Below are 44,010 nucleotides of genomic sequence, written 5' to 3'. Positions count from 1 at the left end.
AACGTGTCGGGGGGTCGGAGCGTCTGGGCACCTTGCGTTCGACGCCCTGCGGGGATCACCCCGACACACACCCGACCCCGCCCCAACCGGCCCGGGCCGTCCCGATGCCACGGCCCTGCCCTGGCATCCAACCCCGCCGGAGCTGCCAGCCCCTGCCGCACAGTCCGGCCTCGCCGCACAAATTCAGCCCCTCCGGCGTTTGAGGAGCGGGTCCGGGCGGAGCCCGGCGGGGTGCGGGGCGGAGCTCCGGCGGCGGCGGCGCCAAGAGACGGGCTAGCCGGTCGGCTGGTGTGCGGGCCGGGACTCGTAACGGTAGGGGTCGCTGCGCAGGCCCCGGGCCGTGACCGTCACCGCGAACGGGGCGGTCGTGCCCTGCGGGAGCGGGGCGCTCAGGGTGCCCGTCGCGGGATCGAGGAAGGCCGGGGCGGCGGCGCCGTCCACGCTCACCTGCGCCGGGGTGCCGGCGGGGCCGGGGCCGAAGCCGCCGCCCTCGACGGTGAGCAGGCCGTCGGCCACGGAGACGTCGGTGATCACCGGGTTGGCGCGGACGGCCATCTTGTTCACCAGGTAGGCCCCCGCCGGGGCGCCCGTCAGGGCCCACATCTCGTCGGGCAGCCGGGGGAGCCCGGCGCCCACGTCCGCGAGGAAGAACAGCACCACGTACAGCATCGTGACCGCGCTGAGCGCGACGTACTGGAGGTCGACGAGGTCCGTGCGCCCGCTGTCGTTGGCGATCAGCTCCCGCAGCGGCCGTCGCCCCGACTCCGTCGGCTTCGCGGCCGGCTTGGCCAGCGTGCCGTTCTCCACGCGCAGGCCGACGACCGTCTTCGCCGCGATCAGTGCCACGTACGGGCCGCCGAGCAGTGGCAGGTACACCGTGGTCAGCTGGGACAAGGGGCCGTCGGCGTCCCGGAAGTACGCGACGCCGCCGCCCGCGGTGAGCCCGTACGCGAGGATCGCGAGCAGCAGCCAGACGAGGATCACCGTCCAGGCCAGGGCGAGCGCCGTGGACGTGGAGAGCCGGCCGTCGCGGCCGGTGACGAACGCCGGGCTGCTGCGCAGCCGCAGGCCGATCGGGCCGGCCAGCGCGGCCAGTAACAGCAGTGCGCACAGTGCGGATGCCATGTCGTTCCCCCCGGATGACGGTGCTGCGTACGAGGGTCCACCACTGGCCCGACCATGACAAGTCTGGTCGGCCGCCCGTCAGTTGGCCCCGCTACTCCTCGCGCAGCTCCGGCAGGACCGGGAACCTGCGCGGTGCCACGAGCAGCAGGACCAGCAGCGCGGCCACGGCGGCCGCGCTCGCACCGAGGAAGATGTGCTCCACGGCGGCGGCGACGGCCTCGCGCAGGTAGTCGGCGGCGGCGCCCGGGAGCAGTCCCGGCCGCTCCAGCGCCTTCGCCACGTCGTCGAGGTGGTCCGGGAGCCCCGGTACGGGCGCGTCGGCCAGGCGGGCGGCGATGGTGGCGTTGGCCACGGCCGCGAGCAGGGCGGCGCCCACGCTCTGGCCGACCTGGCGGCAGAAGAGGACCGAGGCCGTGGTGGTCCCGCGCTCGGCCCAGCCCACCGTGGACTGGACCCCGACGATCAGCGGGAGCTGGAAGAGGCCGAGGGCGCCGCCCAGCAGCAGCATGATCAGCGCGGGCTGCCAGGGCCGGGCGGGGTGCGGCAGCAGGGTGAAGGAGTACAGGATCACCGCGGCGAGGCCGATCCCGACGGCCGCGGTGTTCCGGAAGCCGATGCGCCGGTAGACGTGCTGGCTGAGGGCGGCGCTGATGGGCCAGCTCAGGGTCATCACGGACATCACCAGCCCGGCGCTGACGGGCCCGAGGCCGAGCACGGACTGGGCGTACGTCGGCATGAACACCATCGGGGCGACCATCAGCAGCCCGAGCGCGGCCAGGGCCAGGTTGACCGCGGCGATGGTGCGCCGTCGCCAGACCCAGCCCGGCAGTATCGGTTCCTCGGCCCGCCGTTCCACCACGACCACCACCGCGGCCAGCACCGCGCTCGCGCCGAGCAGCCCCAGCGAGGGCGCGGACAGCCACGGCCAGGCGACCCCGCCCTGGACGAGCGCGAAGAGCAGCAGCCCGCCGCAGGCGAAGACGGCCAGGGCGCCCGCCCAGTCGACGGGACCCCGGCGCCCGGGGGACCGTACGGGCTCCACGAGGTGACGGGCGACCATCCACAGGGCGAGGGCGGCCAGCGGCAGGCTGAGCAGGAAGATCCAGCGCCAGTGCGCGTACGAGGCGAGGAGTCCGCCGAGCGCCGGCCCGGCCACGGCCGAGGTGGCCCAGACGCTGGACATCCGGGCCTGGATCCTCGGGCGGTCCTTCAGCGGGTACAGGTCGGCGGCCAGGGTCTGGACCGTGCCCTGGAGGGCGCCGCCGCCCAGGCCCTGGACGATGCGGAAGGCGATGAGGGCGGCCATGTTCCAGGCGAGGGCGCACAGCAGCGAGCCGACGAGGAACAGGCCGATGCCGAAGAGGAGGACGGGCTTGCGGCCGAAGGTGTCGGACAGCTTCCCGTAGACGGGGAGGGTGACGGTGACGGCCAGCAGATAGCCGGAGAAGAGCCAGGAGAAGACGGAGAAGCCGCCGAGGTCGCCCACGATCTGCGGGACGGCGGTGGCGACGATGGTGCTGTCGAGGGCGACGAGGGCCATGCCGAGCATCAGCGAGGCGACCACGGGGGTCGGCGGCCCGCCGCCGGCCTTCCGCGCGCCTGCGCCGCCGGCCGCGTCCCCGCCGCCGGCCGCGCCGTCGGGGGCCTGGGAGTCATTGGCCGAAACGGCCGCTCCCGCCGTGCCCGGCGCGTGGTCCGCACGCCCCTCGGGTATGCCGTCCTGGCCTGCGCCCGTGCTCTTCGCTGCGGCCACCGAGATTCCTTCCCCCTGCACGTAACTGCGGGGAACACCTTCTCACCGCCCCCGCGTCCCGCGGTATCCCCCAGGCCTCCTCCCTCGAAGGGCGGACATCCCCTAGGGGTCCCTCCGCACAACGGGCCAGGGACGGTTCCTCCCGGCGGAGGAGGTGAGGGCCCCCGGCGTCTCCTTAACTGGAACATACGGACCGGGAGGTGGGGGGTGGGGATAACCCCCGGGTGGATACGGCGATGGGCACCAGCGTGCCGAGGCCCCCACCCGCCGCAGACTTCATGACGACGACGCACGCGGACGCGCAGCACGCAGACGGACGCGGACGCACGCAGACGCACACAGGCGAAAAGGGAGAAAGACCGTGACAACGGCTATGACCGAAACCAGGCACGGGGGTACTGGAGGGCATGAAGCCGTCGCGGCCCGCGCGCGGAAGCTCGTCAAGGCGTACGGCTCGGGGGAGACGCGCGTCGTCGCCCTCGACGACGTGGACGTGGACATCATGCGCGGCCAGTTCACCGCGATCATGGGCCCCTCCGGCTCCGGCAAGTCCACGCTGATGCACTGCCTCGCCGGTCTCGACACGGTGACCAGCGGGCAGATCCACCTGGACGACACCGAGATCACCGGGCTGAAGGACAAGAAGCTCACGCAGCTGCGCCGCGACCGGATCGGTTTCATCTTCCAGGCCTTCAACCTGCTGCCCACGCTCAACGCCCTGGAGAACATCACGCTCCCCATGGACATCGCGGGCCGCAAGCCCGACGCGGAGTGGCTGAACCGGGTCGTGGAGACCGTGGGCCTCGCCGGCCGGCTCAAGCACCGTCCGACCGAGCTGTCCGGCGGCCAGCAGCAGCGCGTGGCGGTCGCCCGCGCCCTGGCCGCCCGCCCGCAGATCATCTTCGGTGACGAGCCGACCGGAAACCTGGACTCCCGCGCCGGCGCGGAGGTACTCGGCTTCCTGCGCCGTTCGGTGGACGAGCTGGGTCAGACCATCGTCATGGTCACCCACGACCCGGTCGCCGCCTCCTACGCGGACCGCGTCATCTTCCTGGCCGACGGCCGGATCGTCGACGAGATGTACGGACCCACCGCGGACCAGGTCCTGGACCGCATGAAGGACTTCGACGCGCGCGGGCGGACGTCATGAGCAACACCGTCCTGAAGACCTCGCGGCGCAACTTCGTCGCGCACAAGGGGCGGATGGCGCTCTCCGCCGTCGCGGTCCTGCTCTCCGTCGCCTTCGTCTGCGGCACCCTGGTGTTCACCGACACCATGAACACCACCTTCGACAAGCTGTTCGCCGTCACCAACTCCGACGTGACCGTCAGCCCGAAGGAGGCCAAGGGCGGGGAGGAGACCCCCGACCGCGGCAAGCCCGAGATGCTCGCGGGCTCGGCCGTCGAGCAGATCAAGAAGGCCGAGGGCGTCAAGAGCGCCGAGGGCGGCGTCGTCTCGATGTCCGTCACCGTGGTCAACTCCAAGAACGAGAACATGGGCTCGACCACCGGCGCCCCGACCATCGCGGGCAACTGGAGCGACAACGAGCTCAAGTCGATGAAGATCACCTCGGGTCAGGCGCCGCGCGGCCCCACCGAGGTGATGGTCGACGCCGACACCGCGAAGAAGCACGGCCTGGCGCTCGGTGACGAGCTGCGCACCATCGCCATCACCGGCGACATCCGCGCCAAGATCAGCGGTATCGCCACCTTCACCGTGACCAACCCGGGTGCGGCCGTCGTCTACTTCGACACGGCCACCTCGCAGCAGGCCCTGCTCGGCTCCGCCGGCTCCTTCACGCACGTCAACGTCACCGCCAAGGACGGGGTGAGCGACGAGCAGCTCAAGCAGAACATCGCGACCGCCGTCGGCGCGGACACGTACAAGCTGCAGACCGCCAAGGAAGCCGCGGACGCCAACCGCAAGGACGTCGGCTCCTTCCTGAACGTCATGAAGTACGTGATGCTCGGCTTCGCCGGCATCGCCTTCCTCGTCGGCATCTTCCTGATCTTCAACACCTTCTCCATGCTGGTCGCCCAGCGCACCCGCGAGATCGGCCTGATGCGCGCCATCGGCGCCGACAGCGGACAGGTCCTCAAGTCCGTGGTCGTCGAGGCCTTCCTGCTCGGCGTCGTCGGCTCGGTCCTCGGCGTCGGCGCGGGCGTGGGCCTGGCCGTCGGCCTGATGAAGCTCATGGGCCAGATGGGCATGCACCTGTCCACCGACGACCTGACGGTCGCCTGGACCACCCCGGTCGTCGGCATCGTCCTCGGTGTCCTCGTCACCGTCGTCTCCGCCTTCGTCCCGGCCCGCCGCGCCGGCAAGGTCTCCCCGATGGCCGCGCTGCGCGAGTCCGGCACCCCGGGCGACAAGAAGGCCGGCCGCATCCGCGCCGCCCTCGGCCTGGTCCTCACCGGCATCGGCGCCGCGGGGCTCTTCCTCGCCGCGGCCGCCGAGAAGGCCGGCCCCGGATCGCTGTGGCTGGCCCTGGGCGTCCTCTTCAGCCTCATCGGCTTCATCGTGATCGGCCCGCTGCTCGCCGCCGGCGTGGTGCGGGTGCTCTCCGGCGTCGTGCTGCGGCCCTTCGGGTCCGTGGGCCGGCTCGCCGAGCGCAACGCCCTGCGCAACCCGCGCCGCACCGGCGCCACCGCCGCCGCGCTGATGATCGGCCTCGCGCTGGTCGCCTGCCTGTCGGTGGTCGGCTCCTCGATGGTGGCCTCCGCCACCGACGAGCTCGACAAGTCCGTCGGCGCGGACTACATCATCAACTCCGAGACGGGGCAGCCCATGCTGCCGCAGGCCGAGCAGGCGCTGCGCGCCACCGCGGGCCTGGACCACGTCACCGCCTACCGCGAGCTGCCGGCCAAGATCACCGCACCCGACGGGACCACCGAGGAGGACGGCCTCGGCGCGACCGACCCGACGTACGCCCAGGACATCCGGCGCAAGATGGTCGCCGGCGAGCACGCGGCGGCGTACGGCAAGAACTCCATGTCGGTGGGCTCGGAGTACGCGACCAAGCACGGCATCAAGCTCGGTGACGAGCTGACGGTCGCCTTCACCGGCGGCAACACGGTCAAGCTGAAGGTCGCGGCGATCACCAGCGACGGCGGCAACATCGACAAGACCATGAAGTACGTCAGCACCGAGATCGCCCGGGCGAACGTCCCGGCCGACCGGCTGCCGCTGCCCTTCATGCTGCTGGCCAGCGCGAAGGACGGGCAGTCCGACGCCGCCGCGTACAAGGCGGTCAAGGCGGCGATGGCGGAGTACCCGCAGTACATGGTGCGCAACCAGGCCGACTACAAGCAGTCCCTCAAGGACCAGGTCGGCCAGCTGCTGAACATGGTCTACGGGCTCCTCGGCCTCGCGATCATCGTCGCGGTCCTGGGCGTCGTGAACACCCTGGCCCTGTCGGTGGTCGAGCGGACCCGCGAGATCGGCCTGATGCGCGCCATCGGCCTCTCCCGCCGCCAGCTGCGCCGCATGATCCGCCTGGAGTCGGTGGTCATCGCCCTCTTCGGCGCCCTGCTCGGCCTCGGGCTGGGCATGGGCTGGGGGGCCAGCGCCCAGCAGCTGCTGGCGCTCCAGGGCCTGAAGGTCCTGGAGATCCCGTGGCCGACGATCATCGGGGTGTTCGCCGCCTCGGCCTTCGTGGGCCTGTTCGCCGCACTGGTCCCGGCCTTCCGGGCAGGGCGGATGAACGTCCTGAACGCGATCGCGAGCGAGTAACCGCTGCGCGTTCGTACGGGGGAGGGCGCCGGCCCGGGACCTTCGGTTCCGGGCCGGCGCCTTGTGGTCAGCAGGGCCGCCGGTTCGCCGGTCCGTCGCTCGCCGGCCGCCCGTCAGCCGCGCTGCATCAGGACGATCCCGGCGGCCTCGCCCACCAGGGTGTACCGCTCACCGGGGTGCAGCTGGCCGGCGTAGCCGACGGGGTCCTCGCCGGCCCACTTGGAGGAGTTGTCGATGGTGATCCAGTCGGGGACCACGCCCTTGCTGCCGCCGATCCACAGGACGCGGCAGCGGGAGGTCAGCCGGGTCAGCGGGGTGGTGTCGGCCTCCACGGTGGCCCCGTCGGGGATCCGGTCGAGGAGCCGCTCGATGGCCGTGACGCGGTCGGGCTTCTCGTACGTACGCGCTTCCGTGAGCTTGGCGGTCGGCATGGCCGTCGCCGCCAGGGCCAGGCCGGCGGCGAGGACGGCGGTGGGCAGCTGGAGGGAGTAGGCGCGCAGCCGGGGCCGCTCGCTGCGCCGGAACGTGTCGATCGCGTCGACGAGGGCGAGGGAGACGACGGGCATGAGCACGGCGCTGTAGTGCCAGTCGGTGGACCAGTAGTGGTCGTCCCCGGACAGGAACCGCCAGCCGAGGGTGGGCGCGGCGACCAGCAGCAGCGGTGAGCGCAGGGCGAGCAGCCCCGTGGTGGGGATCAGCACCCATCCCAGGGTGGCGAGCTTGGTGCCGGCGCCGGCGAACGGGCCGCCGCCGTCGATCTTGTGCCAGTAGCCGTAGCCCTCGGTGGCGAAGGCCGGTATGAAGACGGTGAACACCAGGACGGCGAAGACGGCGCCGAAGGCGGCGACGCCCAGCGCGGTCCACGCGGTCCGGCGGTCGGTGATCCAGGCCCGCCAGGCCACGACCACGGCCAGGGCGGCGAGCGTGAAGCCGAGGTCCTCCTTGACGAGGACCAGCGGCAGCGCCCACAGCAGCGCGGCCCGCCACCGCCGGGCGAGCACCGCCTCCAGCGAGAAGGCCAGCAGCGGCATGGCGAAGGCGATCTCGTGGAAGTCGAACTCCACGGCCCGCTGGACGCCCCACGACAGCCCGTACGCGATGCCGATCGCGACGCCGCGGGCCCGGCCCAGCAGCCGTCCGGCCGCCCTGGTGACGGGGACGGCGGAGAGCGCGAACAGCGCGGCCTGCACCACGAGCAGGGTGAGCGGGCCGGGAAAGAGCCGGTAGACGGGGGCGGCGAGCGCGATGATCGGGCTGAAGTGGTCGCCGAGGATGTTGGCGCCCGGCCCCTTCAGGTCCGCGACGGGCTCCTGCAGGTGCGCGTACGCGCGGATCGCCTGCTCGAAGATGCCCAGGTCCCAGGAGGCCCAGTCCATCCGCCGGAACCGCCCCACGGAGAGGACGAGGTAGACGAGGAACAGGCCGCCGGCGACCGCGTACGGTCCGGCCCACCGGTTCACGACGGGCTTCGACGGCGCCGGTTTCACCCGCGGCCGGTCCGGCCCCGCCGGATCCGCCGCGGCTTCCGGCCGGACTATGGCATCGCTCGTCACGGCCTTCGTGCCCCCTCGGCGAGCTCTGACGTCAGTACCTCGACATCGTAGAGGGGCTCGAACGCACCCCCGGTTGCGTCCCCGAGCCCTTCGGTCCGGGCCCGTGCGGGCGCCCGAGCCGTCACCCGCACGGGCGACCTGAATCCCGCGCGCGTGGCGGCGGGGCGCGTCGTAGGGTGGGAACCCCCGGCCCGTGCGACGTGTCGGGTCCTTCGCGTTGCCCCTTCACCGGACGGAAAGCCTCCTTCATGAGCCTGCACGGACTGCTCGACGCCGTCACCCGGGACCCCGCCCTCGCCGAGGCGGTCACCGCGGCCGGGGACGGCAACCGCATGCACGTGGACCTGGTCGGCCCCGCCGCCGCGCGGCCCTTCGCGATCGCCGCGCTGGCCCGGCGGACCGAGCGGACGGTGCTCGCGGTCACCGCCACCGGACGGGAGGCCGAGGACCTGGCCGCCGCCCTGCGTTCCCTGCTGCCGCCCGACGAGGTGGTGGACTACCCGTCCTGGGAGACGCTCCCGCACGAGCGGCTCAGCCCGCGCAGCGACACCATGGGCCGCCGGCTCGCCGTCCTGCGCCGGCTCGTGCACCCCAGCAAGGACGATCCGGCGGCCGGGCCGGTGAGCGTGATCGTCGCCCCGATCCGGTCCGTGCTCCAGCCGCAGGTCAAGGGGCTCGGGGAGCTGGTCCCGGTCAGCCTGCGCCAGGGCGGGAGCGCCGACCTCGGGGAGATCACGGCGGCGCTGGCCGCGGCCGCGTACGCACGCGTCGAGCTCGTCGAGAAGCGCGGGGAGTTCGCCGTGCGCGGCGGCATCCTCGACGTGTTCCCGCCCACCGAGGAGCACCCGCTGCGCGTCGAGTTCTGGGGCGACGAGGTCGAGGAGATCCGCTACTTCAAGGTCGCCGACCAGCGCTCCCTGGAGATCGCCGAGCACGGGCTGTGGGCCCCGCCCTGCCGCGAGCTGCTGCTGACCGACGACGTACGGGAGCGGGCCGCGGCCCTCGCCGAGGCCCATCCCGAGCTCGGCGAACTGCTGAACAAGATCGCCGAGGGGATCGCCGTCGAGGGAATGGAGTCCCTGGCCCCGGTCCTCGTCGACGACATGGAGCTGCTGATCGACGTCCTGCCGGCCGGGGCGATGGCCGTGGTCTGCGACCCCGAGCGGGTCCGTACCCGGGCCGCCGACCTCGTCGCGACGAGCCAGGAGTTCCTGATGGCCTCCTGGGCGGCCACCGCGGGCGGCGGCGAGGCCCCCATCGACGTCGGCGCGGCCTCGCTGCGCGGGATCGCGGACGTACGCGACAGGGCCCGCGAGCTGAACATGATGTGGTGGTCGGTCTCCCCCTTCGCCGCCGACGAGGCGGTGGGCGGGGACACGCTCAAGCTCGGCATGCACGCGCCCGAGGCCTACCGCGGCGACACCGCCCGGGCCCTGGCCGACACCAAGGGCTGGATCGCCGACGGCTGGCACACCGTCTACCTGACCGAGGGCCACGGCCCGGCCGCCCGTACCGTCGAGGTGCTCGGCGGCGAGGGCATCCCGGCCCGGCTGGAGGCCGAACTCCGCACCCTGGAGCCGTCGATCGTCCACGTCGCCTGCGGCTCGATCGACAACGGGTTCGTCGACCCGGCCCTGAAGATCGCCGTCCTCACCGAGACGGACCTGACCGGCCAGCGCACCGCCACCAAGGACCTGGGCCGGATGCCGACCCGGCGCCGCAAGACGATCGACCCGCTGACCCTGGAGGCCGGCGACTACATCGTGCACGAGCAGCACGGCGTGGGCCGCTACGTCGAGATGGTCCAGCGGACCGTGCAGGGCGCCACCCGCGAGTACCTGCTGGTGGAGTACGCGCCGGCCAAGCGCGGCCAGCCCGGAGACCGCCTCTACATCCCCACCGACCAGCTGGAGCAGGTCACCAAGTACGTCGGCGGCGAGGCCCCGACCCTGCACCGGCTCGGCGGCGCCGACTGGACCAAGACCAAGGCGCGCGCGAAGAAGGCGGTCAAGGAGATCGCCGCCGACCTCATCAAGCTCTACAGCGCCCGCATGGCGGCCCCCGGCCACACCTTCGGCCCGGACACCCCCTGGCAGCGCGAGCTGGAGGACGCCTTCCCGTACGCGGAGACGCCCGACCAGCTCACCACCATCGCCGAGGTCAAGGAGGACATGGAGAAGTCGGTTCCGATGGACCGCCTCATCTGTGGCGACGTCGGCTACGGCAAGACCGAGATCGCGGTCCGGGCGGCCTTCAAGGCGGTCCAGGACGGCAAGCAGGTCGCCGTCCTCGTGCCGACCACGCTGCTCGTGCAGCAGCACTTCGGCACCTTCTCCGAGCGGTACGCGCAGTTCCCGGTCAACGTGAAGGCGCTGTCCCGCTTCCAGAGCGAGACCGAGTCGAAGGCCACCCTGGAGGGGCTGAAGGAGGGCTCGGTCGACATCGTCATCGGCACCCACCGCCTCTTCTCGCAGGAGACGAAGTTCAAGGACCTGGGCCTGGTCATCGTCGACGAGGAGCAGCGCTTCGGCGTGGAGCACAAGGAGCAGCTGAAGAAGCTCCGCGCCAACGTCGACGTGCTCACCATGTCCGCGACGCCGATCCCGCGCACCCTGGAGATGGCGGTGACCGGCATCCGCGAGATGTCGACGATCACCACCCCGCCGGAGGAGCGGCACCCGGTGCTCACCTTCGTCGGCCCGTACGAGGAGAAGCAGATCGGCGCGGCCATCCGCCGTGAACTGCTGCGCGAAGGCCAGTGCTTCTACATCCACAACCGGGTCGAGTCGATCGACCGGGCGGCCGCCAAGCTGCGCGAGATCGTGCCCGAGGCGCGGATCGCGACGGCGCACGGCCAGATGTCGGAGCAGGCCCTGGAACAGGTCGTCGTGGACTTCTGGGAGAAGAAGTTCGACGTGCTCGTCTCGACGACGATCGTCGAGTCCGGCATCGACATCTCCAACGCCAACACCCTGATCGTGGAGCGCGGCGACAACTTCGGCCTGTCCCAGCTGCACCAGCTGCGCGGCCGGGTCGGCCGTGGCCGCGAGCGCGGGTACGCGTACTTCCTCTACCCGCCGGAGAAGCCGCTCACGGAGACCGCGCACGAGCGCCTGGCCACCATCGCCCAGCACACCGAGATGGGCGCCGGCATGTACGTGGCCATGAAGGACCTGGAGATCCGCGGCGCGGGCAACCTCCTCGGCGGCGAGCAGTCCGGTCACATCGCGGGCGTCGGCTTCGACCTCTACATCCGGATGGTCGGCGAGGCCGTGGCCGACTACCGGGCGGCCGTCGAGGGCGGGGTGGAGGAGGAACCGCCGCTGGAGGTCAAGATCGAGCTTCCGGTCGACGCGCACGTCCCGCACGACTACGCCCCCGGCGAGCGGCTGCGCCTGCAGGCGTACCGGTCCATCGCCTCCGCCGGTTCCGAGGCGGACATCAAGGCCGTACGGGAGGAACTCACCGACCGCTACGGCAAGCTGCCCGAGCCCGTGGAGAACCTGCTGCTGGTGGCCGGTCTGCGGATGCTCGCCCGGGCCTGCGGGGTCGGGGACATCACCCTCCAGGGCAACAACATCCGCTTCGGGCCGGTGGAACTGCGCGAGTCGCAGGAGCTGCGCCTCAAGCGGCTCTACCCGGGGACCGTGCTCAAGCCCGCCACCTCGCAGGTGCTGGTCCCGCGCCCGAAGGCGGGCAAGATCGGCGGCAAGCCGGTGGTCGGCCGGGAACTGCTGGCCTGGACGGGCGAGTTCCTCACGACGATCCTCGGCTCCTAGGCCGTCTCTTCGGCCGGCCCGGGACGGAGGTTCCGGGCCGGCGGGAGCAGGCGTCAGTCGACCTCGTAGACGTCCGCCTCGGCCGGAACGTCCACCTGTACGGGCTGGTTGATGCCGGTGTAGTCGAGGTCCATCCCCTCCGGGCCGGCCTTGGTCACCTTGAGCAGGTACGGCTCGCCCTCGGCGGCCACGAGGAAGACGTGCTTGGCCGCGACGATCGACACCGCCGTCCGGCCCGCGGCCTCGGCCGTCCCGCTCTCCATCGCGTCGCCCGAGAAGCTGTAGAACGCCTTGAGCATGCCGTCCCGGTCGCACAGGGAGGCCAGTCCCTTCAGGCCGGGATCCGAGGCCTCCTTGCGCATCCACCGCGTCGTGGCGTCCTTGAACGCCTGCTCCGCCTCGTCCGCGGGCAGGTCCTGTGTCTGGGTGCGGGCAGCGGCCTCGTCGGCCTGCAGGAACACGTGTCTGTGGGTGCGGACCACCTTCAGCGTTCCTTCGGAGAACGTCATCGTGCCCGTGCATTCGCCGGTCTTGCTGATCGAGAGGTTGACTTGTGTCGGTTCGCCCTTGGTCACCGTCTTGCCGCTGACGGTGAACGAGGACGCGCCGCGCAGCGCGGTCACGGACTCGTCCAGCATCTTGGGGGCGGACGCGCCGGGGTACGACCGGGTCGGCGTGTCCAGGCAGCCGGTGAGCCCGAGCGCGGCGGCGCCGGCGAGGGTGACGGCCGCGGTCAGACGGTGAGCGGTGTGCACGGAGGGACTCTCTTCGGCGGGGTGCAGGTCGCAAGGAGAGTACGGGGCGTCGGAAGGGCGGTTCGGGGCGGGCGGGGCGCCGGGCGCGGGCGGTCGGACGGCCGAGGGCGGGCGCCGTGCTGCGACCCTGCAACGGTTGCGCGCATCCCCTCACTCATGGCCGGGAACGCTGTATACCCTCAGACCCGAAACTTCTTCCGCACGGCCCGTCAGGAGCAGCGATGCACGGCCCCGGCCTTCCGCCGCAGCACGCCCCCCAGTCCACCGACGGGGGCGTGGTGGCACTGCGCGTGGTGTTCATGCTGCTGCCCATCCTGAGCTGCGGCTTCCTGGCCTGGGGCTCGATGCTGCGGCTCGCCCTCGTGACCCGCAAGTCCCGTGACTGGGTGCTGCTGGTGGTCACCGGCGCGCTCGCCGTGCTGTGGATGACGCTGATCCAGCTCGACCCGACGCCCGAAGTCAACGGCTGGCAGGGCAACCTCGGGGCCGGTGGCTCGATCTTCACCGGCTTCGCCGTCTGCGTGTACTTCCTCGTCGCGGACATCAAGCACCACGAGGCCAGGCGGACCGCGCTGCCCGCCTACGGGTACCCGTCCGCGCCCTACGCCCACCCGCAGCAGACCTCGCCCGCCTACGGGTACCCGCACACCCAGACGCCCGTGCCCCAGCAGCCCGCCGCCGCGCCGGTCCCGCCGCAGGCGCCGCCGCAGCCGACCCCGCCCCCGCGCATCGGGCAGGTCCGCGCCGAACTCGACGAGCTCAGCGAACTGCTGCGCAAGCAGACCCCGCCGCCCGGCGGCCCCTACCAGGACCCGAACCAGACCGCGATCCAGGACCCGAATCAGTGACGGACCGGCTCATCGGAGACCGCTACCAACTGGCTTCCATCCTGGGACAGGGCGGCATGGGCCAGGTCTGGACCGCGTACGACAAGCGCCTGGACCGCCGCGTCGCCGTCAAGCTGCTGCGCCCCGACAAGGTCGCCGGCCCCGGCACCGTCGCCGAGGAACTGCGCCGCCGCTTCGTGCGCGAGTGCCGGGTGACCGCGCAGGTCGACCACCCCGGCCTGGTCACCGTGCACGACGCCGGCAGCGACGGCGACGAGCTCTTCCTCGTCATGGGCTACGTCGAGGGCACCGACCTCGCCGACCACCTCGCCGAACACGGCCCCTACCCCTGGCAGTGGGCGGTCGCCGTCGTCGCGCAGCTGTGCTCGGTGCTCTCCGCCGTGCACGCGGTGCCGATCGTCCACCGCGACCTCAAGCCGCGCAACGTGATGGTCCGCCCGGACGGCACCGTCCTCGTCCTGGACCTCGGCGTGGCCTCGGTGATGGACACCGACACCACCCGCCTCACCAGCACCGGCACCCCCATCGGCAGCCCCGCGTACATGGCGCCCGAGCAGGCCATGAGCGGCGCGGTCGGCCCGTACACCGACCTGTACGCCCTGGGCGTGCTGCTCTACGAACTCCTCAGCGGCAACGTCCCCTTCGCGGGCTCCACCGCCCTCGGCGTGCTCCACCGCCACCTGTACGAGCCGCCGGCCCTGGTCCGGCCCCAGCGCCCGGAGATCCCGCAGGAGCTGGAGACGCTCCTGATGCGCCTGCTCGCCAAGGACCCGCAGGACCGGCCCGCCTCCGCCCAGGCGGTCTACGAGGCCCTCGCCCCGCTGCTGCCCGCCAGCGGCAGCCGGGCCCCCGCCGGCCCGCTCGATCCGACCCGCCCCTTCCTGCGCCCGCACGCCCCCTGGCCGGACCGGGCCACCGTGATCCCGCCGCAGCCGACCTCACCGCCCACCCCGGTCCCGACGCCCGCCCGGCCCGACATCCCCGGCGCCGTCGACGAGGCCCGCAAGCTCCTGGACCAGGGGCGGCTCACCCAGGCCGGGGACATCCTCGGCGGCATCCTCCCGGCGGCGGCCGCCGAGCACGGGGAGCACTCCCCGGTGGTCCGCTCCCTGCGCAAGCAGTACGCCGCCACGCTGATGGACGACGGCCAGTACCGCCGCGCCCTGCCCGAACTGCGCCGCCTCGCCGACGAGTTCCCGGCCGGCGACCCGCAGTCCCTGCGCTTCCGCTACGACGCGGCCCAGTGCCTGGAGCAGCTCGGCGAACCGGCCGCCGCCCTGGCGGAGTACCGCTCGCTGCTCCCGCTCTTCGAGAACCACTACGCCAACCCGGACCCGGGCCTGCCGCTGGAGGTCCGCCGCCGGATCGCGCACCTGCTGCTCTCCCTCGGCGACCGGCAGGCGGCCCACGAGACCCTGGCCCGGCTGCTGTTCGACGCGGAACGCCTGCACGGCCCGGCGCACCCCTTCCCGTCCGAGATCCGCCGCACCCTGCAGTGGCTCGGTCAGATGCGCTGACGCCGCCGGAGCACCAGGGCGGTCAGGACCACGAGGGCGAGCCCCGCCGCCGCCGCGCCGGGGACCAGTCCCGGCGGGCGGAACGAGCAGCTGAGCGTGGTGGTGCGGCCGTCCAGGGGCAGGGCCACCAGCCCCAGATGGGCCGCGGCCGGGCGGCCGTTGCACGTCCAGCCGGCGATCGCGGGGACGGAGAGGACCGCCGTTCCCGTGGCCCCTGCGGGCAGTTCGGCCCGGATCCGCGAGGAGCCGACGTGCAGGGAGGTCGCCGCCGTGGCGCGCAGGACGCCCACCGCGGTGTCGAGGCGGGCCCGGTCCAGGCAGGACAGGGTCCACCGCGCGGGCGGGGCCGCGTCGAAGACCAGGGCCGAGGAGGCCCCGCGGGAGACGCCCATCGGCTGCAGGGCCGCCCGGTTGCGGGGGGCGTTGCCGTTCAGGCGGAAGGCGGGCCCGTCCGCGAGGCGGGCCGTGGCGTTGTACTCCGGCGCCCACAGGTACGCCTCCGTGCCCGCGCGGCAGACACCCGGCGCGAGCGGGTCCTCGTACACCCGGGCGCCCAGGAGCAGTTCCTGGTTGGCGAAGGGGGAGTCGCCGTAGGAGAGGGGCGCGCCGGGCGGGCGGGTCGTCACCAGCGGGGGGACCTCGGCGCGGCGGACCGTGCCGTCGGGCCGCAGCCGCGCGCCGACCGCGAACAGGGCGTCCGTCACCGGGTTGTCGATGCTCTGGACGTTGCGCCCGCGCGAGGTCCAGCCGGCCCCGAGGGCGACCATCGTGTGCGTGAACACCTCCGGGGTGTGGCTGCTGTAGTACGAGCCGCCCTCCCCGCCCAGCAGCATCGGGTCGTTGCCCGACAGGGCGGGCCGGCTCGGGTCGGTGCGGTACGCCGGCCAGCCCTCGGCGCCGGCCAGCGCCTCGGCGCGCGCGGTGTGGGCCGCCCCCCAGGACGGGTAGTCGTCGAGCCCGCCCAGCTTCCCCTTGTGCCCGTACGCGGTCGTCGCGGCCGCCTGCGCCAGCAGGACCGCCGCCAGCAGCCCGGCCGCCGGGAGCGCCAGCCGGCGGTGGCGCAGCGCCCACCAGGCCGCGCCCGCCAGTGCCAGCCCGCCCGCGAACAGCGCGTACCCCCAGTCCGTCCCCAGGGTGCTCCCGCGCGACCAGAGCACGGCGGCCGCGAGCAGGCCCGCCCCCGCCGCCAGGGCCGGCGGCCGCGGCAGGCCCGCCGCCAGCCCGGTCCAGGCGGCGATCACGGCGATCCCGGCGAGCACGAAGGTCTGCCGGTACGGGCTCCCGTTCGGGGTGGCGAACAGGTGCCAGGCCAGGTGGGTCGGGGCCCACTGGAGCGAAAGCGCGACGGCCACCGTCAGCCCCGCCCACCACAGCCGGGCGCGCAGCGGCACCGCCCGGTGGAAGGGCAGCGCGGCCACCAGGAGCAGGGTCCCGGTGCCCACGAAGACGGCGGGGGAGGAGAAGGAGTACGTCGCGGGCAGCAGCCGCGCGAAGAGGTCCGCCCAGGACACCGGCCGGAACTCCTTCACCCACCCCGGGTAGGCCTGCCCCGAGCTGAGGAAGAGGGGGACGAGCACGGGAGCCGCGAGCAGGATCCCGAGCAGGGTCGTCCCGGCGGCCCGCGCGATCACCGCCGTCCGGGTCCGCAGACCCTCCCGGGTCAGCACCACCCGTACCACCAGCACCAGCGCCGCGCCCAGTGTCGCCATGTAGGCGGTGTAGAAGTTCGCCGTCCAGCAGACGGCGACGACCAGCGGCGCGAGCACGAGCCGGCGCCCGCGCAGGGCCCATTCGCCGGTCAGGCACAGCAGCGGGAAGGCGATCAGCCCGTCCAGCCACATCGGGTTGTAGGAGGCCTCGATCACCGACCAGCCGCACAGGGCGTACGAGGCCCCGAGCAGTCCCGCCGCCCACCACGGGCCGCGGCGCTGGGTGCGCAGCAGCCAGGCCATCGCCGCCGCCGCGACCGTCATCTTGAGCACGGTCACGACGTACACCGCGAGGTCTATGTCCGCGCGCGGGAAGAGCCCGACGAGGACGGAGAGCGGGCTCGTCAGATAGGTGCCCAGGTCGGGCAGGAAGCTGGTCCCGTAACCGGACTGCCAGTTGAACAGCAGCCCGCCCTCCGCGCGGCCGTGCAGGAGGTCCCACAGGTGCGCGTGGAAGGGCACGAACTGATTGCCGAGGTCGTTGATGCTGCGGTGGCGCGGTCCGTACGGGAAGACGCGGGCGGCGGCGTCCCCGGCGCACACGGCCACCGCCGTGAGCAGGGCGGCGAGCACCGAGCCGGACAGGCTCAGGCGGCGCGGCGAGCGGTGCGGTGAGCGGTGCGGTGTCGACATGGTGGGCCGACCCTGGCACCACCGGGGGACCGAAGGATGGCCGCCAGATGAACGCGCACCCCGACACCTCGGGAATCGTTGGTCGAACCGGTGGCTCGGACCACCCTGACTGCATACCATCGATCACCGCACGGCCCTTGTGCACCGACGCACAATCTCCCGGCCCTGGAGGCTCCTTTGCACCGTCGCACAGCGCTCTCCGTCTCCGCCGCCCTGCTCCTGGCGGCGCCCCTGCTGTCCGCCTGCTCGGGCGAGGCCCGGCCCGGCACCGCGGCCGTCGTCGGCGGCGAACGGATCACCACTTCCGCCCTCCAGGCCCAGGTCAACGACGTCCGCGTGGCGCAGAACCGGACCGGGCAGGCCGCCGCCGAGCTCATCGCCAGCACCCCCAACCTGGAGCGCCAGAAGCTCGACTCGATGCTCCAGAGCCACGTCATCGACAAGATGGCCGAGACCGCCGGCATCTCCGTCTCCGTCAAGGAGATCGAGGACGAGCGCCGGGCGTACGTGGAGGAGAACAAGGGGGCCGAGCAGTTCGAGGCGCTGCTCCTGCAGAAGGGCGCCATGGCCCCCGGCCAGGTCGACCGCTTCCTGCGGGACCGGGTCCTGCTGACCAAGCTGACCGCGAAGTACGGCCAGGGGAAGCTGGAGGAGCCCGCCCGGGCCGCCGCGACGGACCTGCACATTGAGGTCAACCCGCGGTACGGCACCTGGGACGTCAAGCAGATCAAGCTCGGCGCCGGGCAGACCCCCTGGATCACCCAGCGGACGCAGCCCGAGCAGGCACCCGCCGGAGCCTGACGCGCCCGGCCGGAGGTAGGTTCGGAGGGTGACCGAGCACTCCGAGCCCACCGCCGCCGAGCCCACGGGCCGCATCGTCCTGCTGACCACCAGCCACCGGGTCGCCCCCGGCGTGCTGTCCTGGCCGGCGTGGCAGACCCTGCACGCCGCGGACCGGGTGCTGTGCGCCGACCCCGGCCACCCGCAGCTGCCGTACCTGCGGGAGGCGGGCATCGAGGTCGTCTTCGGGACGCCGGACGCGCACGAGCTGGTCGAGGCCTGCGCGGGCGGCCGCACCGTCGTGCTGCTCCCGAGCGGGGAGGGCGACCAGCGGCTCACCGACGGGCTGGCCCGGCTGGCCGGCTCCGGCCGGGTCTCGATGCCCGACCTGGAGCTGCTGCCCGGCTCGTACGACCTGCCCGGCGCGCGCCTGCTCGACCTGGTCCAGGTGATGGACCGGGTCCGGCGCGAGTGCCCGTGGACCTCGCGGCAGACCCACAAGGGCCTGGCCAAGTACGCGATCGAGGAGGCGTACGAGCTCGTCGAGGCCATCGAGGACGGGGACCGGGAGGAGCTGCGCGAGGAGCTCGGCGACGTCCTGCTCCAGGTGGTCTTCCATGCGCGGATCGCGGAGGAGGGCGGCGGCGTCGAGGACGGCGAGGGCGACGAGGACGCCGGGGACGGCGTCGGGGCGTTCTCCATCGACGACGTGGCCGGGGCCCTCGTGGAGAAGCTGATCCGCCGGCACCCGCACGTCTTCGGCGACGCCGAGGCCGAGACCCCGGAGGACGTGAACGCGCACTGGCAGCGCACCAAGGCGGTCGAGAAGCAGCGGGAGTCGGTCACCGACGGGATCCCGGTGGGCCAGCCCGGTCTGGCGCTCGCGGCCAAGCTCGCGGGCCGGGTCCGTACGGGCGGCGTGCCCGTGGAACTGCCCCGCGGCGCGGGCATCGGGTACGAACTGCTGGCCTTGGCGGCGCGCGCCGAGGCGGAGGGGACCGACCCCGAGACCGCACTGCGCGCGGCGGCCCGCGTCTACCGGGACGCGATCCGCGCCGCCGAGGGCGTCGGCGAGTAGTCCGGACCGCAGCCCCGGACGGCAGCCCCGGACGGTGCTCCCGGGCGGCCTTCAGTCGTTCCCGTACGCCCGGGGCGCGCGGGCCGCGGGGTTGTGCCAGTGCGGCGAGGGGCGGTTCAGGAACCACTCGCCGAAGCCGAGCGGGCGGCCCCCGGGCCCCTGGCCCCGGTCGGCGGCGGGTACGGAGTCGTGGAAGAGGCGGCCGGGGCGGGCGCCCAGCTCCTCGAGGAGGTGCACGGTCTCCTCGATGAACTGCGGCGGGCCGCTGAGGTAGACGTCCTGGTCCGGCCACAGGGCGCGGTGGCCGAGCGCCGTCGCGAGCCGGTCGGTGGCCTGGTTGCGGTGCCGCCCGGGGGCGGGCGTGATGTAGGTGACGCCGAGCCAGCGGCAGGAGGCGGCGTACGTGTCGATGAGCGGGCGGTCGTAGAGGTGCGCGCCGTCCCGTGCGACCACGAAGAGCCGTACGTCCTGATCGGGAGGGCGTTCCACGAGGTCCTCCAGCATCGCCCGGATCGGCGCCCAGCCGGTGCCGGCGGCGATCAGGCTGACGGGGCGGCCGGCGCGGCGGAAGGTCAGCTGCCCGCCGGCGGCGCCGAGCCGCAGGACCTCGCCCGGCAGCGTCTCGCTGACCAGCGCGGTGCTCAGCCGCCCCTGCTCGATCCGGCTGACGTGGAGGTCGACGGTGCCGTCGGGGCGGGGGGCGTTGCCCAGGGAGTAGGTGCGCCACGTCGCCGGGACCCGCTCGCTGCACACGCTCGTGTACTGGCCCGGGACATAGGGGAAGGGGGCGTGCGGCCGCAGGGTCAGCACCCCGATGTCCTGCCCGTACCGGAGGTGGCGCACGACCTCCGCTTCCCACCACGGCGGGTCCTCGCTCGCGTCGGCGCCGGCCGTCATCGTGTCGGCGATCATCTGGTAGGCCTCGGCCCAGGCCTTCTCCACCTGCGGGGTCCAGGCCTCTCCGGAGGTCGCGGCGAGCGCGGCGAGGAGGCTGGAGCCCACGGCCGCGTAGTGCTCGGGGCGGGCCAGGAACTTGCGGTGGTCGCGCCCGAGGTCGCGGAGATAGGGGAGGAGGCTCTCGTCGTCGAGGTGGGCGATCACGTGGGTGAGCGCGGCGAAGACACGGTCCCGCTGCCGTTCCATGTCCTCGGAGGAGGCCGGGAAGAGGTCACGGACTTCGGGGTTGTGCCAGAAGAGGTGGGAGTAGAAGAACTTGACCGCGTGCTCGGCCCGTCTCTCCACCACCGCGAAACTGCTTTTCAAGATCCTCACATCCACAAAACCGAAAGTAGGAACGCCGGGGAAGGCGAGGTCAAGCGATGGCCGATCTACGGACAGCCGCGACGAACGGGCCATATGGGATGGCGGTCCTGCGTCGGGATACGGTCGTGACGTGCATGAGCAGACCCCCGCAGACCCCGCCGACACCCCCTCCGCCGAGGGCCCGACCCTCTTCGACTGGGAGTTCGCGACCGACCCCTACCCGGCCTACGCCTGGCTGCGCGAGCACTCGCCGGTGCACCGCACCAAGCTCCCCAGCGGGGTCGACGCCTGGCTGGTCACCCGGTACGCCGACGCCCGCCAGGCCCTCGCCGACCAGCGGCTGAGCAAGAATCCGGCGCACCACGCGGAGCCCGCGCACGCCAAGGGCAAGACCGGGATCCCGGGGGAGCGCAAGGCGGAGCTGATGACGCACCTGCTCAACATCGACCCGCCGGACCACACCCGGCTGCGGCGGCTGGTGTCGAAGGCGTTCACCCCGCGCCGGGTCGCCGAGTTCACCCCGCGGGTGCAGGAGCTGACCGACCACCTCATCGACCGCTTCGCGAGCAAGGGGGAAGCGGACCTCATCCACGAGTTCGCCTTCCCGCTCCCCATCTACGCCATCTGCGAGATGCTCGGCGTACCGCGCGAGGACCAGGACGACTTCCGCGACTGGGCCGGGATGATGATCCGCCACGGCGGCGGCCCGCGCGGCGGCGTCGCCCGCTCGGTGAAGCAGATGCGGACCTATCTCGGTGAACTCATCCATCGCAAAAGGGATGATCTGGGCAATGACCTCATCTCGGATCTGATCCGGGCGAGCGACCACGGGGACCACCTCAGTGAGGCCGAGGCCACCGCCATGGCCTTCATCCTGCTCTTCGCGGGCTTCGAGACGACCGTGAACCTCATCGGCAACGGGGTCCACTCCCTCTTCATGAACCCCGGCGAGCGCGAGCGCCTCCAGCGCTCCCTCGCCGCCGGCGAGACCGGTCTGCTGGCCACCGGGGTCGAGGAACTCCTGCGCTACGACGGCCCCGTGGAGCTGGCGACGTGGCGGTTCGCCACCGAGCCGCTGACCCTCGGCGGGCAGCGGATCGAGGCCGGGGACCCGGTCCTGGTCGTCCTCGCGGCCGCCGACCGCGACCCCGAGCGGTTCGCGGAACCGGATACCCTCGACCTCTCCCGCACCGACAACCAGCACCTCGGGTACGGGCACGGCATCCACTACTGCCTGGGCGCCCCGCTCGCGCGACTCGAAGGACAGACCGCGCTCGCGACCCTGCTGACGCGCCTGCCGGATCTGGAACTGGCCGTTCCACCCCAAGACCTGCGCTGGCGCGGGGGGTTGATCATGCGAGGGCTACGTACTCTTCCCGTCAGGTTCACGGCTCAAAACACTTGCGCGGCTTCTGATGAAAAGTCAGATCCCGCTTGAACTTGTGACAATCGTTCGAAGGCCGCTAGGTTCTGCCGTTACCCCGCTGTTATGCGAAAGGTGCACCCTCATGCGTTCCGGGAACGGCCGCCACAGACGCCCCCGCCAGGTCCCCGCGCTGGTAGTCACAGCCGGAGTCACTGGCTCCGCGCTGGCACTGCCGCTGCTAGCCGCCACCAATGCCACCGCTGCCGACACCGCGACCTGGGACAAGGTCGCCGAGTGCGAGAGCGGCGGCTCCTGGAGTGCCAACTTCGGCAGCGGTGCGTACGGCGGGCTGCAGTTCACCCAGGAGGAGTGGCAGAGCGCCGGCGGACTCGACTTCGCCGAGCGCGCCGACCTCGCGAGCCGGTCCCAGCAGATCGCCGTGGCCGAGCGGGTGCTGGCCTCGCAGGGGCCGCAGGCGTGGCCGCTGTGCGCCACCTCGGCCGGCCTGGAGCAGCAGAGCCCCGCCGCCAAGGTGGATCCCGGCCTGCCCGGCACCTCCGGCCCGATCGCCCCCTCGCCCTCCCGCCCGGACGACGCGGTGCCGTCCACCACCGGCGGCGAGCCGGCCAAGGACTTCGGCGCCCCGACCCACGCGGCCCCCAGCCCGACCGGCAGCCCCTTCCTGATCCCCGACGCGCCGTCCGTCGGACTCCCCGTCATGCCGGCGCCGGACGTCCCGACGACGCCTCCCGTCGACCCGTCGCAGCCGACGCTCCCGGGCACCCCGGGCACCACGCCGCTGCCCCCCGTCGACCCGACGGCTCCTACCCTCCCGGTGGACCCCTCGTCGCCCACGACCCCGCCCACCACCCCGGGTGCGACCCCGACGGACCCGGCCGCCCCGACCGCCCCCGCGACCCCGGGCGCCACTCCGGAAGGCGCTCCGGCCGAGGGCAGCGGCAAGCACCGCGGTGCGCCCGCGACCGAGGCGCCCGTCCCGTCTGACGCCGCGTCGACCCCCACGTACACCGTCCAGGAGGGCGACAGCCTGGCGACCATCGCGGTTGCCAAGGGAGTCAAGGGCGGGTGGAACGGCCTCTACGAGGCCAACGAGCAGGTCATCGGCGAGGACGCCAACCTGATCAAGCCCGGACAGAACCTGGATCTAACCCTGCAATAAGGACACTTCGGGCGCCCGGAAAGAACTGATTGTCGGTTATCTGTAAGTGAGACATGTGTCTCTTCAGGTCAACTGGCGTGTCCCGCCCCGGAGCTTCCGCAAACCCCGCCCTCACCTGCGCAAACACCCCTGCGGAGAACGCAAGTAGGGACCCCCTCTCCCCGATGTTCCTCGTTGAACATCGGGGAGAGACCTGTCTACCTTCTGATTCGCCCGCCACCGCGGGCTCCTTCGACCGCATCGCCGAATCCTGCCGGCGGACGGGGGGAACAGTCGTCGCGTCAAGCGCCGAAGGCAGGAGCGGGGGAACCAAGGTAGGCGCCGGGAGCGGCCGTTGAGAGACGGTCACGCCACCGGCTAGGGGTTAAGACGTGCGCTAGGTCGCACGGCCGGGCAACTCACTCGCCCGAACCCGACAGCTCACCTCGTAGGCGTCGGTGAGGAGAAACTCCATGCTGCTTTCCGGCAAGGGCAAGCACCGTCGCGCCTCCAAGGCCGTCCGCATCGTCACGCTCGCCGGTGTCGCCGGTGTGGCCGTCGCCGCCCCCCTGATGGCCGCGGGCACCGCCAGCGCCGCCACCGCGTCCGAGTGGGACAAGGTCGCGCAGTGCGAGTCCGGCGGCAACTGGTCCATCAACACGGGCAACGGCTACTACGGCGGACTGCAGTTCTCGTCCTCGACGTGGGCCGCGTACGGCGGCAAGTCGTACGCCGCGCAGGCCAACCAGGCCTCGAAGTCCCAGCAGATAGCCGTCGCCGAGAAGGTCCTCAAGGGCCAGGGCAAGGGCGCCTGGCCGAGCTGCGGCAAGGGTCTGTCGAACTCCTCCTACGCCGGCGGCGGCACGGAGACCTCGACGCAGAACAAGCCGAAGGCCGACTCGAAGAAGACCGAGACGAAGGCCGCCCCGAAGGCCACGCCGAAGAAGGAGACCAAGCGCTCCGAGGCCCCGACCACCCGCTCCGAGCGCCCGGCGGCCCCCGAGGCCCCGAAGACCGGCAACGGCTCGTACGAGGTCAAGGCCGGCGACACCCTGGGCACCATCGCCGAGGCCAACGGCGTCAAGGGCGGCTGGGAGAAGCTCTTCGAGCTGAACAAGGACATCGTCTCGGACGCCGACCTGATCTTCCCGGGTCAGAAGCTGAAGCTCAGCTGAACACTGCGGCAATAGCCGCAGGAGCGTACGCAACGCACAGCATTCCCCCCGCCCGGCGCGCCTGTCCCCACGCGCCGGGCGGCGGTGTGCGTACCGCATGACGGGCCACGATCCAGAGACCTATGTCCCGGAAGAGGGGTATTCGGTCCCTTTTTCGTCCCAGGGGTCGGGCGGTCGGCCGGTCGAGTGCCCCGGGCCGGTTAGGCTCTAAGCGGCAAGGCCGTCCCACGGCCTGACATGCCACCGCACACCCAGCGTCACATCCCAGAAGGAGATGCTCGTGCCGTCCATCGACGTCGTCGTAGCCCGGGAAATCCTGGACTCCCGAGGCAACCCCACGGTCGAGGTCGAGGTGGGCCTCGACGATGGCAGCACCGGCCGTGCTGCAGTTCCGTCCGGCGCCTCCACCGGTGCATTCGAGGCCATCGAGCTCCGTGACGGTGACCCCAACCGTTACTTCGGCAAGGGTGTCGAGAAGGCCGTCCTCGCCGTCATCGAGCAGATCGGCCCGGAGCTCGTCGGCTACGACGCCACCGAGCAGCGCCTGATCGACCAGGCCATGTTCGACCTGGATGCCACCGACAACAAGGGCTCCCTCGGCGCCAACGCCATCCTCGGCGTCTCCCTCGCCGTCGCGCACGCCGCGTCCGAGGCCTCGGACCTGCCGCTCTTCCGTTACCTCGGCGGTCCGAACGCGCACCTGCTGCCCGTTCCGATGATGAACATCCTCAACGGTGGGTCGCACGCCGACTCCAACGTGGACATCCAGGAGTTCATGATCGCCCCGATCGGCGCGGAGTCCTTCTCCGAGGCGCTGCGTTGGGGTGCCGAGGTCTACCACACCCTCAAGAAGGTCCTGCACACCAAGGGCCTCTCCACCGGCCTGGGCGACGAGGGCGGCTTCGCGCCGAACCTGGAGTCCAACCGCGCCGCGCTCGACCTCATCGTCGAGGCCATCAAGCAGGCCGGCTACACCCCGGGCAAGGACATCGCGCTCGCGCTCGACGTCGCCGCGTCCGAGTTCTACAAGGACGGCAAGTACGAGTTCGAGGGCCAGTCCCGCTCGGCCGCCGAGATGACCGAGTACTACGAGGAGCTCGTCTCCGCGTACCCGCTGGTCTCCATCGAGGACCCGCTGTACGAGGACGACTGGGCCGGCTGGAAGGTCATCACCGACAAGCTGGGCTCCAAGGTCCAGATCGTCGGCGACGACCTCTTCGTCACCAACCCGGAGCGCCTGGCCCGCGGCATCGAGGAGGGCTCCGCGAACGCCCTGCTCGTGAAGGTGAACCAGATCGGTTCGCTGACCGAGACCCTGGACGCCGTCGAGATGGCCCAGCGCAACGGCTTCAAGTGCATGATGTCCCACCGCTCCGGCGAGACCGAGGACGTCACCATCGCCGACCTCGCCGTCGCCGTGAACTGCGGTCAGATCAAGACCGGCGCCCCGGCCCGCTCGGACCGCGTCGCCAAGTACAACCAGCTGCTGCGCATCGAGGAGATCCTCGACGACGCCGCGGTGTACGCGGGCCGCAGCGCCTTCCCGCGCTTCAAGGGCTAATCACCCCCCTGAGGGGCTGGCCTCCGTACGTCCCCGCACTCGGTCCCGTACCGTGTGCGGGGACGTATTTGCGTAGTGCGTACTCAGGGGAGGCGGACCAATGGCCGGGAACCGGGATCGGTTCTCCACCTTCTCCACCGCGACCAGGCTCAAGCAGCTCGGTGAGCGGACCGCCGCCCACGTCTACCGCTCGCAGTCGCGCCGGCAGGTCCGCCGCAGCCGGCTCACCGGCCGGGCCGCACTCCTGGTGCTCGTCCTCTGTACCCTGGTCGTCGCCCTCGCGTACCCGATGCGCCAGTACGTCTCCCAGCGTTCGGAGATCGCGGAGCAGCAGCGGGCCGCCGCCACCGCGCGGGTCCGCCTGGAGCGGCTGCGCGACGAGAAGGCCCGCTGGCAGGACGACGCCTACGCCGAGCAGCAGGCGCGCAGGCACCTGCACTTCCTGCGCCCGGGGGAGATCGGCTACATCATGAGCGACCCCGGGGCCCAGCCCCCGGAACCGCACCGGGCCGGCCAGGCCGGCTCCGACCGCCCCTGGTACTCGAACGTCTGGGACGGCGTCGACAAGGCCGACCGCCCCGGCGACTGAACCAGTTCCATCCGTCATAGAACCGAACGAAGAGACTTCCTCCAGGCATGCAGACGCCCCCGCCCCAGACCGACCGGACCGAGCCGACCGACGCGGACATCGAGGCGTTCGAGCAGCAGCTCGGCCGCCCGCCGCGCGGGCTGCGCGCCATCGCGCACCGCTGCCCCTGCGGGCAGCCGGACGTGGTGGAGACCGCCCCGCGGCTCCCCGACGGCACCCCCTTCCCCACGCTGTACTACCTGACGTGCCCGCGCGCGGCCTCCGCGATCGGCACGCTGGAGGCCAACGGCGTGATGAAGGAGATGCAGGCCCGGCTCGCCGAGGACCCGGAGCTCGCCGCCGCCTACCAGGCCGCGCACGAGGACTACATCCGGCGCCGCGACGCCATCGAGGTGCTCCAGGGCTTCCCGAGCGCCGGCGGGATGCCGGACCGGGTCAAGTGCCTGCACGTGCTGGTCGGTCACTCCCTGGCCGCGGGCCCGGGCGTGAACCCGTTCGGCGACGAGGCCCTGGCGATGCTGCCCGAGTGGTGGGCCAAGGGCGCCTGCGTCACCCCGTGCGCACAGAAGAAGGAGTCGGACGCGTGAGCCGGGTCGCCGGCATCGACTGCGGTACGAACTCCATCCGGCTCCTCGTCGCGGACTGCGACCCGGCCACCGGCGAGCTGATCGAGCTGGACCGGCGGATGACCATCGTCCGCCTCGGCCAGGGCGTGGACCGGACCGGGCGCCTCGCCCCGGAGGCGCTGGAGCGCACCTTCGCCGCCTGCCGCGAGTACGCCGCGGTCATCAAGGAACTCGGAGCGCAGAAGGTGCGCTTCGTGGCCACCTCCGCCTCCCGGGACGCCGAGAACCGCGACGAGTTCGTGCAGGGCGTCAAGGACATCCTGGGCGTGGAGCCCGAGGTGATCTCCGGCGACCAGGAGGCCGAGTTCTCCTTCACCGGCGCCACCAAGGAGCTCGTCGCCCACGACCACCTGGAACGGCCGTTCCTGGTGGTCGACATCGGCGGCGGTTCGACCGAGTTCGTGGTCGGCGAGGACCACGTGCGCGCCGCCCGCTCCGTGGACGTGGGCTGCGTCCGGATGACCGAGCGTCACCTGGTGGTGGACGGGGTCGTCACCGACCCGCCGTCCCCGGCACAGATCGCCGCGATGCGGGCCGACATCGAGGCCGCCCTCGACCTGGCCGCCGAGAGCGTCCCGCTGGCCGAGGCGCGCACCCTGGTGGGCCTGGCCGGTTCGGTGACCACGGTGGCCGGGATCGTCCTCGGCCTGCCGGAGTACCTCTCCTCGGAGATCCACCACTCGCGGATCACCTACGAGCAGGTCCGCGAGGTCAGTGAGCGGATGCTGACGGCGACCCACGCCGAGCGCGCGGCGATCCCCGTGATGCACCCGGGCCGGGTGGACGTGATCGGGGCCGGCGTGCTGGTGCTCCTGGCGATCATGGAGCGGATCGGCGCCACCGAGGTCATCGTCTCCGAGCACGACATCCTCGACGGAATCGCTTGGTCGATCGCCTGAACGACCTTCGAACCTGGGGTTGGGGGGTCTTCGGGCCCGTGATCCACATAAAGTTCGTGAAGTTCTTCACAAGGAAAAGGGGCCTGTAGGGCCGATGGGAGGGCCGTTTGGGCCCCTCCGGAGGCCCTCAGGCCCTTTTCTGTGCGTGTTCGTGCGATCGGCGGACGCCGCGGGTTCCGCGTCAGAGGTATGGACGAAGCCCTGTGGTCCAGTCCGCTTCAGGCCTTGGAGGCCAGTTCAGGACGGGTGAACAACGACTCCCGTTACACGGTGGTTCCCGTTGCGCGCCATGACGTCCGTCACGTGGGCGGCGGAGTGTAGCAGAGGCCTTTCGACTCCTTGTGAAGGGGCTCACGAGCGACACCCCTTTGGGTGCTGGATACTCGTTCCATGAGCACCACGGAGCGTCCCAGGATCCTCGTTGTAGGAGGTGGGTACGTAGGCCTGTACGCAGCCAAGCGCATCATGAAGAAGATGCGCTACGGCGAGGCGACCGTCACGGTCGTCGACCCGCGCTCGTACATGACCTACCAGCCCTTCCTCCCTGAAGTGGCCGCAGGCAGCATCTCGCCTCGGCACGTCGTCGTCCCGCTGCGACGCGTGCTGCCCAAGGCAGAGGTTCTCACCGGCCGGGTCACCAGCATCGACCAGGACCGCAAGGTCGCCGTCGTCACGCCGCTCGTCGGCGAGGCGTACGAGCTGCCCTTCGACTACCTGGTGATCGCGCTCGGCGCCGTCTCCCGCACCTTCCCGATCCCCGGCCTCGCCGAACAGGGCATCGGCATGAAGGGCGTCGAAGAGGGCATCGGCCTGCGCAACCACGTCCTCGAGCAGCTCGACAAGGCCGAGTCCACGACGGACGAGAACGTCCGCCGCAAGGCCCTCACCTTCGTCTTCGTCGGCGGCGGCTTCGCCGGTGCCGAGACGATCGGCGAGGTCGAGGACATGGCCCGCGACGCCGCGAAGTACTACTCCACGATCAAGCGCGAGGACATGCGCTTCATCCTGGTCGACGCGGCCGACAAGATCCTTCCCGAGGTCGGGCCCAAGCTCGGCACCTGGGGCAAGGAGCACCTCGAGTCCCGCGGCATCGAGATCTACCTCAACACCTCCATGGACTCCTGCGTGGACGGCCACGTGGTGCTGAAGAACGGCCTCGAGGTCGACTCCAACACCATCGTGTGGACCGCCGGCGTCAAGCCCAACCCGGTGCTGGCCCGCTACGGCCTGCCGCTGGGCCCCCGCGGCCACGTCGACGCCCAGCCGACCCTCCAGGTCACGGGCACGGACTACATCTGGACCGCCGGCGACAACGCCCAGGTTCCCGACATGGCCGCCCGCAAGGCCGGCGTCGAGAACGCCTGGTGCCCGCCGAACGCCCAGCACGCGCTGCGCCAGGCCAAGGTCCTCGGCGACAACGTCATCTCGGGCATGCGGGGCTTCCCGCAGGCCGAGTACTCGCACTCCAACAAGGGTGCGGTGGCGGGCCTCGGCCTCCACAAGGGCGTCGCGATGATCGTCATGGGCAAGATGAAGATCAAGCTCAAGGGCCGGCTCGCCTGGTACATGCACCGTGGCTACCACGGCATGGCCATGCCGACCTGGAACCGCAAGATCCGCGTCTTCGCCGACTGGACCCTCGGCATGTTCCTCAAGCGCGAGGTCGTCTCGCTGGGTGCTCTCGAAACCCCGCGCGAGGAGTTCTACGAGGCCGCCAAGCCGGCCCCGGCTCCGGCCTCCACGGCCCAGAAGGCCAAGGCTTCCTGACCCGGCGCCTGCCGGCAGGACCCTGAGTCACACCTGCACGTCCCCGAAGGGGCCGCCCGCCATCCGTGGTGCGGGCGGCCCCTTCGGCGTACCCGGGCTCCGGGATGGGTAGACGGAGGGGTCGGAGCTTTTGTGGAGGTGCGCCATGACCGACGCCGCGCCGCGGCTGGCTGCTGTTGCCGAGACACTGCTGGGTGCCCCGCTGCCGGTGCGCGTCCGGGCCTGGGACGGCAGCGAGGCCGGCCCGCCGAACGGCCCCGTGCTCGTCGTCCACGACCGCCGAGCCGTGCGGCGGGTGCTGTGGAAGCCCGGCGAACTGGGCCTGGCCCGCGCATGGGTGGCGGGGGAACTGACCGTCGAGGGCGACCTGTTCGCCCTGCTGGACCGCGTGGCGGGGGTCCTGTGGGAGCGCGAGCGCGACCCGCTGCCCGCCGCCCCCGCCGGGCCGGGGGCGCGCCCGGCGGGCCCGGAACGACCCCGCGCGGCCGCCGTGGCGGCGGGCGGGCGTCCGGGGCCCCACACGGCCCGCAAGGGCATCGCGGCCCGCCCGAGGCTGCCCCGGCTGCCCGAGCTGCCCCAGTTGCCGGGGGCCAAATGGCGGGACCCGGTGTACCGGGCGGCCGTACGGGAGCTGATCGCGCTCGCCGGACCCCTGCCGCCGCCCCCGCCCCCCGCCGAGGAGGCCGTCCGGCGGGGCGGGCCGCGGCACAGCAAGGGGCGCGACCGCCAGGCCATCAGCCACCACTACGACGTCGGCAACGACTTCTACGAGCGGGTGCTCGGCCCCTCGATGGTGTACTCCTGCGCCTACTGGAGCCCCGGCTCCACCCTGGAGCAGGCCCAGCGGGACAAGCTCGACCTGGTCTGCCGCAAGCTCGCCCTGCGGCCCGGTGACCACCTCCTCGACGTGGGCTGCGGCTGGGGCTCCATGGCGCTGCACGCGGCCCGCGAGTACGGGGCCCGGGTCACCGGGATCACGCTCTCGCGCGAGCAGGCCGCGTACGGCCGCAAACGGGTCGCCGAGGCGGGCCTGGCCGACCTCGTCGAGCTGCGCATCCAGGACTACCGGGACGTCAGGGACGGTCCTTACGACGCGATTTCCTCCATCGGGATGGCCGAACACGTCGGATCCGAGCGCTACCGGGAGTACGCCCGCACCCTGCACGCCCTGCTGCGCCCCGGCGGGCGGCTGCTGAACCACCAGATCGCCCGTCCGCCGGAGCCCGACGAGACGGCGTACCGGATCGACGAGTTCATCGACGCCTACGTCTTCCCCGACGGCGAGCTCTCCCCGCTCGGCACCACCGTCGGCGAACTGGAGCGGGCCGGCTTCGAGGTCCGCGACGTGGAGGCGCTGCGCGAGCACTACGCGCTGACCCTGCGGGCCTGGGTGGCGGGGCTCCAGGAGCACTGGGACGAGGCCGTACGGCTGACCTCGCCGGGCCGGGCCCGGGTCTGGCAGCTCTACATGGCGGCCTCCGCGCTCGGCTTCGAGCACGGCCGGCTCGGGGTCAACCAGGTCCTCGCGGTGAAGCCCGCGCCGGGCGGCGACTCGGGCCTGCCGCTGCGGCTGCGCACCTGGGGGGCGTAGCGGAAACGTATGTGCACAACGGGCAGGGCCCCGGGGCGCGTTGCCCCGGGGCCCTGTCGCTTCGCTGTCCCGCGCCGCGCTATTCGGTCTTGATGGCCGTCAGCATGTTCAGGCGGGCGGCGCTGCGGGCCGGCCACATGGCGGCCAGGACGCCGACCACGGCGGCCAGCAGGAGGAAGATGCCGATCCGGTCCCACGGGAGGACCAGCTCGTAGTTCGGCATGGACTTCGCGATCGTGGTGCCGACGGCCCAGGCGAGGAAGACGCCGATGGCGACGCCCAGGACCGCGCCGAAGAGCGAGATCACCACGGCCTCCAGGCGGATCATGTTCTTCACCCGGCGGCGGTCGAGACCGATCGCCCGCAGCATGCCGATCTCCTGGGTCCGCTCGAAGACGGACATCGCCAGGGTGTTGACGACACCGAGCACCGAGATGATCAGCGCCATGCCGAGCAGGCCGTACATGACGTTCAGCATCGTGTTGATCATGCCGCCCATCTCGTTGCGCATGTCCTGCTGGGTGGCGACGGTGATGGCCGGGTTCTTGCCGAGGGCGTCGACGACCTTCTGCTGGCCGGCCGAGGAGGCACCGCCGTCGACGTTGACGTACACCTCGGGGATGTACTGCTCCTCGCTGTGGGCGCTGAGGACCTTGTTGTCGATGACGTACGGGGAGAGCAGGCCCTCCAGGTCCTTGTAGACCGCGCCGACCTTCAGGGTGCCCTGCTGGCCGTCGTCGAACTGGACCTGGAGCGTGGAGCCGACGGCCAGGTTCGCCTTCTTGGCGGTCTTCTCGGCGACCGCCAGCTCGCCCTTGCCGAGGGCGTCCAGCGAACCGCTGAGGACCTCGATGTTCAGCATCTGGTCGATGGCGCCGGGGGTGACACCGGAGGCCGAGCGGTAGTCCTCGCCGACCCTGAGGAAGCCCGCCGCCTGCGGGGAGACCGCCTTGATGCCGGGAGCCTTGGCCAGGGTCTCGGCCACCGACTTGTCCAGGCTGCCCATGTCGCCCGCCATGGAGACCCGGTAGTCCGCCCTGAGCTTCTCGGTGCTCATGCGGTCGACGACCTTGCCGACGGTGATGCCGAGCACGGACAGCGTGGTGACCAGGGTCAGGCCGATCGCCAGGGAGGCGGCGGTGACGGCGGTGCGGCGCGGGTTGCGGACGGCGTTCTGCGCGGCCAGCTTGCCGGGAACCCCGAACACCTTCTGGAGCAGGGGGCGGACCGCCGAGATGACCGGCTTGGAGAGCAGCGGCAGCAGCACGATCAGGCCGATGAGCATGAAGAACGCGCCCGCGCCCATGATCATGCGGCCGCTGGAGCCGCCCTTGGACACGCCCAGCAGGACCAGGCCGACGGCGAGGACGCCGATGACGGAGCCGCTGACGTTGCGCAGCACGAGGGACTTGGCCGAGGCCGGCAGGTGGGCGCTGCCCATGGCGGCGACGGGGGCGATCCGGCCGGTGCGCCAGGCGGGCAGCAGCGCGGCCAGCGTGGTGACCAGGACGCCGATGACCAGGGCCGCGATGATGGTGCCCGGCGCGACCACGAGGTCGCCGCCCGGCAGCTTGGCGCCGAAGGAGCCGATCAGGGAGCGCATGCCGATCGCCAGGCCGAGGCCGCTGAGCAGGCCGATGGCGGCGGACACGGCGCCGACGACCAGGGCCTCGGCGAGGACCGAGCGCATGACCTGACCGCGGTTCGCGCCGACGGCGCGCAGCAGGGCCAGCTCCTTGGTGCGCTGGGTGACCAGCATGGTGAAGGTGTTGTAGATCAGGAAGACGCCGACGAAGAGCGAGATGCCGGCGAACACGAGCAGCATGGTGCTCATGCTGCTCAGGCCCTTCTCGATCTGCTCGGCCTGCTCCTTGGCGAGGGCCGCGCCGGTCTGCGCCTTGGTGTGCTTGTCGTTGAGCAGCGGCTTGATCTCGGCGAGCAGCTGGTCGGCGGAGGCGCCGGCCTTGGCGGCCACCGACAGCTCCTGGTAGTAGCCGGGCTTGAGGTAGAGCTCCTGGGCGACCTTGGTGTCGAAGAGCACGAGGCTGCCGCCGGCCTGGACGGCGCCGTCCTCGGTGGTGAAGACGCCGGCGAGGGAGTACTCCTTGACCGGGCCGTTGGTGGCGACGCGGACCTTGTCGCCGACGTGGTAGTTGCCCGCGTCCGCGGTCGCCTTGTCGAGCGCGATCTCGTCGGCCTTGGCGGGGCCGGCGCCCTGGGCGAAGACGTAGTGCGGGTCCTTGCCGTCCTTGACGGGGGCGTAGTTGGAGCCCTTGTTGGACCAGCCGGCGCCGATCAGCTTGCCGTTCTCGTCGCCCACGCCGGCGAAGCCGGAGACGCGGCCGGAGACGGATTCGACCCCGCCGAGGGCCTTGACCTTGTCGAGGGTCTGCTGGCTGAGGCCGGGCTCGCCCTCCTTCTGTCCGTTGTCGTCGCGGCCCTGGCCGTACGAGGTGACGGAGACGGCCACGCCTTCGTAGCTCTTGGCGGACTGGCCGGAGAGGGACTTCTTGAGGGTGTCGGTGAAGACGAGGGTGCCGGAGACGAAGGCGACGCCGAGGGTGACGGCGAGGACCGTCATCAGCAGCCGGGCCTTGTGCGCGAGGACGTTGCGCAGGGCGGTACGGAACATGGGGGATCTCAGTCCTGGGGCTGGAGGTCTGGAGGAGGGCGGGGAGGGAGATCCCGGGTCAGCTGGTGCGGCCCTTGGCGTCGAACGCCTTCATGCGGTCGAGCACGCCGTCGGCGGTGGGCCCGTACATCTCGTCGACGATCCGGCCGTCGGCCAGGAAGATGACGCGGTCCGCGTAGGAGGCGGCCACCGGGTCGTGGGTGACCATCACGACGGTCTGGCCGAGCTCGCGCACCGAGTTGCGCAGGAAGCCGAGGACCTCGGCGCCGGAGCGGGAGTCGAGGTTTCCGGTGGGCTCGTCACCGAAGATGATCTCGGGGCGGGAAGCCAGGGCGCGGGCCACGGCCACGCGCTGCTGCTGGCCGCCGGAGAGCTGGGTGGGGCGGTGGCCCAGCCGGCCGGCGAGGCCGACCATGCTGATCACGTTGTCCAGCCACTGCTTGTCGGGCTTGCGGCCGGCGATGTCCATGGGGAGCGTGATGTTCTCCAGGGCCGTCAGCGTCGGCAGCAGGTTGAAGGCCTGGAAGATGAAGCCGATCTTGTCCCGGCGCAGCTGGGTGAGCTGCTTGTCCTTGAGGGCGCCGAGCTCGGTCTCGCCTATGCGGACGGAGCCGGCGGAGAAGGTGTCCAGGCCGGCGACGCAGTGCATCAGCGTGGACTTGCCGGAGCCCGAGGGGCCCATGATCGCGGTGAACTGCCCCTGCCCGAAGTCCACCGAGACGTTGTCCAGGGCGACCACCTGGGTCTCGCCCTGGCCGTACACCTTGGAGAGGCCGGTGGCGCGGGCGGCCACGGCCTGAGTGGTGTGCGGGGCGTAGTTCATGGTGGTCACAGGACGGCTCCTCGATCTGCGGTGCGGGACGTTCCCATCCTCGCTGCGCGCACCCCCGCTCCGGATCAGCCGCCGAGCTTGTTTCCCGGCCCACTGGAGTCTGACAAGGGGCCTCGCTCCTCCTCCTCTGGTATGACAAGAGCCCTGATCGGCGGGGCGGTGGCCCGGGGTGGCGCGGAGGGTGGCGCGCGGGGTGGCGCGGCCGTCGAAATCCCGTCAATCCCGTACAGGTGGTGAGCGGCGCCCAGAACGGGCCGACCGTGCATTCTCGGGTCTGACGATCCCTCAAGCGCCAATAAAATCAGACAACATCGGGTTGACGGGCGATCAACGGCGACGGTGTTGCGGATAGGCTCGGATCAAGCGTTGAAGGCTTTTCCACGGGGGCCGCCACGCCCTGCCCGGATGGTGGAATGCAGACACGGCGAGCTTAAACCTCGCTGGCCTTCGGGCCGTGCCGGTTCAAGTCCGGCTCCGGGCACTCCGCAGTTCTCGCGAGGCCCGCCCTTTTATCTCCTGCGCTTCGCCCTGCCTTCTCCTAAGATCCTCCTCCAGCAGTAGGGTGCTTTCTTTGCGAGCGCATTACTCTTGTTGCAAGGCCGCGCTCGGCGGCCACGGAGGAGTGAGATGAGGAGCAGTAACCCGGTCTTCTCGCGACGGGGGTTCAGCCGCGACAACGGTGGCCAGGCGGGCTTTGCAGCGCCGCAGCACCAGCAGGCCGGGACCAACCCGTACGCGACGAACCCGTACGCGACCGACCCGACCACGGGTATGCCGCAGGCACCGGCGCGCGCCGAGGCGATGACCATCGACGACGTCGTGAGCCGTACGGCCATGACGCTCGGCACGCTCATCGTCACGGCAACCCTCTCCTGGGTGCTGCTGCCGGTCGACCCGGCCAACCTCGGCAAGTCGTACGCCATCGGTATCGTGGCGGCCCTGATCGCCTTCGTCCTGGTGATCGTCCAGTCCTTCAAGCGCAAGGCCTCCCCGGCCGTGATCCTGGCCTACGCGGCGTTCGAGGGTGTCTTCCTCGGCGTCATCAGCGCGGCCGTCAGCACCTACCTCAGCCCCGGCGTGGTCATCCAGGCCGTGATGGGCACGATGTGCGTCTTCGCCGCCGTGCTCCTCGGGTACAAGATGGGCTGGATCCGCGTCACGCGCCGTTTCTACGGCTTCGTGATGGCCGCGACCCTCGGCTTCATCCTCCTGATGCTCACGAACACGCTGTTCGCGGTCTTCGGCGGCGGTGACGGCCTCGGCTTCCGCACCGGCGGCCTCGGCCTGCTGTTCGGTGCCATCGGCGTCATCCTCGGCGCCTGCTTCCTCGCCCTGGACTTCAAGCAGGTCGAGGACGGCATCGCCTACGGCGCCCCGCGCGACGAGGCCTGGCTGGCGGCCTTCGGCCTCACCGTCACCCTGGCGTGGATCTACGTGGAGATGCTGCGCATCTTCTCGATCCTCTCGGGCGACGACTAGCAGGACCCGCAGGCCACCCCGGCCTGCGCGCCACACACGGCATGGGGAAGGCCCCGCGAGCACACCGCTCGCGGGGCCTTCCCGTGTCTAGGGAACGGGGGTCGGGGGAGGGTTCAGCCGAACCGGCGCGCTGCTCTGCGCAGGTCGTACTCGTGGATGATCGCCTTGGCCTGGCCGTACGACAGCTCGTGCGCGCCGCGCAGCCAGCTGACCTTCTCCTCGAACCGGACGAGTGAGGGGCCTTCGTCGACGGTGCGGAGCCAGTCGGAGACCTCACGACCGGTGGTCTGGGGGATTCTGTCGATCATGTTGCGGTGTGTCTGTTCGGAGAACTCTACGGACATGGGCGCCTCCGGAGGTATCGCCGTGCTGTTCTCTTCACGCCACCGTGCCGGAGAGTTCGCCCGTTGGCAATGGTGCCCGGGCGGCGCGTAAGGTCGGCCGGGTGCTTGATACTTCGCCCCTGACCGCCGTCGTGGAACGTTTCGCCGACCGGCTGCGGGCCGCGCCGCAGAGCCGCCTGCAGCAGGGAGCCGCCGCCGTGGCCCTGGAACTGGCCCGCGAGCTCTCCGTACGGGCGCAGCGGCTGGAGGCCCCCGAACAGGCGCCGCGGGAAGTGCCGGACGCCGGCATCTTCGTCGTCGGGGACCAAGTGGCCGTGGCCGGACTGGACCTCGCCGAGGCGCTGCGCGCCGCGCCGGCCGCCCCGGACGGCGCGACGGCCCCGTCCGTGGTGCTGGACGAGGCCGTGGGGCTGGTGGAGCAGGCGGAGATCAGAGCGATGCGATGACGCGGTCCGCGAGGATGTAGACGTTGCTGTCGGGGTCCTCGAGGTCACCGCACGAGAAGGTCAGCGCGTAGGCGCCGGAGATGCCCGAGCCGCCCAGCAGGACCGGGGCGGTGCCCGAGCGCAGGGCCTCGGCGAGGCGCTCCGCGGTCTCGCGGTGCCCGGGGGTCATGCAGAGCGTCGTGCCGTCGGTGAACACGTACACGTCGAGCGTGCCCAGCGGGCCGGGGCGGACGTCCGCGAGGGCCGTACGGGCCTCCGCGAGCTCCTCCAGGCGGTTGACGGTGCGCTCGTGGTCGGCGCCCGGGTGCGAGGCCTGGACCGGTACGAAGTCGGGGTGCGAGGGGTGGCGCCGGCGGGCGGCGGCCAGCTCGGCCGAGTCCTCGGGGTAGCCGGGGAGCTCGTCGAGGACCTCCTCGCCCAGGACGGGCTCCAGGCCCACCATGTCGGCCTGCCGGGGCAGGAAGACGGGGCTGTCCTCGCCGAGCCCGGCCAGGCCGCCCAGCAGCGACGGGGCGTCGGCGGCGTCGCGGGCCTCCTGCGCGGCCCAGAAGGCGCGCGCCTCGGCCAGCTCGCGCTCGCGCTCCTCGGCGAGGGCTTCGGCCACGGCGGCTCGTATCTCGGCGGCGGGGGACTCCACGGCGCTGCGGGCGTGCGGGACGGTCGCACCGCGGTGGTGGACCGGCGCCGCCAGCTCAGTGCGCAGGGCGGTGACCTGCTTGCGCAGACCGTGGACGGCGTGCAGCGCAGCAGCGCCCACGGCCGCGGCGGCGGCGGTGGTCAGCAGCAGGGCAAGAGGCATGGCGCTCACTGACTAACTCCTGAGGTGATTCGATCCCCCGACTTCCTACATCAGAGTGTCCCGACCTGGGAATGGCGTGCAGTGCATTACGTCACGAATTGGACAGGGCTTTGGTCACACCCACGCCCCCCGAATGGTCACTGACCTGCGCAAATGCCGATCCCCCAGGAGATAGGTCACATCCTGGGGGAGATTCGGTCACAGGTCGGCCGCGACGGGGTTAGATTCGGCGTCAGTACGCCGCAAGGGATCCGGCCGGATCCCTTGCGGCGACTGGGGCCTGCTCTTGATCAGATCGCTTTGGATCAGTTCAAACCGACAGGTTTAGCTCAGCCGATCGTTCTTAGCTCAGCCGCTCGATGACCATGGCCATGCCCTGGCCGCCACCCACGCACATCGTCTCGAGGCCGAACTGCTTGTCGTGGAACTGCAGGCTGTTGATCAGAGTGCCGGTGATGCGGGCACCGGTCATCCCGAAGGGGTGACCGACGGCGATGGCTCCGCCGTTGACGTTCAGCTTGTCGAGGGGGATCTCCAGGTCCCGGTACGACGGGATGACCTGGGCCGCGAAGGCCTCGTTGATCTCGAACAGGTCGATGTCGCCGACCGTCAGGCCGGCCCGCTTCAGGGCCTGCTTCGACGCCTCGACCGGGCCCAGGCCCATGATCTCGGGGGAGAGGGCGGTGACGCCGGTGGAGACGATCCGGGCCAGCGGGGTCAGGCCCAGCTCGCGGGCCTTGGTGTCGCTCATGATGACCAGCGCCGCGGCGCCGTCGTTGAGCGGGCAGCAGTTGCCGGCCGTGATCAGGCCGTCGGGGCGGAAGACGGGCTTGAGGCCCTGGACGCCCTCCAGGGTCACGCCGGCGCGCGGGCCGTCGTCGGTGGAGACGACCGTGCCGTCCGGGGTGGTGACCGGGGTGATCTCGCGGGCCCAGAAGCCGTTCTTGATGGCCTCTTCGGCGAGGTTCTGCGAGCGCACGCCGAACTCGTCCATGTCCTGGCGGGTCACGCCCTTGAGGCGGGCCAGGTTCTCCGCGGTCTGCCCCATCGAGATGTAGGCGTCCGGGATCAGGCCGTCCGCGCGCGGGTCGTGCCACGAGGAGCCCTCGCTCTGCGCGACGGCGGCCGTACGGGCCTCCGCGTCGCCGAAGAGCGGGTTGTGCGTGTCGGGCAGGCCGTCCGAGGAGCCCTTCGCGAACCGGGAGACCGTCTCGACGCCCGCGGAGATGAAGACGTCGCCCTCGCCGGCCTTGATGGCGTGCAGCGCCATGCGGGAGGTCTGGAGCGAGGAGGAACAGTAGCGGGTGATCGTGGTGCCGGGCAGGTAGTCCATGCCCATCTGCACGGCCACGATGCGGGCCAGGTTGTGGCCCTGCTCGCCGCCGGGGAGGCCGCAGCCGAGCATCAGGTCGTCGATCTGGCGCGGGTCCAGCTCGGGGATCTTGGCGAGGGCGGCCTGGATGATCGTCGCGGTCAGGTCGTCCGGGCGGACGTCCTTGAGGGACCCCTTGCCGGCGCGCCCGATGGGAGAGCGGGCGGTGGAAACGATGACGGCTTCGGGCATCGGGACTCCAAGGGGTGCGTCGTGGCGGGACCGCATGCGAAGTTACCGCCCCGTACGGTCGAGGTCACCGGGGTGGGGGTGTGATGCCGGTCGCTCCCGCGGGGGGTTGCGGTCCATCGGGGCGTGGCGCCGTGTGCCGAGAGGTGCGGCGCTGCTGCTGGGGCGCTGCCCCAGACCCCGCGCCTCAAACGCCGGCGGGGCTGAAAGACGGGGCCCAGCCCCCGGGGTCCGCGCCTCAAACGCCGGCGGGGCTGGAAGAGCGAGGCTGAACGGGGGCGCCGCCCCGGGCCCGTGCCTCAGACGCCGGAGGCGCTGAATCCGGGGTCGGCCGGGGACGAGGGGTCTTCGGCCTGGACGCGGCGTCGGCGGCGGTGTTTGAGCAGGACCCACGGGCCGCGGGCGGCCGTGACCTCCGTGCCCGCCTGGCCCGCCGCGGCGGACGCGGCCTTCGCCACAGGGAGCATGTCCTCGTCGCGGGACACGTCCAGCCGGTCCGACTCCGGCCACAGGCCGAGCGCCGCGCACAGCGTCGGCAGCACGGCCATGGCGGCCGTCGCGTACCCCTCCGCCGACGGGTGGTAGGAGTCCGGGCCGAACATCTCGCGCGGGTTCGCGGCGAACTCCGGGCCCAGCAGGTCACCCATGGAGACCGTACGGGCGCCCAGCGCGACCACTCCTATGGTCTGCGCGGCGGCCAGCTGCCGCGAGACCCGCCGGGCCACCCAGCGCAGCGGCTGGTACACCGGCTCGATCGTGCCCAGGTCCGGGCAGGTGCCCACGACGACCTCGGCCCCCGCCATCCGCAGCCGCCGCACGGCCGAGGTCAGGCAGCGCACGGAGTGGGTCGGCGGCATCCGGCGCGTCACGTCGTTCGCGCCGATCATGATCACGCACACGTCCGGGGCCGGCACCTCGTCGTTCAGCAGCAGCCCCACCTGCCGGTCCAGATCGTCCGACATGGCCCCCGACAGGGCCACGTTGCGCAGCTCCACCGGGCGCTCGGCCACCGCCGCCAGCCCGGACGCCAGCAGGGCCGCCGGCGTCTGCCGGGCCCGCCGTACGCCGAGCCCCGCGGCCGTGGAATCACCCAGCATGCCCAGGCGCAGCGGTCCCGGGCTCTGTTCCGGGCCGCCGAACTCGCTCCCGTACAGCCCGTCGGCGCGCGGCGGATCGCCCAGCCCGGTGCCCACCGTCCGCTTGGCGAACTGCACCTCGGCCAGCACCAGACCCACCGCGGCGGCCCCGACCAGTCCGAGTCCGCCCCCGCCGTACGCTGCCCCCGCCGCGATCCGGCGGGCCGTTCTCGCCCTGGACACCCTTCAGGCCACCTCCTCGGTCCTCATTGATCCCTACCTGCCCCGTACGCACGGTCGGCCAATCCCTTTACGCATACTCTGGCCAGACCTCCCGGAGAACCCGTGGAGTCCCCTCCTTGGAGAACATGGTGCAATTCCACGACTCGATGATCAGCCTCGTCGGCAACACCCCGCTGGTGAAGCTCAACCGTGTGACCGAAGGCCTGCAGGCCACCGTCCTTGCGAAGGTCGAGTACTTCAATCCCGGTGGATCCGTGAAGGACCGGATCGCCGTACGGATGATCGAGGCCGCCGAGCAGAGCGGAGCCCTCAAGCCCGGCGGCACCATCGTGGAGCCGACCAGCGGCAACACGGGTGTAGGACTCGCCATCGTGGCCCAGCAGAAGGGCTACAAGTGCATCTTCGTCTGCCCTGACAAGGTGTCCATGGACAAGATCAACGTGATGCGCGCGTACGGCGCGGAGGTCGTGGTCTGCCCGACCGCCGTCGACCCCGAGCACCCGGACTCGTACTACAACGTGTCCGACCGCCTCGCGCGCGAGCCCGGCGCCTGGAAGCCCGACCAGTACAGCAACCCGAACAACCCCCGTTCGCACTACGAGACCACCGGTCCCGAGCTGTGGGAGCAGACGGACGGGAAGATCACCCACTTCGTCGCCGGCGTCGGCACGGGCGGCACGATTTCCGGTACCGGCAACTACCTCAAGGAGGTCAGCGGCGGGAAGGTCAAGGTCATCGGCGCCGACCCCGAGGGTTCGGTCTACTCCGGCGGCTCCGGGCGTCCGTACCTGGTCGAGGGCGTCGGCGAGGACTTCTGGCCGACCGCCTACGACCCGAACGTCACCGACGAGATCATCGCGGTGTCCGACAAGGACTCCTTCCAGATGACCCGCCGCCTCGCCAAGGAGGAGGGCCTCCTCGTCGGCGGCTCCTGCGGCATGGCCGTCGTGGCCGCGCTGAAGGCCGCCGAGGGCCTCGGCCCGGACGACGTCGTCGTCGTCCTGCTGCCGGACAGCGGCCGCGGCTACCTCAGCAAGATCTTCAGCGACGAGTGGATGGCGGGCCACGGCTTCCTGGAGGAGGCCGGCCCCGCCGCGCGCATCGGTGACGTGCTGAACGACAAGGAGGGCGGCATCCCCTCCCTCGTCCACATGCACCCGGAGGAGACGGTCGGCCAGGCGATCGAGGTCCTGCGGGAGTACGGCGTCTCGCAGATGCCCATCGTCAAGCCGGGCGCCGGTCACCCGGACGTGATGGCCGCCGAGGTCATCGGCTCGGTCGTCGAGAAGGAGCTGCTGGCGGCGCTGTTCGCGCAGCGGGCCTCGCTGACCGACCCGCTGGAGAAGCACATGAGCTCGCCGCTGCCGCAGGTCGGCTCGGGCGAGCCGGTGTCCGAGCTGATGGCGGTGCTCGGCGAGGCGGACGCGGCGATCGTGCTCGTCGAGGGCAAGCCCACCGGTGTGGTGAGCCGTCAGGACCTGCTGGCGTTCCTGGCCAAGTCCGCCAAGTAGCCCGTACGGGGCCGCGCGTGGCCTTCGTGCAAACGGTACGGGCATGACACGTGACGGCAGCACCGGCTTAACACGGCTGGGGCACAGTGGTGGTTGTCGGCAGGGAAGACCGGGAGACCGGAACCCGGCCGACACCACCGAACGGCGTACGCGTACCTCCGGAGCGGCTCCCGGACCGCGCGGACGCCACGGACGCGGACGGCCCTGACCCGGCCGTGTCCTTCGCGGGGACCGCCGTCGTCCCGCCCCTCGGGCGACCGAGGGTGCGGCGGTCCCCGCGCACACTCTTGTGCGGGGCCTTATGCGGCCGTGTTCGGCCTTATTCGGCGGACCGGCGCCGGAAGCGTTTGTTGGCGTGGATGAAGTTCACGCCCACGATCCCGGCCCAGGCGACCAGAAGACCGCTGAAGTGCGCCTGCGCGGCGGCGATGGCCGACAGCGGGACCGCCAGCACCAGCGTGATGATCGCGAAGCCGAAGCGTTCGCCGAAGTTCCCGTCCGCGGGCGAGGCGGAGGGGCGGGTCTCGCCGCGGGCCGCGGACAGACGTTCCTCCGCGAGGCGCCGCCGGACCTGGGTGTCGACCTTCTCGACGAACGAGTCCACCAGTGCGGCCTCGTACTCCGGACCCAGCTCCCGCCGGGCGTCCAGCGTGGCGTCGAGTTCCTTCTTCAGCTCTTGGGCGTGGGCGTCCATGCCCCCACCGTAGGAAGCGCCGCGGGCCCCCGCACTGGGGCTATCCCCCGTATCCGCGCGCATCCGCATCGCGGGCGCGGCTTGCCGAGCTGCATAACCACATGCAGAGTGCTCGGTGACTGAATAGACCCATGGGGACGGAGGGGACGGGAATGAGCGACAGCCCGGCCGCGCGGCTGCAGAAGCTGTTCGAGGGGCACCGGCTGACGCCCACGCAGCGGCGGATCGCGCACTGCATGGTGCGCGGGGCGGCGGAGGTGCCCTTCCTGTCGAGCGTCGAGCTCGCCGAGCTGGCCGGGGTGAGCCAGCCGTCGGTGACCCGGTTCGCGGTGGCGCTCGGCTTCGACGGATATCCCGCGCTGCGCCGGCACCTGCGCGAGGTGGCTCCCGCCGAGCGGGTCGAGGCCGCGCAGGAGGACTCGTACAACGAGTACCAGCAGGCCGTCCTGGGCGAGATCGAGAACCTGCGGCAGCTGGCGGAGATGCTCGCCGATCCCGCGCCGGTGGAGGAGGCGGGGCGGCTGCTCGCCGCCTCGGCGCCGCTGCCGGTGCTCGGGCTGCGGGCGGCGTCCTCGCAGGCGCGCGGGTTCGCGTACTTCGCCGCCAAGGTGCACCCGGACGTACGCCTCCTCGACGAGGGCGGCTCGATGCTCGCCGACCGCATCGACGCGGCCGCCGGCGCGGGGGCCTCGGCGCTGCTGTGCTTCGCGCTGCCGAGGCATCCCCGGGAGGTGGCGGAGGCGCTGGAGCACGCGCGGGCGGCCGGGCTGACCGTGGTGACGGTCGCCGACTCGGCCTTCGCGCCCGTGGCCCGCCACTCGGACCTGCTGATCCCGGCGCCGGTCGGGACGGGGCTGGCCTTCGACACGGCGTGCGCGCCGATGCTGTTGGGGCGGGTGCTGCTGGAGGCGATGGCGGACGCGCTGCCGGACGCGCAGGCGCGGCTGGAAGCCTTCGACGCCCGAGCCGCGGCGCGCGGCCTCTTCGTGGAATAGCCGCCTCAATCGCCGGCGCGGCTCCAGACCCCAGGGCTCGGCGCGGCTGAAAGACCGGGGCTCCGCCCCGCACCCCGCTCCTCAAACGCCGGAGGGGCTGGATTTGGCTGAGGTCGCACCATCCAGCCCCTCCGGCGTTT

The 44,010-nt window shown here is 71.8% G+C and carries 33 protein-coding genes, 1 tRNA gene and 1 riboswitch; of the genes, 21 read left to right on the top strand and 13 right to left on the bottom strand.

The window, feature by feature from the left end:
- Positions 1–273: 273 nt before the first annotated feature.
- Both AB0D29_RS35910 and AB0D29_RS35905 read right to left on the bottom strand, forming a co-directional pair.
- On the bottom strand, positions 274–1,125 hold the full coding sequence (locus AB0D29_RS35910; protein ID WP_362860033.1) for a hypothetical protein: 852 nt from the start codon (positions 1,123–1,125) through the stop codon (positions 274–276).
- A 91-nt stretch (positions 1,126–1,216) separates the two neighbouring features.
- A complete protein-coding gene (locus AB0D29_RS35905) occupies positions 1,217–2,674 on the bottom strand; it encodes an MFS transporter (protein ID WP_362860040.1) in 1,458 nt (485 codons plus the stop codon).
- Positions 2,675–3,239: 565 nt separating this feature from the next.
- On the opposite strand from AB0D29_RS35905, the gene AB0D29_RS35900 reads away from it, so the two are divergent.
- Complete coding sequence (locus AB0D29_RS35900) at positions 3,240–4,028, top strand: ABC transporter ATP-binding protein (protein ID WP_030716392.1); 789 nt, start codon at positions 3,240–3,242, stop codon at positions 4,026–4,028.
- Positions 4,025–6,610: an ABC transporter permease gene (locus tag AB0D29_RS35895; RefSeq protein ID WP_362860032.1), complete on the top strand. Its 2,586-nt coding sequence runs from the start codon at positions 4,025–4,027 to the stop codon at positions 6,608–6,610. The genes AB0D29_RS35900 and AB0D29_RS35895 overlap by 4 nt, the downstream gene beginning before the upstream one ends.
- Positions 6,611–6,723: 113 nt before the next feature.
- Here the strand turns inward: AB0D29_RS35895 and AB0D29_RS35890 are convergent, their stop codons facing one another.
- Positions 6,724–7,986 carry a DUF2079 domain-containing protein gene (locus tag AB0D29_RS35890; RefSeq protein WP_362860038.1) on the bottom strand — a complete coding sequence of 421 codons (1,263 nt, stop codon included), beginning with the start codon at positions 7,984–7,986 and terminating at the stop codon, positions 6,724–6,726.
- A 425-nt stretch (positions 7,987–8,411) separates the two neighbouring features.
- Between AB0D29_RS35890 and mfd the strand changes: the two genes are divergently transcribed.
- Positions 8,412–11,942 (top strand): transcription-repair coupling factor, encoded by a 3,531-nt coding sequence (gene mfd, locus AB0D29_RS35885; protein WP_362860030.1) that lies wholly within the window; start codon positions 8,412–8,414, stop codon positions 11,940–11,942.
- A 53-nt stretch (positions 11,943–11,995) separates the two neighbouring features.
- Here the strand turns inward: mfd and AB0D29_RS35880 are convergent, their stop codons facing one another.
- A complete protein-coding gene (locus tag AB0D29_RS35880) occupies positions 11,996–12,697 on the bottom strand; it encodes a hypothetical protein (protein WP_362860029.1) in 702 nt (233 codons plus the stop codon).
- A gap of 221 nt (positions 12,698–12,918) precedes the next feature.
- On the opposite strand from AB0D29_RS35880, the gene AB0D29_RS35875 reads away from it, so the two are divergent.
- Complete coding sequence (locus AB0D29_RS35875; protein ID WP_362860027.1) at positions 12,919–13,545, top strand: hypothetical protein; 627 nt, start codon at positions 12,919–12,921, stop codon at positions 13,543–13,545.
- Entirely contained in the window at positions 13,542–15,062 is a 1,521-nt protein-coding gene (locus AB0D29_RS35870; protein WP_362860025.1) for a serine/threonine-protein kinase, read from the top strand. Before AB0D29_RS35875 ends, AB0D29_RS35870 begins: the two co-directional genes overlap by 4 nt.
- On the opposite strand, the gene AB0D29_RS35865 is transcribed toward AB0D29_RS35870, so the two are convergent.
- Positions 15,050–17,404 (bottom strand): YfhO family protein, encoded by a 2,355-nt coding sequence (locus AB0D29_RS35865; RefSeq protein WP_362860023.1) that lies wholly within the window; start codon positions 17,402–17,404, stop codon positions 15,050–15,052. The two genes, AB0D29_RS35870 and AB0D29_RS35865, sit on opposite strands and share 13 nt — an antisense overlap.
- A gap of 177 nt (positions 17,405–17,581) precedes the next feature.
- Between AB0D29_RS35865 and AB0D29_RS35860 the strand changes: the two genes are divergently transcribed.
- Complete coding sequence (locus AB0D29_RS35860) at positions 17,582–18,205, top strand: SurA N-terminal domain-containing protein (protein WP_362860022.1); 624 nt, start codon at positions 17,582–17,584, stop codon at positions 18,203–18,205.
- 28 nt (positions 18,206–18,233) lie between these two features.
- Positions 18,234–19,262 (top strand): nucleoside triphosphate pyrophosphohydrolase, encoded by a 1,029-nt coding sequence (locus AB0D29_RS35855; protein WP_362860021.1) that lies wholly within the window; start codon positions 18,234–18,236, stop codon positions 19,260–19,262.
- A 51-nt stretch (positions 19,263–19,313) separates the two neighbouring features.
- Here AB0D29_RS35855 and AB0D29_RS35850 read toward each other — a convergent pair whose 3' ends face one another.
- A complete protein-coding gene (locus tag AB0D29_RS35850) occupies positions 19,314–20,534 on the bottom strand; it encodes a globin domain-containing protein (protein WP_362860019.1) in 1,221 nt (406 codons plus the stop codon).
- A gap of 121 nt (positions 20,535–20,655) precedes the next feature.
- Between AB0D29_RS35850 and AB0D29_RS35845 the strand changes: the two genes are divergently transcribed.
- The 9 genes from AB0D29_RS35845 (at position 20,656) to AB0D29_RS35805 (ending at position 31,258) form a co-directional block, all read left to right on the top strand.
- A complete protein-coding gene (locus AB0D29_RS35845; protein WP_362860018.1) occupies positions 20,656–21,963 on the top strand; it encodes a cytochrome P450 in 1,308 nt (435 codons plus the stop codon).
- Between the two features lie 70 nt (positions 21,964–22,033).
- On the top strand, positions 22,034–23,071 hold the full coding sequence (locus AB0D29_RS35840; RefSeq protein ID WP_362860017.1) for a transglycosylase family protein: 1,038 nt from the start codon (positions 22,034–22,036) through the stop codon (positions 23,069–23,071).
- 276 nt (positions 23,072–23,347) lie between these two features.
- A riboswitch (cyclic di-AMP (ydaO/yuaA leader) is annotated at positions 23,348–23,520 on the top strand.
- Positions 23,521–23,523: 3 nt separating this feature from the next.
- Positions 23,524–24,225, top strand: coding sequence for a transglycosylase family protein (locus AB0D29_RS35835; protein ID WP_362860016.1), 702 nt, complete (start codon positions 23,524–23,526; stop codon positions 24,223–24,225).
- Positions 24,226–24,499: 274 nt separating this feature from the next.
- On the top strand, positions 24,500–25,786 hold the full coding sequence (gene eno, locus AB0D29_RS35830; protein ID WP_362860015.1) for a phosphopyruvate hydratase: 1,287 nt from the start codon (positions 24,500–24,502) through the stop codon (positions 25,784–25,786).
- 100 nt (positions 25,787–25,886) lie between these two features.
- Positions 25,887–26,375: a septum formation initiator family protein gene (locus AB0D29_RS35825; protein WP_362860014.1), complete on the top strand. Its 489-nt coding sequence runs from the start codon at positions 25,887–25,889 to the stop codon at positions 26,373–26,375.
- Between the two features lie 47 nt (positions 26,376–26,422).
- Positions 26,423–26,962: a DUF501 domain-containing protein gene (locus tag AB0D29_RS35820; protein ID WP_362860012.1), complete on the top strand. Its 540-nt coding sequence runs from the start codon at positions 26,423–26,425 to the stop codon at positions 26,960–26,962.
- Positions 26,959–27,900, top strand: coding sequence for a Ppx/GppA phosphatase family protein (locus AB0D29_RS35815; RefSeq protein ID WP_362860010.1), 942 nt, complete (start codon positions 26,959–26,961; stop codon positions 27,898–27,900). Before AB0D29_RS35820 ends, AB0D29_RS35815 begins: the two co-directional genes overlap by 4 nt.
- Positions 27,901–28,290: 390 nt before the next feature.
- Entirely contained in the window at positions 28,291–29,667 is a 1,377-nt protein-coding gene (locus tag AB0D29_RS35810) for an NAD(P)/FAD-dependent oxidoreductase (RefSeq protein ID WP_362860009.1), read from the top strand.
- 145 nt (positions 29,668–29,812) lie between these two features.
- Complete coding sequence (locus AB0D29_RS35805) at positions 29,813–31,258, top strand: cyclopropane-fatty-acyl-phospholipid synthase family protein (protein WP_362860007.1); 1,446 nt, start codon at positions 29,813–29,815, stop codon at positions 31,256–31,258.
- Positions 31,259–31,337: 79 nt separating this feature from the next.
- Here the strand turns inward: AB0D29_RS35805 and AB0D29_RS35800 are convergent, their stop codons facing one another.
- Together AB0D29_RS35800 and AB0D29_RS35795 are read right to left on the bottom strand one after the other, a co-directional pair.
- Positions 31,338–33,890, bottom strand: coding sequence for an FtsX-like permease family protein (locus tag AB0D29_RS35800; RefSeq protein WP_362860006.1), 2,553 nt, complete (start codon positions 33,888–33,890; stop codon positions 31,338–31,340).
- 58 nt (positions 33,891–33,948) lie between these two features.
- Positions 33,949–34,713 carry an ABC transporter ATP-binding protein gene (locus AB0D29_RS35795; protein ID WP_362860036.1) on the bottom strand — a complete coding sequence of 255 codons (765 nt, stop codon included), beginning with the start codon at positions 34,711–34,713 and terminating at the stop codon, positions 33,949–33,951.
- 408 nt (positions 34,714–35,121) lie between these two features.
- On the opposite strand from AB0D29_RS35795, the gene AB0D29_RS35790 reads away from it, so the two are divergent.
- Both AB0D29_RS35790 and AB0D29_RS35785 read left to right on the top strand, forming a co-directional pair.
- Positions 35,122–35,203: transfer RNA gene (locus AB0D29_RS35790), tRNA-Leu, on the top strand.
- 146 nt (positions 35,204–35,349) lie between these two features.
- Positions 35,350–36,201 (top strand): Bax inhibitor-1/YccA family protein, encoded by an 852-nt coding sequence (locus tag AB0D29_RS35785; RefSeq protein WP_362860004.1) that lies wholly within the window; start codon positions 35,350–35,352, stop codon positions 36,199–36,201.
- 113 nt (positions 36,202–36,314) lie between these two features.
- On the opposite strand, the gene AB0D29_RS35780 is transcribed toward AB0D29_RS35785, so the two are convergent.
- Positions 36,315–36,545, bottom strand: a complete 231-nt coding sequence (locus AB0D29_RS35780; RefSeq protein WP_030716449.1) for a DUF4287 domain-containing protein — start codon at positions 36,543–36,545, stop codon at positions 36,315–36,317.
- Between the two features lie 101 nt (positions 36,546–36,646).
- Between AB0D29_RS35780 and AB0D29_RS35775 the strand changes: the two genes are divergently transcribed.
- On the top strand, positions 36,647–36,991 hold the full coding sequence (locus AB0D29_RS35775) for a hypothetical protein (RefSeq protein ID WP_362860002.1): 345 nt from the start codon (positions 36,647–36,649) through the stop codon (positions 36,989–36,991).
- On the opposite strand, the gene AB0D29_RS35770 is transcribed toward AB0D29_RS35775, so the two are convergent.
- The 3 genes from AB0D29_RS35770 to AB0D29_RS35760 all read right to left on the bottom strand — a co-directional run bounded on the left by AB0D29_RS35770 (position 36,975) and on the right by AB0D29_RS35760 (position 40,670).
- Positions 36,975–37,790 (bottom strand): hypothetical protein, encoded by an 816-nt coding sequence (locus AB0D29_RS35770; RefSeq protein ID WP_362860035.1) that lies wholly within the window; start codon positions 37,788–37,790, stop codon positions 36,975–36,977. The genes AB0D29_RS35775 and AB0D29_RS35770 overlap by 17 nt on opposite strands.
- Before the next feature lie 343 nt (positions 37,791–38,133).
- Positions 38,134–39,354: an acetyl-CoA C-acetyltransferase gene (locus AB0D29_RS35765; RefSeq protein WP_362860001.1), complete on the bottom strand. Its 1,221-nt coding sequence runs from the start codon at positions 39,352–39,354 to the stop codon at positions 38,134–38,136.
- A 296-nt stretch (positions 39,355–39,650) separates the two neighbouring features.
- Positions 39,651–40,670, bottom strand: coding sequence for an SGNH/GDSL hydrolase family protein (locus AB0D29_RS35760; RefSeq protein ID WP_362859999.1), 1,020 nt, complete (start codon positions 40,668–40,670; stop codon positions 39,651–39,653).
- A gap of 128 nt (positions 40,671–40,798) precedes the next feature.
- On the opposite strand from AB0D29_RS35760, the gene AB0D29_RS35755 reads away from it, so the two are divergent.
- Positions 40,799–42,181, top strand: a complete 1,383-nt coding sequence (locus tag AB0D29_RS35755) for a cystathionine beta-synthase (RefSeq protein WP_362860034.1) — start codon at positions 40,799–40,801, stop codon at positions 42,179–42,181.
- Positions 42,182–42,500: 319 nt separating this feature from the next.
- Here AB0D29_RS35755 and AB0D29_RS35750 read toward each other — a convergent pair whose 3' ends face one another.
- Positions 42,501–42,875 carry a hypothetical protein gene (locus AB0D29_RS35750; protein ID WP_030716468.1) on the bottom strand — a complete coding sequence of 125 codons (375 nt, stop codon included), beginning with the start codon at positions 42,873–42,875 and terminating at the stop codon, positions 42,501–42,503.
- A 152-nt stretch (positions 42,876–43,027) separates the two neighbouring features.
- Between AB0D29_RS35750 and AB0D29_RS35745 the strand changes: the two genes are divergently transcribed.
- Entirely contained in the window at positions 43,028–43,870 is an 843-nt protein-coding gene (locus AB0D29_RS35745; protein ID WP_351292358.1) for a MurR/RpiR family transcriptional regulator, read from the top strand.
- Positions 43,871–44,010: the final 140 nt, after the last annotated feature.

The sequence above is a fragment of the Streptomyces sp. NPDC048424 genome (assembly GCF_040651555.1).
GTDB lineage: Bacteria > Actinomycetota > Actinomycetes > Streptomycetales > Streptomycetaceae > Streptomyces.
Note: the sequence above shows the minus strand (reverse complement) of the source record. Positions and strands in the feature narration are given on the sequence as shown.

Excerpts from the sequence above, each read along its gene's own strand:
- AB0D29_RS35910 (WP_362860033.1), bottom strand. The coding sequence starts at position 1,125 with ATGGCATCCGCACTGTGCGCACTGCTGTTACTGGCCGCGCTGGCCGGC.
- AB0D29_RS35905 (WP_362860040.1), bottom strand. The coding sequence starts at position 2,674 with ATGCTCGGCATGGCCCTCGTCGCCCTCGACAGCACCATCGTCGCCACC.
- AB0D29_RS35895 (WP_362860032.1), top strand. The coding sequence starts at position 4,025 with ATGAGCAACACCGTCCTGAAGACCTCGCGGCGCAACTTCGTCGCGCAC.
- AB0D29_RS35890 (WP_362860038.1), bottom strand. The coding sequence starts at position 7,986 with ATGGACTGGGCCTCCTGGGACCTGGGCATCTTCGAGCAGGCGATCCGC.
- mfd (WP_362860030.1), top strand. The coding sequence starts at position 8,412 with ATGAGCCTGCACGGACTGCTCGACGCCGTCACCCGGGACCCCGCCCTC.
- AB0D29_RS35875 (WP_362860027.1), top strand. The coding sequence starts at position 12,919 with ATGCACGGCCCCGGCCTTCCGCCGCAGCACGCCCCCCAGTCCACCGAC.
- AB0D29_RS35865 (WP_362860023.1), bottom strand. The coding sequence starts at position 17,404 with ATGTCGACACCGCACCGCTCACCGCACCGCTCGCCGCGCCGCCTGAGC.
- AB0D29_RS35840 (WP_362860017.1), top strand. The coding sequence starts at position 22,034 with ATGCGTTCCGGGAACGGCCGCCACAGACGCCCCCGCCAGGTCCCCGCG.
- AB0D29_RS35835 (WP_362860016.1), top strand. The coding sequence starts at position 23,524 with ATGCTGCTTTCCGGCAAGGGCAAGCACCGTCGCGCCTCCAAGGCCGTC.
- eno (WP_362860015.1), top strand. The coding sequence starts at position 24,500 with ATGCTCGTGCCGTCCATCGACGTCGTCGTAGCCCGGGAAATCCTGGAC.
- AB0D29_RS35825 (WP_362860014.1), top strand. The coding sequence starts at position 25,887 with ATGGCCGGGAACCGGGATCGGTTCTCCACCTTCTCCACCGCGACCAGG.
- AB0D29_RS35820 (WP_362860012.1), top strand. The coding sequence starts at position 26,423 with ATGCAGACGCCCCCGCCCCAGACCGACCGGACCGAGCCGACCGACGCG.
- AB0D29_RS35810 (WP_362860009.1), top strand. The coding sequence starts at position 28,291 with ATGAGCACCACGGAGCGTCCCAGGATCCTCGTTGTAGGAGGTGGGTAC.
- AB0D29_RS35805 (WP_362860007.1), top strand. The coding sequence starts at position 29,813 with ATGACCGACGCCGCGCCGCGGCTGGCTGCTGTTGCCGAGACACTGCTG.
- AB0D29_RS35800 (WP_362860006.1), bottom strand. The coding sequence starts at position 33,890 with ATGTTCCGTACCGCCCTGCGCAACGTCCTCGCGCACAAGGCCCGGCTG.
- AB0D29_RS35795 (WP_362860036.1), bottom strand. The coding sequence starts at position 34,713 with ATGAACTACGCCCCGCACACCACTCAGGCCGTGGCCGCCCGCGCCACC.
- AB0D29_RS35785 (WP_362860004.1), top strand. The coding sequence starts at position 35,350 with ATGAGGAGCAGTAACCCGGTCTTCTCGCGACGGGGGTTCAGCCGCGAC.
- AB0D29_RS35780 (WP_030716449.1), bottom strand. The coding sequence starts at position 36,545 with ATGTCCGTAGAGTTCTCCGAACAGACACACCGCAACATGATCGACAGA.
- AB0D29_RS35770 (WP_362860035.1), bottom strand. The coding sequence starts at position 37,790 with ATGCCTCTTGCCCTGCTGCTGACCACCGCCGCCGCCGCGGCCGTGGGC.
- AB0D29_RS35765 (WP_362860001.1), bottom strand. The coding sequence starts at position 39,354 with ATGCCCGAAGCCGTCATCGTTTCCACCGCCCGCTCTCCCATCGGGCGC.
- AB0D29_RS35750 (WP_030716468.1), bottom strand. The coding sequence starts at position 42,875 with ATGGACGCCCACGCCCAAGAGCTGAAGAAGGAACTCGACGCCACGCTG.
- AB0D29_RS35745 (WP_351292358.1), top strand. The coding sequence starts at position 43,028 with ATGAGCGACAGCCCGGCCGCGCGGCTGCAGAAGCTGTTCGAGGGGCAC.